Source organism: Arthrobacter sp. 7Tela_A1, assembly GCF_049311065.1.
Classification (GTDB): domain Bacteria; phylum Actinomycetota; class Actinomycetes; order Actinomycetales; family Micrococcaceae; genus Arthrobacter_B.
In genome coordinates this window covers 113,849-160,157 of sequence record NZ_JAXIOO010000002.1, presented here as the reverse complement: position 1 = coordinate 160,157, position 46,309 = coordinate 113,849, and the positions used below count along the sequence as shown (strand labels likewise).

The 46,309-nt window shown below is 66.4% G+C and carries 41 protein-coding genes (1 of these 41 only partly in view); 15 read left to right on the top strand and 26 right to left on the bottom strand.

Annotation, left to right across the window (positions count from 1 at the left end; all coding sequences use genetic code 11):
- Nucleotides 1-164 precede the first annotated feature (164 nt).
- The 3 genes from gdhA to TVB01_RS01630 all read right to left on the bottom strand — a co-directional run bounded on the left by gdhA (nucleotide 165) and on the right by TVB01_RS01630 (nucleotide 3,433).
- The gene (gene gdhA, locus TVB01_RS01640) at nucleotides 165-1,505 is read right to left on the bottom strand and encodes an NADP-specific glutamate dehydrogenase (protein WP_422453596.1); all 1,341 of its coding nucleotides are present in this window, start codon (nucleotides 1,503-1,505) and stop codon (nucleotides 165-167) included.
- Between the two features lie 87 nt (nucleotides 1,506-1,592).
- Nucleotides 1,593-2,147: an ArsR/SmtB family transcription factor gene (locus tag TVB01_RS01635; RefSeq protein WP_422453594.1), complete on the bottom strand. Its 555-nt coding sequence runs from the start codon at nucleotides 2,145-2,147 to the stop codon at nucleotides 1,593-1,595.
- Nucleotides 2,148-2,224: 77 nt separating this feature from the next.
- The gene (locus TVB01_RS01630; protein WP_422453592.1) at nucleotides 2,225-3,433 is read right to left on the bottom strand and encodes an acetoin utilization protein AcuC; all 1,209 of its coding nucleotides are present in this window, start codon (nucleotides 3,431-3,433) and stop codon (nucleotides 2,225-2,227) included.
- A 109-nt stretch (nucleotides 3,434-3,542) separates the two neighbouring features.
- On the opposite strand from TVB01_RS01630, the gene TVB01_RS01625 reads away from it, so the two are divergent.
- Nucleotides 3,543-4,952, top strand: coding sequence for a TrkH family potassium uptake protein (locus tag TVB01_RS01625; protein ID WP_422453590.1), 1,410 nt, complete (start codon nucleotides 3,543-3,545; stop codon nucleotides 4,950-4,952).
- The gene (locus tag TVB01_RS01620; protein WP_227894094.1) at nucleotides 4,945-5,613 is read left to right on the top strand and encodes a potassium channel family protein; all 669 of its coding nucleotides are present in this window, start codon (nucleotides 4,945-4,947) and stop codon (nucleotides 5,611-5,613) included. The genes TVB01_RS01625 and TVB01_RS01620 overlap by 8 nt, the downstream gene beginning before the upstream one ends.
- 13 nt (nucleotides 5,614-5,626) lie before the next feature.
- Here TVB01_RS01620 and proC read toward each other — a convergent pair whose 3' ends face one another.
- The 6 genes from proC to TVB01_RS01590 all read right to left on the bottom strand — a co-directional run bounded on the left by proC (nucleotide 5,627) and on the right by TVB01_RS01590 (nucleotide 14,726).
- Nucleotides 5,627-6,472 (bottom strand): pyrroline-5-carboxylate reductase, encoded by an 846-nt coding sequence (gene proC, locus TVB01_RS01615; protein ID WP_422453589.1) that lies wholly within the window; start codon nucleotides 6,470-6,472, stop codon nucleotides 5,627-5,629.
- A 247-nt stretch (nucleotides 6,473-6,719) separates the two neighbouring features.
- On the bottom strand, nucleotides 6,720-7,553 hold the full coding sequence (locus tag TVB01_RS01610) for a sugar phosphate isomerase/epimerase family protein (protein WP_422453587.1): 834 nt from the start codon (nucleotides 7,551-7,553) through the stop codon (nucleotides 6,720-6,722).
- Complete coding sequence (locus TVB01_RS01605) at nucleotides 7,550-8,587, bottom strand: Ppx/GppA family phosphatase (protein ID WP_422453586.1); 1,038 nt, start codon at nucleotides 8,585-8,587, stop codon at nucleotides 7,550-7,552. The genes TVB01_RS01610 and TVB01_RS01605 overlap by 4 nt, the downstream gene beginning before the upstream one ends.
- Nucleotides 8,588-8,674: 87 nt before the next feature.
- Nucleotides 8,675-11,389: a type I DNA topoisomerase gene (gene topA, locus TVB01_RS01600; protein WP_422453585.1), complete on the bottom strand. Its 2,715-nt coding sequence runs from the start codon at nucleotides 11,387-11,389 to the stop codon at nucleotides 8,675-8,677.
- 161 nt (nucleotides 11,390-11,550) lie between these two features.
- The gene (locus TVB01_RS01595; protein WP_422453583.1) at nucleotides 11,551-13,233 is read right to left on the bottom strand and encodes a DUF7059 domain-containing protein; all 1,683 of its coding nucleotides are present in this window, start codon (nucleotides 13,231-13,233) and stop codon (nucleotides 11,551-11,553) included.
- Between the two features lie 38 nt (nucleotides 13,234-13,271).
- The gene (locus TVB01_RS01590; RefSeq protein ID WP_422453582.1) at nucleotides 13,272-14,726 is read right to left on the bottom strand and encodes an MDR family MFS transporter; all 1,455 of its coding nucleotides are present in this window, start codon (nucleotides 14,724-14,726) and stop codon (nucleotides 13,272-13,274) included.
- Between the two features lie 120 nt (nucleotides 14,727-14,846).
- On the opposite strand from TVB01_RS01590, the gene TVB01_RS01585 reads away from it, so the two are divergent.
- Nucleotides 14,847-15,473, top strand: coding sequence for a TetR/AcrR family transcriptional regulator (locus TVB01_RS01585; RefSeq protein ID WP_422453581.1), 627 nt, complete (start codon nucleotides 14,847-14,849; stop codon nucleotides 15,471-15,473).
- Nucleotides 15,474-15,528: 55 nt separating this feature from the next.
- On the opposite strand, the gene TVB01_RS01580 is transcribed toward TVB01_RS01585, so the two are convergent.
- Together TVB01_RS01580 and TVB01_RS01575 are read right to left on the bottom strand one after the other, a co-directional pair.
- Nucleotides 15,529-17,328 (bottom strand): FAD-binding protein, encoded by a 1,800-nt coding sequence (locus TVB01_RS01580; RefSeq protein WP_422453580.1) that lies wholly within the window; start codon nucleotides 17,326-17,328, stop codon nucleotides 15,529-15,531.
- A 174-nt stretch (nucleotides 17,329-17,502) separates the two neighbouring features.
- Nucleotides 17,503-18,411, bottom strand: coding sequence for a rhodanese-related sulfurtransferase (locus TVB01_RS01575; protein ID WP_422453578.1), 909 nt, complete (start codon nucleotides 18,409-18,411; stop codon nucleotides 17,503-17,505).
- Between the two features lie 83 nt (nucleotides 18,412-18,494).
- Here TVB01_RS01575 and TVB01_RS01570 point away from each other — a divergent pair, with 83 nt between their 5' ends.
- A complete protein-coding gene (locus tag TVB01_RS01570) occupies nucleotides 18,495-19,145 on the top strand; it encodes a GNAT family N-acetyltransferase (RefSeq protein ID WP_422453577.1) in 651 nt (216 codons plus the stop codon).
- A 72-nt stretch (nucleotides 19,146-19,217) separates the two neighbouring features.
- Complete coding sequence (locus TVB01_RS01565; RefSeq protein WP_422453575.1) at nucleotides 19,218-21,632, top strand: DEAD/DEAH box helicase; 2,415 nt, start codon at nucleotides 19,218-19,220, stop codon at nucleotides 21,630-21,632.
- On the opposite strand, the gene TVB01_RS01560 is transcribed toward TVB01_RS01565, so the two are convergent.
- From TVB01_RS01560 to TVB01_RS01550, 3 genes are all read right to left on the bottom strand, one after another.
- Nucleotides 21,629-21,976 carry an Rv3654c family TadE-like protein gene (locus TVB01_RS01560; RefSeq protein WP_422453574.1) on the bottom strand — a complete coding sequence of 116 codons (348 nt, stop codon included), beginning with the start codon at nucleotides 21,974-21,976 and terminating at the stop codon, nucleotides 21,629-21,631. The genes TVB01_RS01565 and TVB01_RS01560 overlap by 4 nt on opposite strands.
- A 77-nt stretch (nucleotides 21,977-22,053) precedes the next feature.
- Complete coding sequence (locus TVB01_RS01555) at nucleotides 22,054-22,479, bottom strand: TadE family type IV pilus minor pilin (protein WP_422453573.1); 426 nt, start codon at nucleotides 22,477-22,479, stop codon at nucleotides 22,054-22,056.
- Nucleotides 22,476-22,823 (bottom strand): DUF4244 domain-containing protein, encoded by a 348-nt coding sequence (locus tag TVB01_RS01550; RefSeq protein WP_422453607.1) that lies wholly within the window; start codon nucleotides 22,821-22,823, stop codon nucleotides 22,476-22,478. Before TVB01_RS01550 ends, TVB01_RS01555 begins: the two co-directional genes overlap by 4 nt.
- A gap of 412 nt (nucleotides 22,824-23,235) precedes the next feature.
- Here TVB01_RS01550 and TVB01_RS01545 point away from each other — a divergent pair, with 412 nt between their 5' ends.
- Nucleotides 23,236-24,081 (top strand): hypothetical protein, encoded by an 846-nt coding sequence (locus TVB01_RS01545; RefSeq protein WP_422453572.1) that lies wholly within the window; start codon nucleotides 23,236-23,238, stop codon nucleotides 24,079-24,081.
- Between the two features lie 61 nt (nucleotides 24,082-24,142).
- Here TVB01_RS01545 and TVB01_RS01540 read toward each other — a convergent pair whose 3' ends face one another.
- The 4 genes from TVB01_RS01540 to ssd form a co-directional block, all read right to left on the bottom strand.
- The gene (locus TVB01_RS01540; RefSeq protein WP_422453570.1) at nucleotides 24,143-24,799 is read right to left on the bottom strand and encodes a type II secretion system F family protein; all 657 of its coding nucleotides are present in this window, start codon (nucleotides 24,797-24,799) and stop codon (nucleotides 24,143-24,145) included.
- The gene (locus tag TVB01_RS01535) at nucleotides 24,771-25,406 is read right to left on the bottom strand and encodes a hypothetical protein (protein WP_422453569.1); all 636 of its coding nucleotides are present in this window, start codon (nucleotides 25,404-25,406) and stop codon (nucleotides 24,771-24,773) included. The genes TVB01_RS01540 and TVB01_RS01535 overlap by 29 nt, the downstream gene beginning before the upstream one ends.
- Nucleotides 25,407-25,661: 255 nt before the next feature.
- Complete coding sequence (locus tag TVB01_RS01530) at nucleotides 25,662-26,795, bottom strand: TadA family conjugal transfer-associated ATPase (RefSeq protein WP_422453568.1); 1,134 nt, start codon at nucleotides 26,793-26,795, stop codon at nucleotides 25,662-25,664.
- 119 nt (nucleotides 26,796-26,914) lie between these two features.
- The gene (ssd, locus tag TVB01_RS01525; RefSeq protein WP_422453567.1) at nucleotides 26,915-28,066 is read right to left on the bottom strand and encodes a septum site-determining protein Ssd; all 1,152 of its coding nucleotides are present in this window, start codon (nucleotides 28,064-28,066) and stop codon (nucleotides 26,915-26,917) included.
- Nucleotides 28,067-28,219: 153 nt separating this feature from the next.
- Here ssd and TVB01_RS01520 point away from each other — a divergent pair, with 153 nt between their 5' ends.
- Complete coding sequence (locus tag TVB01_RS01520; RefSeq protein ID WP_422453566.1) at nucleotides 28,220-29,923, top strand: bifunctional 3'-5' exonuclease/DNA polymerase; 1,704 nt, start codon at nucleotides 28,220-28,222, stop codon at nucleotides 29,921-29,923.
- Between the two features lie 15 nt (nucleotides 29,924-29,938).
- On the opposite strand, the gene TVB01_RS01515 is transcribed toward TVB01_RS01520, so the two are convergent.
- The 3 genes from TVB01_RS01515 to TVB01_RS01505 all read right to left on the bottom strand — a co-directional run bounded on the left by TVB01_RS01515 (nucleotide 29,939) and on the right by TVB01_RS01505 (nucleotide 32,886).
- Nucleotides 29,939-30,622 (bottom strand): NUDIX hydrolase, encoded by a 684-nt coding sequence (locus TVB01_RS01515; RefSeq protein WP_422453564.1) that lies wholly within the window; start codon nucleotides 30,620-30,622, stop codon nucleotides 29,939-29,941.
- The gene (nth, locus tag TVB01_RS01510) at nucleotides 30,619-31,410 is read right to left on the bottom strand and encodes an endonuclease III (protein ID WP_422453563.1); all 792 of its coding nucleotides are present in this window, start codon (nucleotides 31,408-31,410) and stop codon (nucleotides 30,619-30,621) included. The genes TVB01_RS01515 and nth overlap by 4 nt, the downstream gene beginning before the upstream one ends.
- Nucleotides 31,411-31,479: 69 nt before the next feature.
- Nucleotides 31,480-32,886, bottom strand: coding sequence for a hypothetical protein (locus tag TVB01_RS01505; RefSeq protein WP_422453562.1), 1,407 nt, complete (start codon nucleotides 32,884-32,886; stop codon nucleotides 31,480-31,482).
- 322 nt (nucleotides 32,887-33,208) lie between these two features.
- Here TVB01_RS01505 and acs point away from each other — a divergent pair, with 322 nt between their 5' ends.
- On the top strand, nucleotides 33,209-35,197 hold the full coding sequence (gene acs / locus TVB01_RS01500; protein ID WP_422453561.1) for an acetate--CoA ligase: 1,989 nt from the start codon (nucleotides 33,209-33,211) through the stop codon (nucleotides 35,195-35,197).
- An 89-nt stretch (nucleotides 35,198-35,286) separates the two neighbouring features.
- On the opposite strand, the gene TVB01_RS01495 is transcribed toward acs, so the two are convergent.
- A complete protein-coding gene (locus tag TVB01_RS01495; RefSeq protein ID WP_422453560.1) occupies nucleotides 35,287-35,709 on the bottom strand; it encodes an organic hydroperoxide resistance protein in 423 nt (140 codons plus the stop codon).
- A 111-nt stretch (nucleotides 35,710-35,820) separates the two neighbouring features.
- Here TVB01_RS01495 and TVB01_RS01490 point away from each other — a divergent pair, with 111 nt between their 5' ends.
- The 3 genes from TVB01_RS01490 (at nucleotide 35,821) to aroQ (ending at nucleotide 38,276) form a co-directional block, all read left to right on the top strand.
- Nucleotides 35,821-36,405, top strand: coding sequence for a TetR/AcrR family transcriptional regulator (locus TVB01_RS01490; protein ID WP_422453559.1), 585 nt, complete (start codon nucleotides 35,821-35,823; stop codon nucleotides 36,403-36,405).
- A 69-nt stretch (nucleotides 36,406-36,474) separates the two neighbouring features.
- Complete coding sequence (locus TVB01_RS01485; RefSeq protein WP_422453557.1) at nucleotides 36,475-37,803, top strand: MFS transporter; 1,329 nt, start codon at nucleotides 36,475-36,477, stop codon at nucleotides 37,801-37,803.
- 8 nt (nucleotides 37,804-37,811) lie between these two features.
- On the top strand, nucleotides 37,812-38,276 hold the full coding sequence (gene aroQ / locus TVB01_RS01480; protein ID WP_422453556.1) for a type II 3-dehydroquinate dehydratase: 465 nt from the start codon (nucleotides 37,812-37,814) through the stop codon (nucleotides 38,274-38,276).
- Between the two features lie 6 nt (nucleotides 38,277-38,282).
- On the opposite strand, the gene TVB01_RS01475 is transcribed toward aroQ, so the two are convergent.
- Nucleotides 38,283-39,464 carry a MarP family serine protease gene (locus TVB01_RS01475; RefSeq protein WP_422453554.1) on the bottom strand — a complete coding sequence of 394 codons (1,182 nt, stop codon included), beginning with the start codon at nucleotides 39,462-39,464 and terminating at the stop codon, nucleotides 38,283-38,285.
- A 217-nt stretch (nucleotides 39,465-39,681) separates the two neighbouring features.
- Here TVB01_RS01475 and TVB01_RS01470 point away from each other — a divergent pair, with 217 nt between their 5' ends.
- Nucleotides 39,682-40,359, top strand: a complete 678-nt coding sequence (locus tag TVB01_RS01470) for a Crp/Fnr family transcriptional regulator (RefSeq protein ID WP_227894064.1) — start codon at nucleotides 39,682-39,684, stop codon at nucleotides 40,357-40,359.
- Nucleotides 40,360-40,425: 66 nt separating this feature from the next.
- Here TVB01_RS01470 and TVB01_RS01465 read toward each other — a convergent pair whose 3' ends face one another.
- The 3 genes from TVB01_RS01465 to TVB01_RS01455 are packed head-to-tail and all read right to left on the bottom strand — an operon-like array spanning nucleotide 40,426 to nucleotide 41,970.
- A complete protein-coding gene (locus TVB01_RS01465; protein WP_422453552.1) occupies nucleotides 40,426-41,340 on the bottom strand; it encodes an NUDIX hydrolase in 915 nt (304 codons plus the stop codon).
- The gene (locus TVB01_RS01460; RefSeq protein ID WP_422453550.1) at nucleotides 41,333-41,815 is read right to left on the bottom strand and encodes a RidA family protein; all 483 of its coding nucleotides are present in this window, start codon (nucleotides 41,813-41,815) and stop codon (nucleotides 41,333-41,335) included. Before TVB01_RS01460 ends, TVB01_RS01465 begins: the two co-directional genes overlap by 8 nt.
- Nucleotides 41,815-41,970 carry a DUF4177 domain-containing protein gene (locus TVB01_RS01455; protein ID WP_141653630.1) on the bottom strand — a complete coding sequence of 52 codons (156 nt, stop codon included), beginning with the start codon at nucleotides 41,968-41,970 and terminating at the stop codon, nucleotides 41,815-41,817. The genes TVB01_RS01460 and TVB01_RS01455 overlap by 1 nt, the downstream gene beginning before the upstream one ends.
- 37 nt (nucleotides 41,971-42,007) lie before the next feature.
- Between TVB01_RS01455 and TVB01_RS01450 the strand changes: the two genes are divergently transcribed.
- The 3 genes from TVB01_RS01450 to TVB01_RS01440 form a co-directional block, all read left to right on the top strand.
- The gene (locus tag TVB01_RS01450) at nucleotides 42,008-44,221 is read left to right on the top strand and encodes a transglycosylase domain-containing protein (RefSeq protein ID WP_422453549.1); all 2,214 of its coding nucleotides are present in this window, start codon (nucleotides 42,008-42,010) and stop codon (nucleotides 44,219-44,221) included.
- Nucleotides 44,218-45,174, top strand: a complete 957-nt coding sequence (locus tag TVB01_RS01445; protein ID WP_422453606.1) for a metallophosphoesterase — start codon at nucleotides 44,218-44,220, stop codon at nucleotides 45,172-45,174. Before TVB01_RS01450 ends, TVB01_RS01445 begins: the two co-directional genes overlap by 4 nt.
- A gap of 147 nt (nucleotides 45,175-45,321) precedes the next feature.
- Nucleotides 45,322-46,309: the 5' portion of an ABC transporter ATP-binding protein gene (locus TVB01_RS01440; RefSeq protein WP_422453547.1), read on the top strand. 833 nt of this gene lie beyond the right edge of the window; 988 of the gene's 1,821 nt are visible here — the first part of the coding sequence; its start codon is at nucleotides 45,322-45,324; its stop codon lies beyond the right edge, outside the window.

Here is a 46,309-nt window from a genome sequence, read left to right as displayed (position 1 = left end):
GGCCGGGGTGGACAGGACCATCGAGATCCTCTCCGCCCAGGCCGCCCGCACGCTGGCGCTCATGGGGGTGGACCGCATCGCCGACCTCAGCCCGGAGCATGTCAGGCTGCTCTCGGCCTACAGCCCGCTCAGCGGGGCCCCCGGGCTGGACGCGGCGCGGTTGACTAGATGACGCCGAGCGCCAGCATCGCGTCGGCGACCTTGACGAAGCCGCCGATGTTGGCGCCCACGACGTAGTTGCCGGGAGACCCGTAATGTTCCGCCGTTTCGGCACACCGGTCATGGATGTTCACCATGATCTGGCTCAGCCGCTGTTCGGTGTGTTCAAAGGACCAGGCATCACGGCTGGCATTCTGCTGCATTTCCAGCGCCGACGTGGCCACGCCGCCGGCGTTGGCAGCCTTGCCGGGGCCGAAGAGGACGTTCGCTTCCTGGAACACCTCGATCGCCTTGGGAGTGCACGGCATGTTCGCGCCCTCGGCTACGGCGACCACACCGGATTTGACCAGCGAGACGGCGTCTTGTTCGCCCAACTCGTTTTGGGTGGCGCACGGAAGGGCGACGTTCGCACCGGCGTCCCAGACGGACCCGCCGGCTACGTAGGAGACTCCGCTGCCCCTGCGCGCCGCGTACTCCGAAATGCGGCCGCGTTCATGCTCCTTGATCTGGCGCAGCAGCGGAACATCGATGCCCGCTTCGTCCACGACGTAGCCGCCGGAGTCCGAGCAGGCAATGACCTTGCCGCCCAGCTCCTGTGCCTTCGCGACGGCGTTGATGGCCACGTTCCCGGAGCCCGAGACGATGACCCGCTGGCCGTCCAGGCTGAGGTTGCGTGTCTTGAGCATCTCCTCGACGAACATCACCGCTCCGTAGCCGGTCGCTTCGGGGCGGACCAGGGACCCGCCCCAGCTCACTCCCTTGCCGGTGAGGACGCCGGACTCGTAACGGTTGGTAATGCGCTTGTACTGTCCAAACAGGTACCCGATCTCGCGGCCGCCCACCCCGATGTCGCCTGCGGGGACGTCAGTGTACTCCCCGATGTGGCGGTACAGCTCGGTCATGAAGGACTGGCAAAACCGCATGACTTCGGCGTCGGACTTTCCCCGGGGATCGAAGTCGGAGCCGCCCTTGCCGCCGCCGATGGGCATGCCGGTCAGTGCGTTCTTGAAGATCTGCTCGAAGCCGAGGAACTTGACGATGCCCAGATAGACGGACGGGTGGAAGCGCAGTCCGCCTTTGTACGGGCCCAGCGCTGAATTGAATTCAACGCGGAAGCCGCGGTTGATCCGCACATGTCCGGAGTCGTCGACCCACGGGACCCGGAAGATTATCTGGCGCTCCGGTTCGCAGATGCGCTGCAGGATGGCGGCTTCGCCGAACTCGGGATGCTTGCGCAGCACCGGTTCAAGGGAGTCGAAGACTTCTACCACCGCCTGGTGGAATTCGGTTTCGCCGGGATTGCGGCGGAATACTTCGTCGCGCACGCGGGTAAGAGTTGCGTCCATGTGTTGCTCCTTTGGTGATCCCCTCCCGCTTAATACGCTAGACCGATTGGTGCCTGTGCGCGATCCAGGACCGGTGCGGGATGCCGTCTAGGGGCGACGGCGGCGGAACTTGGGCAGTGAACCCAGCAGATCAGCGGCGCGTTCCGCGGCGCGGCCGACGGTGCGGCCAAGCTGCTGCTGGACGCTGGCGTCGGATGCCGAAAGGTGCTCGGCGGCCCCCGGCGGCAGCTGCGCGGCCGCGGCAGCGGCTGCGGTTTGCCGGCCGGGGTCGGACGCCGGGCGTCCGGCGAACAGGGACCGGCCGCCGCGTGTTTCGGCTGTCTCCAGTCCGGCGGCGACGCCGGCCAGACGCGGAGTGGTGGGCTGGGCGGCGGTAAGTGATGGCAGATCAAATGCGCTTAGCCATAGTACTACTTCATCGAGGGGAGCCGTCTTCAGCCCGTAGTAGCGGCGCTGGCCGTCAGCGCGCATGGTGACCAGACCGGCCTCGCGCAGGACCTTCAGGTGCTTCGACACCGTGGGCTGGCTGACCTCCAGTTCTTCAACCAGCGTTCCAACGGATTTGTCCCCGCCGCGGAGGGCCCCGAGGATCTCCCGCCGGGTCCCTTCCGCGATGACAGCGAATACATCGTCAATGACCATAGGCATTACCTTAGCGGTACATATCCCCGGCGGCGTTTCCCGCCGGCAGCCTTCCCTTCCCCGGGACGTGCAGCGGCCTAGTCGAACCAGGGGTCCAGCCCGTGCAGCGGGAAGATCTCCTTGCGCGTGGCCATGACCGTCCGGTCAATGTCGTCATTGGGGTCGTAGCCGACTTCCCAGGACCGCCACCACATGTCCACGCCGTCGCCCATCGCCTTCGGGGTATCTATGCCGTGCCGTTCCCGGACGTAGTCGCGCCACGCGGCCGGAACCGGCGTCGTCACGGGCATTCGCTGGTTCGCAGCGACCGCCAGCAGCAGGGCCCAAGAGCGCGGAACCACGCTGGCGACGTTGTAGCCTCCGCCGCCGGTGGCCACCCAGCGGCCCTCGCTGAACTGGTCGGCCAGCCCGGAAATGCTCAGCGCTGCCTGCCGCTGGGTGTCCACGGAAAGGCGCAGGTTGGACAGCGGGTCGTCCCGGTGTCCGTCGCAGCCGTGCTGGCTGATGATCACCTGGGGCTCAAAGGCGCCGGTGAGCTGCGGGACGACGGCGTGGAAGGCCCGGAGCCAGCCGGCGTCCGAGGTGCCCGGCGGCAGCGCCACGTTCACCGCCGTGCCCGGCGCATCCGGTCCCCCGGCTTCGTTGGCGAATCCCGTGCCCGGGAAGAGCGAGAGCCCCGTCTCGTGCAGGGAGATGGTCATGACGCGCGGGTCGTTCCAGAAGATCGACTGCGTGCCGTCGCCGTGGTGGGCGTCTACGTCGATGTAGAGGACGCGGGTGTAGCCCGCCGCAAGGAAACGGTCGACGGCGGCAGCGGCGTCGTTGTAGATGCAGAACCCGGACGCCTTGCCGGCCGCGGCGTGGTGCATTCCCCCGCTGAAGTTCACTGCGTGCAGCGCTTCGCCGGACAGCACTGCCTCAGCGGCTGCCAGTGACCCGCCAAAGAGCCGGGCACTCGCTTCGTGCATGCCCTCGAAAGCCGGGTCGTCTTCCGTGCCCAGTCCCAGCGGTTCATTTGCCTGCCCTGGATTGCTGCTGACATCCCGCACGGCGGCAACGTATTCGGGCAGATGCACCCTGGTCAGCTGGGAATCGCTTGCGACGAACGACTCGGCCAGGCTCACCTGCGGCAGGTCGAAGATTCCCAGTTCCTTCGCGAGCCGGGCAGTGAGGTCCAGGCGGAGCGGACTCATGGGATGGTTGGGCCCAAAGTTGTAGCCCAGCAAGGACTCGTCCCACACGATGCGTGTTGGAATCGCGGGGAGGCTCAGCCCGGAAGTGGTCATGCTCACAGGCTACGCGATGAGGCCCACGCGTCCCGCAACGACGGTTGCCGGGTTAAGTGGTTTACTACCTATTCAGGACCACCGCGCACAGAACTGGACTTTTCTACCCATGGCTTCCGATCCTCAGCTGACGCGGCAGACCAACCTGCGCCGTCCCCTCGGCTTGGTGGTTGCAGCGCGGGACTTCATAGACACCGTGGCAAACTCATCCCCGGCGCGGCTGGCACTGATCGTCTTTTCCCTTGTCATCCTGCTGTTTACGGCCCTGCTGGCCCTGCCCCTGGCCTCCTCCTCGGGGCAGGCCACCGCACTGCATGATGCATTGTTCACGGCTGTTTCGGCGGTCTGCGTCACCGGGTTGACCGTGGTATCCACGGCAACCCACTGGTCCGCGTTTGGCCAGGTGCTCATCCTGGTGGCCATCCAGGTGGGCGGCCTGGGCATCCTGACCATGGCTTCGCTGCTGGCACTGGCCGTGAACCGGCGCCTGGGCCTGCGCGGCAAGCTGATTGCCCAGGAAGGCATGAACACCGGACGCCTGGGCGAGGTCGGCAACCTGCTGCGGATTGTTGTCAGCACCACGGTGCTGATTGAACTGGTGCTGGCCGCCGTGCTGGCACCCCGGTTCATGATCCTGGGCGAGTCACCGGGCCAGGCCATCTGGCACGCCGTCTTTTATGCCGTCTCCTCGTTCAACAACGCCGGGTTCACACCGCACTCGGACGGCTTGGTGCCGTATGAACATGACCTGTGGGTCCTGGTGCCGATCATGATCGGCGTCTTCATCGGGAGTCTGGGCTTCCCGGTCATCATGGTCCTGCTGCAGAGCCGGCTGCGCTCCAGGGCGTGGAACCTGCACACCAAGCTCACGGTGCTGGTGTCACTGGTCCTGCTGGTTGCCGGCACGCTGCTCTGGGCGGTTTTCGAATGGTTCAACCAGCGCACCATTGCCGGGATGGGCGTGGGAGAAAAGATCCTGCACGCCCTGTTCGCCTCCGTGATGATGCGTTCGGGCGGCTTCAGCCTGGTGGACATGGCGGACCAGGACGCCTCCACCCTGCTCATCACGGACATGCTGATGTTTGCCGGCGGCGGCTCTGCCTCGACGGCCGGCGGCATCAAGGTGACCACCATTGCCGTGATCTTCCTCGCCATCGTTGCCGAAGCACGCGGCGACACGGACGTCCGGGCCTTCGGACGGAACATTCCGGCCGGTGCCCTGCGCGTGGCCATTTCCGTGGTGATCCTGGGTGCAACCATGGTGGCGGCGGCTACCATCGGCCTGCTGCTGGTCACGGACGAAACCCTGCAGCCGGTACTGTTCGAAGTGATCTCTGCCTTCGCTACCGTGGGCCTGAGCATTGGGCTCAGTCCTGAGCTGCCGCCGTCGGGCAAGTACATCCTGGCCGGCCTGATGTTCGCCGGACGCGTTGGGACGATCACCCTGGCCGCTGCCCTGGCGCTGCGGCAACGCAAGCCGCTGTACCACTACCCCGAAGAAAGGCCCATCATTGGCTGAGAGACCACCGCACAACGCCCCCGTCCTGGTCATCGGGCTGGGACGCTTCGGCTCCGCCACCGCCGAGCAACTGGTGAAGCAGGGCCGTGAAGTCCTGGCGATCGAGCGGGACCCGGACCTCGTGCAGAAGGCCTCGGGAAAGCTCACACACGTGGTCCAGGCGGACGCGACCAACATTGATGCGCTGAAGCAGCTGGGTGCGCAGGACTTCTCCGCCGCCGTCGTGGGCGTGGGCACTTCGATCGAGTCCAGCGTGCTGATCACGGTGAACCTGGTGGACTTGGGCATCGAGCACCTCTGGGTCAAGGCGATCACACCCGCCCACGGCAAGATCCTGACCCGGATCGGTGCCAACCACGTGATCTATCCGGAAGCCGACGCGGGCCAGCGGGCCGCACACCTGGTGGGCGGCCGGATGCTGGACTTCATCGAGTTCGACGACGACTTCGCGATCGTCAAGATGTACCCGCCCAAGGAAACCCAGGGGTTCACCCTGCGCGAATCCAACGTGCGGTCCAAGTACGGAGTGACCATCGTCGGAGTGAAGTCGCCGGGCGAGGATTTCACGTACGCCCAGGCGGATACCCGGGTCTCCAGCCGGGACGTGCTCATCGTTTCCGGCCACGTGGACCTGCTGGAACGGTTCGCCTCGCGCCCGTAGCGGGCTGAATCCGCTAGGGAGCGGCGTTCAGCTCACCGGTGATTTCCGCAGAGCGGTCGGCAGCCGCGGCCATGCCGGCGGCAATGATGCCCGGCAGGTCCCGGTCCGCGAAGACTCCGATAGCCGCTTCCGTGGTCCCGTTGGGGCTGGTCACGGCCCTGCGGAGGGCCGCGGCGTCGGCTCCGGGTTGGGCCAGCATGGCACCGGCGCCGGCCAGGGTTTCGGCGGCGAGCACGGCTGCCAGTTCCGGATCGAGCCCCAGTTCCGCTCCGGCCTTCGCCATGGCTTCGGCAAGGTAAAAGGCGTAGGCGGGTCCGGAGCCGCTGACTGAACCCACAGCGTTGATCTGCTCTTCGGGCACCTGGACGACGCGCCCGGTTCCCGCAAGGAGCGAGCTCACCAGGTCCACGGACGCCGGCGCAGCAGCAGTTCCGGCAGACAGTGCGGTCACGCCCCGGCCCAGCTTGGCCGGAGTGTTGGGCATGGTGCGGATGACCTGGGCCCCGGCCGGGAGGGCGGCTTCCATCAGGTCCAGCGGCACCGCGGCAGCAACGCTCACGACGACGGCGCCGGACTTGAGCACCGGCCCCACCTCGGTGAGCATGGCACGCACGCCTGCGGGTTTGACGCCGACGATCAGCACGTCAGCTTCCGCCGCGGCGCTCCGGTTCGCGGCAGCGTCCTCCGAGCCTGCCAAGACGGTGATCCCGTGGCGAACACGCAGCTCAGCGGCCCGTTCGGACCTGCGGACGGTGGCCGTCACCCGGTCCTTGGGGAAGCCCCCGGCGAGGATGCCGCCGAGGATGGCTTCGTTCATGGAGCCGCAGCCGAGGAAAGTGATTCGGGGAGAAGTGGGCATGGCCCGATTCTTTCATGCCCTTCCCGCCGCCCCGAACACGGCATTCGGAGCAAACATCCAGCTTCCTCAATGGTCCTGCACATCGTTGGTGCTTACTGTTGATACTGCCTCTTGGAGGTGCGAGTGATGAAGGGCCGGTTTTCCGGCCCTGTGGTGCCGGCGATTCGTGGATGTTCCCCCCAACCGTCCCGTTGCAGTCGTCGGCACCCACTCGTTTAACCGCCGGCTTCCGGCCTGTTACCGGCCGTTATTCGTCCAGGACCTGGTTCAGGTTCACGCGGGCGAACTCCAGTGTCTGGCGCAGCATTTCTTCCCGTTCTCCGGGCTCCTTGGCCTTGCGGGTGCTGACTTCAATGGCCACGGTCCCCGTGTACCCCGTTTCTGAGAGGTACTGCAGGGCCTCCGCGCAGCGCTGTGTTCCTTCCCCGGGGAGCAGGTGCTCATCCTTGCCGTTGGGTGTTCCGTCGGTGAGGTGGACATGGCTCAGCCGGGTCCCCAGCCTGCGGATCTCTTCGTAGGAGTCCATTCCCGCGATCGCCGCATGGGAGAAGTCCCAGGTCACGTGCTCGTAGGGTTCCGGAAGCGGGTTCCAATGGGGCAGGTACGCTTTGGCTTCCCGGCCGCGGACCCGCCACGGATACATGTTCTCCACTGCAATGGTGACGCCGTACTGCTCGGCAATGTGCCGCACGCCTTCAGCAAAGTTTCCGGCATAGCCGGTCTGCCAGCGGAACGGCGGGTGCGCCACCACGACGCTCGCCCCGACTTCGGCGGCCATCGCAGCGGAAAGCTCGATCTTGGTCCATGCTTTGCCCCAGACCTGCTGTGTCAGCAGGAGGGTGGGAGCATGGATCGCGAGCACCGGCATCCGGTACCGCTCGATCAGGTTCTTCAGGGTCTCCGGGTTCCGGCTGATCTGGCTGCCCGTGACCATCACCTCCACCCCGTCGTATCCGAGGTCATGCGCCACCGCAAAAGTGTCATGGACGGAGAGCGGATAGACCGAAGAACTGGACAGCGCCACCGGGATGCTCGGCAGGTTGGAGGCGGGTTGGACGGGCTTGGGTGAGGTTAGGGTCATGTTGTGCTCGCACTTCTGTTCGATTCACCGGCGGCAGCCAGGACCAGCGCCCCGGCCGGTTCCTGCGGGTATGTTTCAGGCCCGGCCGGCAGCGGGCCCGGGGTATCGAAACGCAGCGTGTCGAACCGCTGCAGGATCAGTCCCTCGCGCAGCGCCCACGGGCAGATGCGCAGGGACTTGAGGTCAAACGCTTCCATGGCGGCCTCCGCGACCAGGGCTCCGGCCAGCAGCTGGGGAGCCCTCAGCACCGAGACGCCGTCCAGCCGGGAAATCTCCGCAGCGGTCATCCCGGACAGCCGGAGGACAAGCTGGGAGAGGTCGCTTCGGCGCAGCTTCCGCTTGGCGTAGGGGCCGGCGGCTGAGGGGGCCGCACCGCAGACGCGGGCCAGTGAGCGGAAAGTCTTCGAGGTTCCTGTCGCCACATGGGGTGTTCCGTACGGGAGGAAATCCAACACCGCATCCTCCACTGTGTCCCTGATGTAGGCCCGCAGGGCAGCCACGCGGCGGGGTGTGGGCGGGTCTCCCTGAAGCCAGTCCCGGGTGAGGCGTCCGGCTCCCAGCGGGACGGACACGGCGACGTCGGGCAGCTCGTCCTGTCCCTGCGCCAGTTCGAAGGACCCGCCCCCAATATCCAGGTCCAGCAGGCTGCCTGCACCCCAGCCGAACCAGCGCCGGGCCGCCAGGTAGGTCATCGAGGCTTCCTGCCGTCCGCTTAGCTCCCGCAGGGCGACGCCGGTCTGCTCCTCCACGTGCTCGAGCACCAACGGGCCGTTTGCCGATTCCCGTATGGCTGAGGTGCTGAAGGCGAGCAGGTCCTGGGCCCGGTGCCGGGCGGCGAAGTTCCGTGCTTCCAGCACGAACTCCACCAGGAGCCGCTGCCCTTCGGCCGTGATCGCGCCGTCGTCGTCCAGGTGCGTTACCAGCTGCAGCGGCCGTTTATGGGAGGCATAGGGAACCGGCCGGGCACCGGGATGCGCGTCCACCAGCAGCAGGTGGACGGTATTTGAGCCGATATCCAGGACGCCTAGACGCATGGTTCCATTATCGCGCCGCGGTTGCCGCGCACGCGCTCCCGGCCCCGGCGAGGGGTCAGGAGGGCGTGCACGGCAACGGGCACGTGCTTACTTCTTCGCTGCGGCGCGCTTGCGGACCGGTTTCTTGGCCGGCCCCTTTTCGCGCTTCTCGGCCAGCAGTTCCAGCGCCCGTTCCCGGGTCAGCTCCTCGATGGCCATGGACCGCGGAACCGTGATGTTGGTAATACCGTCGGTGATGTACGGCCCGAACCGGCCGTCCTTCACGACTACGGGCTTCTCCGACACCGGATCGGTACCGAACTCCGCCAGCGGGGCAGCTGCCTGACGTCCGCCGCGCTGCTTTGGCTGCGAGTAGATTTCCAGGGCCTGCTCAAGCGTGATGGTGAAGATTTCCTCTTCGGAGCCGATCGACCGGGAGTCGGTGCCCTTCTTGAGGTAGGGCCCGAACCGGCCGTTCTGCACCGTGATCTCGTTGCCCTCGGCATCTGTCCCGAGCACGCGCGGAAGGCGCATCAGCTTCAGGGCGTCTTCCAGGGTGACCGTTTCAACGCTCATGGACTTGAAGAGCGAGCCGGTGCGCGGCTTGACCTTGACGGGCTTCTTCGGCGGCTTTGGCTTGCCGTTCTTGTAGTACTCCACCGGCTGGTTTGCCAGTTCCTCGGCCGAAATCTCCGGGATCAGTTCAATCACGTAGGGCCCGTAGCGGCCGTTGCGTGCCACAATCGTGCGGCCGGTTTCCGGGTCTTCGCCCAGGACGCGTTCCTCGGGTCCGGCGCTGTTCATCAGCTCGAGCGCCTTCTCAGCGGTCAGCTCATCCGGAGCCAGGTCCTCGGGAACGTTGGCGCGGTCCGGCTCGGTGCCTTCCGGTGCATCCGCAGGCAGCGGGCGCTCCAGGTACGGGCCGAACTTGCCTACGCGCAGCACGATTCCGTCAGCAATCTCGATCGAGTTCACGGCCCTCGCGTCGATTTCGCCGAGGTCGTTCACGATCGTGTGCAGGCCGGTTTCAACGCGGTCGCCGTAGTAGAACTGGTTCAGCCACTCCACGCGGCCGGCTTCGCCGCGGGCAATGCGGTCCAGGTCCTCTTCCATTTCTGCGGTGAAGTCGTAGTCCACGTAATCCGTGAAGTGCTCCTCCAACAGGCGCACCACGGAGAACGCGATCCAGCTCGGAACCAGTGCCTGGCCGCGGGTGGTGACGTACCCGCGGTCCATGATGGTGGAGATGGTCGCTGCGTAGGTCGAAGGACGTCCGATGCCGAGTTCTTCCAGCATCTTCACCAGCGAAGCTTCGGTGAAACGCGGCGGCGGGGACGTTTCGTGGCCGCCGGCAGCCAGGTCGGCTGCGCTGAGCGGATCGTCCTTCTTGAGGATCGGCAGGCGCGAATCGTCGCTGCCGTCCTCCTCGTTGCGCGAAGCATCATGGCCTTCTTCGTAGGCAGCCATGAAACCACGGAAGGTGATGACCGTACCGCTGGCCGAGAACTCGGCGTCGCGCCCGTCCGCGGACACCGCGCCCAGCTTGACTGACGCAGTCGAGCCCTTGGCATCAGCCATCTGGGAGGCCACTGTGCGCTTCCAGATCAGCTCGTACAGCTTGAATTCGTCGCCGCGCAGCGAGGATGCCACCTGCGCCGGGGTGCGGAATGAGTCTCCGGCGGGGCGGATGGCCTCGTGGGCTTCCTGCGCGTTCTTGGACTTGCCCTTGTACACGCGGCGGGCTTCCGGCACGTACTCGGGCCCGTAGAGTTCTGAGGCCTGGCGGCGGGCAGCATTGATCGCCTGGTCCGAAAGGGCCGGCGAATCGGTACGCATATAGGTGATGTAGCCGTTTTCATACAGCCGCTGTGCCACCTGCATGGTCACGCGGGAGGAGAAACGCAGCTTGCGGCTGGCTTCCTGCTGCAGCGTGGAGGTGGTGAACGGCGCCGCCGGGCGGCGGGTGTACGGCTTGGTTTCCAGCGACCGGACGGTGAACGACGCGTTCTGGAGGCCGGCTGCCAGGGAAACGGCGGCCGCTTCATCCAGGTGCGTGACGTTCTTGGACTTGAGTTCGCCGCGGTCGGTGAAGTCCTTGCCGGTCGCGATCCGTGCACCGTCAACCGAGGTCAGGCGTGCCTTGAAGCTTTCCGAGGACGCCGTAGCGAAAGTGCCCAGCAGGTCCCAGTAGGAGGCGGAGCGGAAGGCCATGCGCTCGCGTTCACGCTCGACCACCAGCCGCGTGGCGACGGACTGCACACGGCCGGCGGAGAGTCCGCGGGCAACCTTGCGCCAGAGCACGGGAGAAATCTCGTACCCGTAGAGGCGGTCGAGGATGCGGCGGGTTTCCTGTGCATCGACCATGGAGATGTCGACGTCGCGCATCTCCAGCAGGGCGCGCTGGATGGCTTCCTTGGTGATTTCGGGGAAGGTCAGGCGGTGCACCGGAACCTTTGGCTTGAGCACCTGGAGCAGGTGCCAGGCAATGGCCTCGCCTTCGCGGTCACCGTCAGTTGCGAGATAGAGCTCATCGGCGTCCTTCAGGGCAGCCTTGAGCTCGGCGACCTTCTTCTTTTTATCCGCGGAGACCACGTAGTAGGGCTCGAAGTCCTTTTCGAGGTCGACGGCGAACTTGCCCAGCGAGGACTTCTTCAACTCAGCCGGGAGGTCAGACGGCTGGGGAAGGTCCCGGATATGACCCATCGAGGCGGTCACCTCAAAGCCTTCACCGAGGTATCCGGCAATGGTCTTGCCCTTGGCCGGTGACTCGACAATTACCAGCTTCTTCTTGCCGGTCGACTTGTCCGTTGCCTTAACTGGCACTGTTCTCCTACGTACGGGGGTGGATCAAAACGGATGAGGACGCGCGCCGGCAGTGCTCCGCAGGCTCGCTCATCCTTAGACAGTATGGGGAATCCCCAAGCACAAGGGTAACCATAACCGCAGAGCCGGGCAGACCCGGACCATTTTAGCTGTGCTCTGGGCTACTGATCCGCGGGCAGCAGGAAGCCGTCCAGGACCAGGTTGCGCACCTCTTCTGTGAGCCCGGCGGCGAACTCCGGATCGTCCCTGCCCAGCAGGGCACCCAGCGCAGAGATGATCGCGCCTGCGGGCAAATCGCCGTCGCATGCCGAGACGAAGCCGGTGAGCTCCGTGCTCATCAGGTTGGTGCGGCGCAGTCCCGCACCCTGGCGCAGCAGGATCACGCCCGGGTGCTCCGCGCCGGGACGCTGGTGGCGTTCCTCGGTGACGTCCTCTGCCACGACAAGGTATTCGCCGGAGAGGTCAGGGCGGGCGCCTGCCCAATCAAAACGGTCGACGGCGGCAGCCAGGTGCGGTCCGATCGGCGCTCCCAGCGGATGGGTGATTTCCTCGAACCGGCGCAGCGTGGTGGCCCCAGGGTCCGTGCGGCGGCGCATCCAGACCGACCCGAAGCCGATTCCGGTGGTTCCGCGGGACGCAAAATCGGCCAGGTAGGCGGCGTAAGACGCGGCGTAATCTTCGCGGTCCCGGTTCTCTGCCGCATCGCGCAGCCACATCTCGGCGTATTCGGCCGGGCTGAGCACTTCGCGCTGGATCACCCAGGCATCCATGGACTCCGGCAGCCAGGACCGAAGCCTGGCGCTCCAGCCGTCCTTGCCGTCCTCTTCGGCCCGGCCCTGGATCTCCCAGTTGCCGAGCAGCTGCGCGGTTCCGCCGGGTGCCAGGACACTCTCGAGATTGCGGAACAGCCCGGACACAATGGCGTCGCCGGGAAGACCGCCGTCGCGGTAGGTGAAACGTTCCTCCGGGGTTTCCTCCGCGGAGCGCGGGGTAATGACGAACGGCGGATTCGTGACCACCAGGCCGAACTGTTCCCCGGCCACCGGTTCGAGCATGCTGCCCAGCCGCAGGTCGACCCTGCCTTCCGGACGGGCGGGGTCGATGCCCAGTGCCTCGGCGTTCAGCAGGAGGTTGAACCGGGTGAACGCCAGAGCGCGTTCGGAAATGTCCGTCGCGGTGACGTGCTCCGCGTGGCTGAGCAGATGGAAGACCTGGATGCCGCAGCCGGTGCCAAGGTCCAGGGCCCTGTCCACCGGGCGGCGGACGGCCAGCTGGGCCAGGGAGAGGGAAGCCTGTCCGATGCCCAGGACATGGTCATGAGGCAGCACGCCGGGGCGCTGGTGGGAGCCGAGGTCGCTGGCGACCCACAGCAGGGTCGCGGGACGCGCCTCCCGTCTCCCGTCGCCGTCGCCCGCGTTGCTGGAGTCGTCGCCGTCGCTGGACACAGGCGGCGAGTCAAAGGAATAGGGGCGCAGATCCACCGCGGCGCGAACGCGGTCCGGGCGCTCCGGGTCGTCCTCGATGAGGCCGAGGCCCTGGAGGCCTGCCGAGCCGGTCCGGGGGAAAGCCTCGTCCAGCAGCGCCGCGGGCAGGGACTCCCCCACCAGCCACAGCGCCACGGCTGCCGCAACCGGTTCGGGTGCCACGGCGTTGAACGCTGTCTGGCAGGCAAGCATGGCCGGCACCACCTGGTCCCTGCCCAGCGCCGCACTGGCCTCCCCGCCCAGGAAGGCGGCGACGCCGTCGACCGTGTAGCCGGCATCGGCAAGGTCGGCGGCGAGGCCGCCCAGCAGCTGGAGATTGGAACTCTGCGGTGCGCCCGGGATCCGGGAAAAATCAGTCACTGCTCCAGTCTAGGTCTCCGCGGGAGGCCCGTGCCGGACTAGGAGCGGCGCGGGATCCTGACGAAAGGCGCCAGCACGACGCCGATGCTCGCCACGATCGCTCCGATCAGGAACGCGGTGTGCGCCCCGGCAAAGAGCGAGCCGGCGATATCTGAACCGGCCTCGAGCCTTCCGGCAGACAGCATGGACAAGGCGGTCACAAAAATCGTGGTTCCAATGGCGCCGCCCAGCTGCTGTCCGGTGTTGAAAATGGCAGAGCCGTGCCCATAAAGACGCGGATCCACCGTGGCCAGTGCGGAAGAGAGCAGTCCGGTCATGAGCATGGCAAGGCCAATGCTGAAGACGATGTGGTTCACCATGAACACCCACAGTTCGGTGTCGGGCGTGACAGTGACATACAACCACTGGCCCAGGGCCAGCAGGGCTGCACCGGGGACCAGGACAGGACGGGGCCCGAACCGGTCGAAGACGCGTCCGGCGATGGGAGCGGCTATTGCCTGGACCAGCCCGCCGGGCAGAAGCATCAGCCCAATTGCCAGCGTGCTCACGCCGTTCCCGGTCTGCAGAATGATCGGGACGATCATGACAGTACCCAAAAGGGTTCCCATGGCGATCATGATCATGCTGATGCTGATGCTGAAGTTGCGGTTCCTGAAGGGGGAAAGATTCAGCAGTTCACGGCCCGTTCGGGCCAGGCGGACCTGGCGGGTAACGAACAGCACGAGTCCCGCCGTGCCGACCACCAGGCTGCCCGCGGTCAGGAGCAGGTTGTCCGCGGCGTGCTCAACACTCGAAATGGCATACACCAGGAAGCCGAAGGCGACAGCGGAAAGAAGAACTGAGAAGACATCAACCGGAAGCTTGCGCGTGGTGGAGGGAATCTTGATGAAGATGATTCCCAGGACCAGGATGATGAGTGCCAGGGGAAGCATCAACGCGAAGATATAGCGCCAGCTGAATGCGTTCACAATCGCGCCGGAGACCGTCGGCCCAATGGCCGGGCCCACGGAAATGACGATGGAGTTCAGGCCCATGACAGCGCCGCGCTTATGGCGCGGGACATGGGTGAGGGTGGTTGTCATCAGCAGCGGCAGGACGATCGCTGTGCCGACAGCCTGGACAATCCGGGCGATGAGCAGCACAGCAAAGCTGGGTGCGAAGACAGCCAGCAGCGTTCCCGCCAGGAAACTGCCCAGGGCGAAGATGAACAGGCTCCGGGTCGTGAACCGCTGGAGCAGGAAGCCGGTGGTGGGAATCACGACCGACATGGTCAGGAGGAACCCCGTGGTGAGCCATTGCCCCGACGTTTCGGAGACGCCCATGTCCGCCATGACGCTCGGCAGGGCAACGGTCAGGACCGTTTCATTCAGGATCATCAGGAAGGCAGCGAGCGCCAGTGCTCCGATGATTCCCGTGAGCTGCCGGACGGGCAGGACCGGCAGTGCCGCAGGAGCCTGCTGTGCGACTCCCGCTTCGGTGGTTTCGTGACTCAAGAACTTCCTCTTCCTCGTAGACTGGAACTGGGAAATTGTGTCACACACTGTCACGATGTCTGGCCCGAAAGTGGCAGACTGTGACAGAAAACAACGGGGAATCAGCCGAGGAGGCGCGGCATGGGAGTCAGGGAAGACCGCAAGGAAGCAACCCGGCGGGAGATCCAGAAAGCTGCCCTGGACCTCATTGAAAGCGAGGGTTTGGACGCTGTGACCGTGGCCCGGATAGCTGAGCGAGCCGGAATCTCGGACAGGACCTTTTTCCGGTATTTCGAGTCGAAGGAAGCTGCGGCTGTGCCCGGCCAGCCGGAACTCATCACGGCACTCGTTTCCCACCAGCTCGACGCTTCCCTGTCCCCCGCCGAAATCATGGGCCGGCTCATCGAGGTGTGCCGCGGTCACCTGGACCGCGAGGTCACGCAGCATGAGTTCATCCGCATCTCCCGCCTGCTGGAGCGCGACCCCAAACTGCTGGACATCGTCCGCCGCCAGGAGCTCCGTCTGGTGAAAGAACTCAGCAGGTCCCTCACGGAGCGGAGCGTGCTCGAACCGATGCACGGACTCCTCGTCGCGGAATTGATCGCCTGCACCTGGCGTGTGGCCTGGGAGCGCTTCGCCAGGGAAGGAAGTACGGGCTCCCGCCCTGACCCGGGCAGCATGTTCGAGGAAGCGGTGTCAGCACTGAAGGAGGTCACGGCACCGGCGGCCTTCGGTGCCGTGCCGGGAACGAAGACTGCACACGGATAGGGGCGTCCCCCCGAACGCGCCTATCCGTGTGTAACTCCTGACTGTTCTGCCTTGCCTAGGCCATGGACTCCGCAACGGCGGAAGGGAGGGACTCGGACCGGGCAGCAGCATGGCGTGCAGCACGGTAGCCGAAGACCATCGCCGGAGCGATCGTGGACCCGGCGCCGGGGTACGTGCGGCCCATCACCGATGCCGTGGTGTTGCCAGCGGCATAGAGCCCGGGAATCAGGCTTCCGTCTTCCCGGAGCACCCTCGCCTCTTCATCGGTCACCAGGCCGCCCTTGGTGCCCAGGTCTCCGGGGTAAAGCCGGATGGCGTAGAAGGGACCCTTTTCCAGCGGACCGAGGTTCGGGTTCGGCTTGACCCGCGGATCGCCGTAGTAGTTGTCATACGCGGTGGCACCCCGGTTAAAGTCCTCATCCACGCCGCGGCGCGCGAAGTCGTTGAACCGTTCCACCGTGGCTTCAAGGGCTCCGGCCGGCAGGCCCATTTGCTCGGCCAGGCCCGCCAGGGTGTCTGCCCGGAGCAGCAGCCCGGCGCGGCGCCACTTCTTCCGTCCCGTCACCAGTGAGGAGTTGAGGTAGCGCTGGGCGTGCCGGACGTCAGTGACCAGCCAACTGGGCACTGAAGGGGCCACGGCTTGGTGTTCGAGCATGTGGTGGCCGAAGTCCACGTAGGACTCGGACTCGTTGAGGTATCGGTTGCCTTCCCCGTCCACCACCAGGGAGAACGGCATGGACCTCTCGGCCAGTGTGAAGGTGACCCTGCCGGTCGGACCGACTGTCGACGGCCCCCACCAGGCGTCATCCATCAGCGCCAGGCCTCCGCCGAGCTGGCTGACCAATTCGATCACCGTGCCCTGATCGCCGTCGGGCGCTGAAGAGTACTCCCGTTCCAGCCCGTGGTATTTCTCCCGCCACTCCGCGTTCCGCGCGAAGCCGCCCGCACCGAGAATCACCCCGGAACGCACGCGGATCCGCACCGGTTTCCCGCCGCGCGTGACGACCGCGCCGATCACTGCCCCGTCCTCATCCTGGATCAGGTCCGTCAACGGGGAGGAGAGCCAGACCGGGGTCTGCTGGTTGCGGACTATGTACATCAGGGACGATGTCAACGCTCCGCCGGTACCGAACAGCCGCTTGCCGGCCAGCAGTCCACCTAGGGTGCGGAAGACAAAGCGGGCGCCGCGGACAAAGCCGCCGGGCGTGGACCAGGCGCGGGAAATTTCCCAGACATCGTCTGTCGTCAGCGGCACCGGCATGCCCTGGGATTTTGCCCTCGCCTTGTTGAACCACGGGCCAAGCAGCCGGGTGTCGAACGGCTTTACTTCGAGGGAGCGGCCAATCATTCCGCCGGGACGGTCCGGATAGTAATCCGGGTAGTCCTTCGACCTCATCCACTGCACTCCGAGCCCGGCCAGGAAATCCACCAGTTCCGGAACCGTTCGCAGGAAGGCCACCTTGCGTTCCGGGGAGGAAGCCGGACCTACGTCCCCGATGACCTCTTCCATGTAGGTCAGTGCCTTCTTCTCGCTGTCGCTGACGCCGTCGGCGCGCATGAGCGGATTGTTGGGCATCCACAGTCCGCCGCCCGAAATCGCCGTAGTCCCGCCCCACACATCGGTACTTTCCACAACCAGGACATCCTGTCCGGAGTCCGCAGCGGTTATGGCCGCGGTCAGTGCCGCACCGCCGCTTCCCACGACCAGGACATCCGTGATCCGGTCCCATCCGGCGCCGGCGTCTTTGCCTGCCTGATGTTCGGCCGGCTCCGCTGCCGGTGTACCGGATACCTCTGGCATGCCGGCCGGCATGCCCTGTGCGGCTGAGGTGCCGCTCGTTTCTGTGCTTTCCATCCCCAGTGCCTTTCCGCGGCCCTGCCCGTCAGGGGCAGGGACGAACCGTGTCCGGCCGGTCGGCCGTGCGCGGGAGCGTACCAGCCGCAGGAGCATTTGGGGACGGGAAGGCACCGGGCGGCGGATAACCGTCAGGCGGGGCTTTGGCGGGGTGCCTCAGCGGGTGGGGCAGTGCTAGTGTGCGCCGTCCTGGTCCGCGCAGCCGTCAGGGCAGCGGAGGGTGGAGGGATCCGCAGCGCACTCGGCGCAGTACAGCGTGAGCTTGCGGCAGGACGGGTTGGAGCAGTTCTCGAACTTGCTGGTCGGAGCCTGGCAGCGGACGCATTGTCCGATCGTGGCGGCGTCGTCAGTGAACTCCATGTGCATCCGCTTGTCGAAGACATACAGCGAGCCCTCCCACAGCCCCTTGTCCCCGAAGGTCTCGCCGTAGCGGACGATCCCGCCCTTCATCTGGTAGACCTCCTGGAATCCGCGGTTAACCATCAGCGCGGAAAGCACTTCGCAGCGTACGCCGCCGGTGCAGTAGGTGACCACGGGCTTGTCCTTGAGGTCGTCGTACTTGCCCGATTCCAGTTCCTTGATGAAGTCGTGGGTGGTGGTGACATCCGGAACCACGGCGCCCTTGAACTTGCCGATCTGGGCTTCGAAGGCGTTGCGCCCGTCGAAGAAGACGACTTCCTCGCCCTGGGCCTTCTTTTCCTCCACCAAGGTGTGCAGCTCTTCGGGCCGCAGGTGCGTGCCGCCGCCCACAACACCGTTTTCGTCGACCTTGAGCTCACCGGGAGCACCGAAGCTCACGATCTCGGGACGGACCTTCACGCTCAGCCGCGGGAAGTCGTCCGCCGAGCCCTCGGAGTACTTGATGTCCATTTTCTTGAAGGCGGGGTATTCCCTGGTTGCCTTCACGTAGGCCTTGACGGCACCCAGTTCGCCGCCAACGGTTCCGTTGATGCCGTCCGTGGAAACCAGGATCCGCCCACGGAGGCCCAGCTTTTCGCAGAGGGCCCGCTGCCAGAGGCGGATGGCCTCCGGGTCGGAAAGAGGGGTGAAAGCGTAGTAGAGAGCAATTCGGTTAACAGCCACGTCTTAAGGGTAGACCGGCGGGGGAAATCCGGGTTTTGGGTTCAGCCCTGCCGCAGGCTGGAGCTGCGGGCTAGTGTTCATTCATGAACGCGCTAACCGACGATCTCCTGGACACGTGGTTTACCGGGTGGGCCCTTGCCCGCGGTTACCAGACGCGCCGCGAGGGCCGGTTTCCTGCGGCATTCCTCCACGACAAAACCAATAACTGGGAGTATTTCGCGCTGGAGCCTTCGCATGACGAATTCGCGGCGCTGGCTTCGTCGGCGCGGCAGGGCGCGGGGCGGCTGTTCACCATCGTCACCTCGCGGATCGGCGAATTCAACGGCGCGGCCAACGTCTACGGGCTGTCGGTCAGGTCCACCGACGAAGTGTTCATGGTGCTGGACATGGACGGGCAGGACATCGAGGATCCGCTTCCCCCGGACGGATTCGAGGCCGAGACGTTCCGCAGCGGCACCGGAGGGAGGGTGCTCGTCACCCTGGACGGCGAACCTGCCGCCCTCGGCCACGTTGCGGTGGTGGACGGGTACGCGGTCTACGACCAGATCGCCACGGAACCGGACTTCCGCCGCCGCGGACTGGGCAGCTACGTGATGCGGGCCCTGACCGCCGTCGCCCTGGAACACGACGCCGAGACCGGGCTGCTCATCTCACCGGAAACCGGGCTGGAACTGTACCGCTACCTGGGCTGGGAATCGCTGGCCAGCGTGATGATGTTCGAACCCCGGCTGTAGCTGATTTCGCCTGCCGCGGACCCCGGGGCGTCCGGGTCCCGGTCCCGGGCACACCGGTGGGAGAATGGCCGCGTGGCCTTACACGATTCCCTGATCCCGCTGCTGGGCGGCGGCGCCGAACCGGAGCAGCTGGTCCACGTCCATGAGATCCCGGCCCGGCAGGCGCAGACGGTGCCGTGGCCCCACTGGGCCCACCCCGATGTGCTCTCGGCCTACGAACGGCTGGGCGTCCACCTTCCCTGGCGGCACCAGGCGGAGGCGGCCGAGTCTGCCCACTCCGGCAGGCACACGATCATCTCCACCGGCACGGCCTCGGGAAAGTCGCTGGCGTACCAGCTGCCAGTGCTGGACGAGATTCACCGCACTGCACTGGATGACCGGGTCAGCCTGGAGCCCACCGGCTCTGTGGCCCTCTACCTCTCACCCACGAAGGCGCTCGCCGCGGACCAGCTTGCCGCCCTGAACGCGCTGCGCCTCCCCACGCTCAGGGCGGAAACGTACGACGGCGACACGGACCCGGGTGCCAGGCGCTGGATCCGGGACCACGCGAACATGGTGCTGGCCAACCCGGACATGCTGCACTTCGGCGTGCTGCCCAACCACACCTGGTGGGCACGCTTCTTCCGGCGCCTGAAGTACGTCATCATCGATGAGGCCCACAGCTACCGGGGTGTATTCGGGTCGAATGTGGCGAACCTGATGCGGCGGCTGCGCCGGATCTGCGCCTATTACGGTGCCGATCCGGTGTTCATTGGCGCCTCCGCCACCTCGGCGGACCCTGCGCAGTCCTTTGGGCGGCTGATCGGCGGGGACGTCCACGCCGTGACCCGTGACTATTCCCCGCACGGAGCGACTACCGTGGCGCTCTGGGAACCGCAGCTGACCGAACTGAAAGGCGAAAACGGAGCCCGCGAGCGCCGGACGGTGATCGCCGAAACCTCCGACCTGCTGGCGAACCTGGTTTCGGCCCAGGTGCGCACCATCGCCTTCATAAAATCCCGCCGCGGCGCTGAGGCCATCGCCACGATCAGCCGCCGGCTGCTGGACGAGGTCCATCCGTCGCTGCCCGGGAGGGTGGCGGCCTACCGGTCCGGGTACCTCCCGGAAGAACGGCGCGAGCTGGAGAACCAGCTGCGCAGCGGAGCACTGCTGGGCATTGCCAGCACCTCGGCGCTGGAACTGGGGATCGACATTTCCGGCCTCGACGCCGTCCTGGTGGCCGGCTGGCCGGGAACCCGTGCGTCCCTCTTCCAGCAGATCGGCCGGGCCGGACGGTCGGGGCAGGATGCCCTGGCGGCCTTCATTGCCAGCGACGACCCGCTGGACACCTACCTGGTCCATCACCCGGAGGCCATCTTCGACATCTCCGTGGAAGCCACGGTGTTCGATCCTTCCAACCCGTATGTCCTGGGGCCGCACCTGTGTGCGGCGGCTGCGGAGCTTCCGCTGACTCCGGACGAGCGCAGCCTCTTCGGACCGACCGCAGCAGGGCTGCTGGACTCCCTGGTGGCGCAGGGGTACCTCCGGCGCCGTCCGGCGGGCTGGTTCTGGACCCATGCAGAGAGCGCTGCCTCGATGGTGAACCTGCGCGCTGCCGGTGCCGGACCCATCAACATTGTCGAGTCGGAAACCGGCACCCTGCTGGGCACCATGGACGGCGCGCAAAGCCAGTACCAGGCGCACACCGGAGCGGTGTACGTGCATCAGGGCCAGACGTTCCTGGTGGATGAGCTCAATGAGGCCGACCACTGCGCCATGGTGACCCGGACCAACCCGGAGTTCTATACCCAGGCCCGGGACATCACCCAGATCGATGTCATGGAGACCGAGCGCACGTCCCAATGGGGAGAAGTGACGGTCTGCTTCGGCACGGTGAAGGTCACCACCCAGGTGGTCTCCTTCCAGCGCAAGGCCCTGGTCTCGAACGAAATCCTGGGCGAAGAGCCGCTTGAGCTTGAGGCCAAGGAGCTGTTCACCAAGGCCGTCTGGTTCATCATCGACGAGAAGCTGCTCCTGGGCGCCGGGCTGGCTGCCGCGGATTTCCCCGGGTCGCTGCACGCCGCTGAGCACGCTTCCATCGGCATGCTGCCCCTGGTCGCCACGTCGGACCGCTGGGACATCGGCGGCGTTTCCACAGCCCTGCATGCCGACACCGGCAAGCCGACCATCTTCGTATATGACGGCCATCCCGGTGGGGCGGGCTTCGCCGAGCGCGCCTATGAAGCGGCGACCGTCTGGCTGACGGCGACACGGGATGCCATCCGGTCCTGCGAGTGCGACGGCGGCTGCCCGTCGTGTGTGCAGTCGCCCAAGTGCGGCAACAAGAACAACCCGCTGGATAAGAAGGGCGCCGTCACCCTGATCGACGTGCTGCTGGACAACGCGCCGGACGGCTCGGGCGACTCTGATGGCTCGGGCGGCTCGGACAACTCGGGCGATCCGGTTGGAAACCGGGTATCCGCCGGCTCGGCTGCTGAGCTCCGTTAGCCGGCCGGCGGACCTGCCCGTGCCCGGGCAGACGGCGGCCACGGCAGGAATGTTCCGCCACGCGACTGCACGTGGACAGTGACCGTCTGGTCCCCCAGGTCCGTGGTGCACGACGCCAGTTCAGAGGCATTCCGTCCGGCCACTTCCCCGGCGACGGTGCAGGGATCCCCTGTCCGCAGTCCCCGAAGCGTGTCAGCTCCGGCCAATGCTGCCAGGTCCGCTGCCGTTCCGGCGCGGGCAGCTCCCACTGTTGCCTGGACGAGCAGCAGCACCCCCACGATGACTGCGATCAGTCCGAGCACGATGGCCAGCACCAGAACTGTTCCTGCTCCTTCCTCTCCCACTGGGTGCGTGCCCTGACCGTGGCATGGTCCAGGGCCGCGCACAGGATTGCTGCTTCTTCGGTTCCTGCGCGTCAGCGTCATGGAGCCTCCTCCGGCAGGGCGGCGGCCTGCGCGGAGAGGGTGAAGGGAAGGTGCTCCAGCAGTGGTGCCTTCACACCTGATTCCACCCGGACCATTACCCACTCCCCCTCAGGAGCCAGACTGAGAACTGCGTCGGATCCGGCCAGCCGGGCGACGGTCCCGGAGGCAGCATCGGCCTCGCCGCGCATGACCTGCCTGGCTGCTGCCCGTGCCGCTTCCTCCAACCGAAGCTGGGTGATTCCGGCTGCCGCTCCGGTAAGCAGCCCTGCCAGCACCACAACTGCCGCTGGCAGTGCAACGGCCAGTTCCGCCGTCACCGCTCCGAGTTCCGGCGACCGGGCTGCGGCACTGCTGCCGGCGTCCGCTCTTCCCAGCCGCTGAAGGCGCCCCGGCTGCCGGAGGTGCCCCCGCTGCCGGTTCATCCGAAACTCAGTGCCGCCCGGATCAGCGACATCAGCAGCTCACGGACATCGCCGCTGCCCAGAACGGCGGCAAGGAGCGCTGCGAATGCCACTGCAGCGAGGGTGGCAATGGCATATTCCGCAGTGGCCATGCCAGCCTCCGGCTCATGAACGGCCGGCAACTGCCTGCGCTTGGTACGTATGTCCGTCACCGTGGCCGGTGGCCGGCCGTGATCCGGCTCCGGTTCGCGGAGGGGAAAGGGGTTCGCAACCTGGGCATCATGCCCGGGCGCCGCTTCGGGGAGCGCCGCCCGGCGGAGCACGGGTGCCGTGCTTTGTGGCGCAAATTTTACAGCTGCATGCATTGAGGACATTTTCACTCCTTGTAGGTTCCTGCTGGGCTTGTGTCTGCCTGATTGATTCTTCGCCTGTGTCACGCCCTGCGGTTCGCCCTGGTCCCCGTTCTGGACAAGCCTCGCCACCCCTGTGCTTGTGGAGGAAGAAGGCTCGGAACGCGGGCAGCAATGTAAGCACCAGAGGCACCACCGCCAGACAGGTAATCGCCGGGAAGGCACACAGTGCTGTCGATACTCGACTTCTGGCTGGCCATGTAATTTGAACCAACCCTGCGCCCGGCCCACGGAACAGTCATGTCTCAAACCGACCCGGGCCCTTTCACAAGCCAGTCCGGAACCGATAGAGACCGGCAGGCAAACCAACCATCATTCGGCGCCGCGGTGATAACCGAGCCCGCCAACACGTAAGGAAATCACCGCCATGAGCGAAGAACCAACCACCACTCCGAGCAGGAAGAAGAAGCTGCTCATCACCGGCCTGGGCGCAGCCGCAGTGCTCGTGCTGACCGCAGGCACCATCGTCGGTGTCAACGTCAGCAACGGCAAGACCGCAGAACTCTGCACCGCGGCGACAGTGGCTGCAGAGAAGGCTTCCACCGCCGCCGGCAAGTCCCAGGAAGCGGCTAAGAAGGCTCGCTCCGCAGCAGACGAGACCAAGGGCTACGCAGACCACAAGGGTGCCGCAAAGCTCCTGAAGGGTCTGGACGGCCGTACGGACAGTCTGAAGAAGTCCGAGCTGGGCATCGAGTGCACCAGCCGTTCCGAGGCAGAGGCCATGCAGGCTGCGGCTGAGGATGTCACCTCCCAGACAGCTGCTCTCACCGATGCCACCAAGAAGCTCAGCAGCGATGTCACGGCATTCCAGGCTGAAGCAAAGCGTGCCGCTGAAGAGGCTGCCGCCAGGAAGGCCGCCGAAGCAATGGCCAAGGAAGCAGAGGAGGCGAAGGCTGCCGAAGAAGCCAAGGCAGCGGAGGAAGCCGCCGCTGCCGAGGCCGCTGCTGCGGACGCTGCGGCTGCTGCTCCCCCGCAGTACTCGGGAGACTACCGCCTTGACGCTCCGCAGGGGCCGGGCCACACCACCACCACCTACGTCCCTGCTCCGGCTCCGTACGTCCCTGCACCGGCACCTGCGCCCGCTCCGGCGCCTGCACCGGCTCCGGTAGTACCTGCGCCCGGTGGCGGTGGCGGTGGCTGGACGCCGCCTCCTGCAGGTAGCGGCCCCGGTGGCGGCTGCGCCCAAATCGGCGACTATACGTTCTGCACCTGAGACTGAAACCCCGGAAAAGTACAAACCGAGCCCCGGTGCCCCTGCTGTGGAGGAAGAAGGCTCAGAATGCGGGCAGCAAAGTAAGCACCAGCGGCACTACCGCCAGGCAGATAAACGCCGGGAGGGCGCACAAGCCCAGCGGAAGGACCAGCTGAACTCCCAGCGCTGCGGCCCGGCGTTCAGCCTCCCGGGAACGCCGGCGGCGGATCTGGGCTGCCTGGGCATACAGGACGGCGGCGGAAGGCGCGCCACTCGTCGCAGCAAACCCCAGGGAACTCCTGAGCGCTCCTGCGTTGCTCCTCGCTTCGTCCGGCACTTCGCCGTCGAGGGCCAGCTCCCATGCTGCCGCCCACGGCGCGCCGAGTTCCACTGCCGTCACCAGACGGTGCAGCATCCGTGCCGTGTGCGGATCCGCGGTCCCGGCGACAATCCGCAGGGCTGAAGGCAGCGGACGTCCGGCGGTGAGCATGGCTCCCGCAAGATCAAGGATCAAAGCCGGGTCGCTGCTGAGGGCGCTGCGATAAGTGCGCTCGGGCCGGTGGACTTGCAGTCCCGGTCCTGGGCCGCCGCCGGCCCCATCCCGCGCCGTGCCGGGACCGTTGTGCCTTGCCAGCCTGAAAAAGACGGCAACGGCAACGCCCAGCAGCAGGCCCACAATGATGCCGGTCATGACGGGGTCCACGGGAACATCAGCGTCCGCCTGCGCTTCCCGCCGCACGGCGCGCCAGTGCCTTCGACCAGGTCCGTGCGCCCAGCGCCAGCCCCGTACCGGTTAGCGCTGTGGCCCACCCCAAGGGTCCGCCCGCCAGGACGGCCAGGGGGTTACCCCCGAGAAGGTACCCCATCAGGAGTCCGGCGGCAGGAAGCCAGGTCAGGAGCTTCATCGTCGCTTTCGGACCGGACATCGCTGTGGCACGCGCGGCGGCGGAGTCCAGGACCGCCTCCAGTTCCCGGCCGTACCGGGCCAGTATGCCGGCCAGCGGAGCGCCGCTGCGTTCCGAGGCATCGACACAGGCCGCCAGGTCCTGCCAGACGATTGCCACGAAAGGATCCTCCCCTCCCGCCGCCTCCGCCGCCCGCTGGAAAACAGGAACCGGGCTCATGCCCAGGGCGGCCGCACGGGCAGCGGCTTCGAGAATCGCGGCGGATTGTCCCCGTCCCCCGCCGATGACCTCATCCTGCCTGCTCAGGCGTGCAGCGTCCGCCCACAGTTCCCTCGGAGTCCTGCCTGCAGACAACAGACCCGCGAGCTGCTGCAGCAGAAGCGGAAACCGGTGCAGCTCGTCGTCCCGGTAGGATCCGGCTCGACCGGTCTTCGCACGCAAGCGGAATGAATGATGGCGTCCTTCCTCCATTCCAGCTCTCTGCTCCGTACTGTGGCTCTGTGCCGGGGCACCCGCAGTCCGGTGCTTCCCCGGCAGCCTGGAGACGTCCCACGCCAGCAGAATCCCCGCGAGCGCGAGCAGGGCACCCACCGTCCATCCCGTCATCCCCTCATCCCCCGGGCACCCGCTGAACCGCACACATCCAGGGGCAGGTATCGGGACAGGAACCGCGGCTGGACACCTCTTCGCGGAGCCTCATCCCGGGCCATTCCCGCCGGCCAGCCTCTGCTGCAACTCATCCCATCCCGGCTGGCGCGGCTGGCCACCCGGCTTCCAAGCAGGCATGACTCTCAGCTCTCCGTGTGCCGCAATGGAAAAGATCCCGATCTCCCCGATGCGCCGGCCGGCCGGCGTGCGCTCCATATGGACGACGGCGTCCAGCGCTCCCGCAGCTTGCAGGGCGAGCGCATCGCTGCTCATCCCGGCCAGTGCGCCCAGGGCAGCCAGCCGGGCCGGCACTGTTGATGCAGAGTTGGCGTGGATGGTGCCCCCGGCGCCGTCATGCCCGGTGTTCATGGCGGCCAGCAGTTCCCGTATCTCCGCTCCGCGGCACTCACCGACCACCAAACGGTCCGGACGCATTCGCAGTCCCTGCCGGACCAGTTCCGCCAGGTCAATGGAACCCGCTCCCTCCACATTGGTGTGCCTGCACTGCAGCCCCACCACGTGCGGGTGCCGGGGGTCCAGCTCCGCTGCATCTTCGATGAGCACCAGGCGCTCGCCGGACGCGCACAGTCCCAGGAGCGTTGAGAGCAGCGTGGTCTTTCCGGTGCCGGTGGCACCGCTGACCAGGAAGTTCAGGCGGCGGGCGACAATCCGACGCAGCAGCTGCTCTCCTTCTTCATCGAAGGTCCCCGCCGCAAGGAGTTCGGAAAGGGTAAAGCTCTTCGGGCGCCGCATCCGGATCGAGAGCAGCGTGGTTCCGGTGGAGACCGGGGCCAGGACGGCGTGCACGCGGTGATCGCCCAGCTGGACATCCGCGCACGGGCAGGAATCATCCAGCCTCCTGCCGCCGGCCGCGAGCAGCCGGCCGGCCAGAGCCCGCACATCGGCGTCGGATTCGAACCTGATCCCCGTGAGCTCCAGACCGGCTCCGGTGTCCGTCCAGACCTGGTCCGGCGCGTTCACCAGGATGTCGGTCAGCCCGGGATCGCGCAGCAGGGGCTGAAGCGGGCCCAGTCCCTGCAGGTCGGCCCTGACCCGATCCACCGCGAGCAGGCCACCCTCAGAGCCGAGGAGGCGTCCGCTGGCATGGACAGCTGCGGCCAGCCTTGTGCCCGTGACCGGGGTTTCGCTGGCGAGAAGGTCCGCCCGCACCTGGGACACCAAGCCGGGACTGTACGTTCCGGAATCCTGCTGCAGGCCGGCGGTCCGGCGGGCGTGTCTGCGGGAGTGTTCCGGCACCGGCCCCGCCGCACCATTGTGCTCCTTTCCGCCCGGACGGGACGTCATGCGTCACCCGGAGCCGGGTCAACAGCATCGAGGATCCGTGCCAGGGCACGCCTGAACCTGCGCCGCCTCAGTTCCAGCAACCTGCCCCTGTCTTCCGCCGCCGCGACGGCCCGCACGCAGGGCAGGTATCCCGCGAGGCGGATGCCCGCTGCCTCGGAAACACGGACCTCGTCGAGTCCTTCTCCGAAGGGGCCACGGACAACCGCGAAGGTGTCCGGGGCACTCGCCTGCAGCGACCCCCACCAGGAACGTGCAGCCAGGAGCAGCTGCGTCCGTCCGGACAGGACAACCAACAGAGCGTCACAGTGGCCCAGGACCAGGCTGCCCGGCCGCGGGCAGGTTCCCAGATCGAGAAACGTGAGGTCGAAGGCGTAACGGACGGCTTCGAGCACTGACGGCAGGACCTCCGCTTCCTGGCCCGCCTGCACCGGTTCACCTGCAGGTCTTGTCAGCAGGGAAAAGCCCCCAACATCAGGCAGGGCAGAGACCAGCTGTTCGGGATTCAGGGTTCCCCGCACGTCGGCCAGGTCCGGCCACCGCAGTCCCGGAATGCCTTCGGCTCCCAGGCGGTACTCCAGGCCTCCTCCACAGTCGTCAACGTCAGCAAGCAGCACACCCCTGCCTGTCTGTGCCGCCCGCTGCGCCAGCAGGCAGGCGAGTGTTGATCCCCCGGCCCCTCCAAACGTTCCGGCAATCCCAACGACCCGGCCGCGGGGCCCGTTCCTCCGCGCCAGGTGTTCGGCAAGCCAGGCCCCGGCTGCCGGCAGGGCCGCCACGCGGTCCATGCCGCAACGGGCCGCGTCTGACCACAGGCCAGCACTGTCCGGACCCACGCAGATGGTTTCCGTGTCCCGAAGTCCGCCGAGCGAGCGGTGGCCGGCAGTACGGAGAAAATCAGGAGTGAGCAGCACGGTCTGCGGGCGCAGCCACAGCGCCTCCGCTGCATCGCCCGCGATCTGCATCTCGACCCCCGCCGCGACGGCGATCCGGGCTATGTCATCCTGCAGCAGCTGGTCCTCCGGCTGGATCAGGACGACTCCTGTGCCGGCGCCTGACGATGCTGTCTCCCCGCCTGTGGATAGTTCCCGTCCGGGTCGGTCAGCTGGCCGTCCACGCAGGTGTGGAATCCAGAGCGTCGTGTCTGTCATGAACCCAAGCCTCGCCGATCCGGGTAAGACACCCGGCCTGCCCGCCGCCATCTGTGGAGAAGGGGGCCCCGGACGCCGGGATGTGCAGGATCAGACAAAGAACCGGGAGAGCCGGATGCCAGAAGCCGAACCGGGACAGGACAGAATGGGAACGTGTACATAGTCCTCGCCCCGGCACCCGCAGCACATGCCTGGGTGCTGCAGGAAACCGACTCAACCGGCGTACCCAGCGCGTCCGCCGCCCTCGTGCCTTCTGCTGACCTTGCGGCGGCGGTCGCCGCGGCCGAGACCCGCCCTGTCCGCTGGGTATGGGACCGTACCCGCGAGACCTACGGCACGCTGCTCGCCGCCGGAATCACCGTGGAACGAAGCCACGATGTGAGCCTGTGCCGTGAAATCCTGCGCCATTCCGAATACGCCGCCCCCACCGCCTACGTGGACGCGCTGCGCGCCAACGCCGCGGACGACGAACCGGACCTCGCTCCCCGCCGTCTGCTCCCCCTACCGCCCGCACCGGACCAGGGCTCTCTGTTTGACGGACTCGACGGCGGGGAGGATCCCCGCGCCCGGAACCACGCCCGCACGCCCGAAGACATCACGGCTGAGCTCCAGGACCAGCTCACCGCCGTCGCCGGGTCCGCCGAGCGCCACAAGCTGGCACTGCTGTTGGCGGCAGAATCCGCCGGCGGACTCGTGGCGGCGGAGATGGAACATGCAGGCATCCCCTGGCGCAGGGACCTGCACGAAGCCATGCTCGAGGAACAGCTGGGCCCCCGGCCGCCGGAGGGCCAGCGCCCGGCCAAGCTGGAAGCCGCGGCCGCGGAGCTCCGCGCGGCGCTGGGAAACCCGGGTTTCAACCCGGATTCGCCGCAGGAACTGCTCCGCGCACTGCACCGCGCCGGCATCGAGGTCAGGACCACCCGCACCTGGGAGCTGGAGCAGCAGGACCACCCGGCGATCGAACCGCTGCTGCGTTACAAGAAGCTCTCCCGGCTGCTCTCCTCCAACGGCTGGGCCTGGCTCGATGACTGGGTCGACGGGGGACGGTTCCGCACCGAATACGTGGTGGGCGGCGTTGTCTCCGGCCGGTGGTCCTCCCGCGGCGGCGGTGCCCTGCAGATTCCCAAGAACGTCCGCGGTGCTGTGCGTGCCGATCCGGGCCACAAACTCCTGGTTGCGGATGCGGCCCAGTTGGAGCCCAGGGTCTTGGCTGCCCTGGGACAGGACGGGGTGCTGGCTGCCGCCGCCCGCGGGAAGGACCTCTATCAGGGGATCGCGGACCAGGGTTTCAATGGCGACCGGTCGCTGGCCAAGATCGCGATGCTCGGCGCCATGTACGGGGCTACCAGCGGCGAAGCGGGACGCCTGATGCCGGTCCTGACCCGGACCTACCCGCGGGCCATCGACGTCGTCGAACGCGCTGCCCGCGCCGGCGAGGCAGGCAAGACCGTCTCCACCAGGCTGGGCCGCAGCACTCCGCCCGTCTCTGAACGCTGGCTGCGTTCCCAGCAAACCGCCTCCGCCGAGGAACAGCGCCGCGCAGACGCCCTGGCACGTTCCCGGGGCCGTTTCACGCGAAACTTCGTGGTGCAGGGAACGGCAGCGGAATGGGCCACCTGCTGGCTGGCGGGGATACGACGCCGGCTGCGGGCGGCGTCGGGTACCTCTCCAGCGGGTCAGCTGGTCTTTTTCCTGCATGACGAAGTGATGCTCCACGTGCCCGAGGAACGCGCAGCCGAGGCCGCGGAGATCGTCACAGCGGCCGCTGCGGAAGCCACGGCGCTGCTGTTCGGCCAGATACCGCTGGAGTTTCCCGTGGTGACAACCGTGGTGGATTCCTACGCGGAAGCGAAATAACCCAGGGAACAGGGCCTAGAAGTCCGGCACCATTTCCCGGGAGGTGTCCCACGGCAGCGTCCAGCCGAGCTGGTTGAACAGGTCATCCAGGATCAGGGCCGTGAACCCCCACACCACCACGCCGTTCACCAGGAAGGCCGGCCCGCGGTGCACCTGTCCCCCGCGGGCGACCACTGTGGTGCGCCGGTTGGCCGGATCCAGCAGGTCCGCCACGGGGACGCGGAACACCGAAGCGGATTCAGCCTCATCCACCACATCGACCGGCGTCGGTTTGTCCCACCAGCCCAGCACCGGCGTGACCAGGAAGTTGCTGACCGGCAGCCCCACTTCAGGCAGCGCAGCGAGGACCCGCACACCGGAGGGATCCAGCCCGGTCTCCTCGTTCGCTTCGCGCAGGGCGGCAGCGATTGCATCGGCGTCGGAATCATCTACGGCACCGCCGGGAAAGGCAATCTGGCCGGGATGCGAGTTCAGCGTGGACGCTCGTTCCACAAAGAGCACGTCCAGGTCATCGGGCACCGCGTCTGCATGGAAGCGGGCCGGATGCTCATCCAGCACACCGAACAGGATCAGCACCGCTGCGGACCGGGCAACCGCAGGATCCACGGCCCGGGTCATAAACCGCAGGTCCCGGCCAAATGTGCCGGCGCCGTCGGATACCAGGGCGCCGAACGCCTCCAAGTCAGCCTGGGCGCTCATGCTTCGAGCCCGAATCCCGCGGCGCGGAGTTCCGCCCGGGTTTCGGAAGCCATCATCCGGGACAGCAGCTCTTCGCGTCCCGGCGCCAGCTCGTATTTCAGCAGGTTCCGGGCCTTGTCCGGGTCCGTCTCGCCTTCGCCGTAGGAAGGGCACAACTGCGCGACAGCGCAGACACCGCAGGCAGGCTTCTTTGCATGGCAGACCCGGCGGCCGTGGAAGACCACCCGGTTGGACAGCGGTGTCCAGTCCTTGGGCTCAAACAGCTCCGCCACGTCCTGCTCAACCTTGACCGGGTCCTTCGATTCAGTCCAGCCAAACCGGCGGGACAGCCGCAGGAAGTGGGTGTCCACGGTGATGCCGGGGACCCCGAACGCGTTGCCGAGGACCACGTTGGCGGTCTTGCGCCCCACGCCGGCAAGTTTCACCAGCTCTTCGAGCTTGTTGGGGACCTCGCCGTCGTAATCATCGACGATCTGCGTGGCAAGCTTCTTGATCGCGGCGGACTTCGCCCGGAAGAAACCCGTTGGACGGATGATTTCCTGGAGCTCGGCTTCGTCGGCCTCCGCCAGCGCCTGGGCATGGGGATAGCGGGCGAAGAGGACCGGGGTCACCGCATTCACGCGCACATCCGTGGTCTGCGCGGAGAGCACCGTGGCGATCAGCAGTTCGAAGGCATTGGTGAAGTCCAGTTCAGCCACCGCATAGGGGTACAGCTCCCCGAGCAGGCGGTTGATCTTTCGTGCGCGGCGCTTACGCGCCAGCAGGGAGGCGTCACTGCCGGTTGCCATAGGTGATTCGTCCTTCGCAGTTGGCTGAGCCCCGCGGCCGCAGGGGCAGCGGGGCTCTTTGCCCGGGTCTTAGTGTCCGGAGTTTTCGTCGCTGACGCGTTCGATGTTGCTCAGGTCGCGCAGGACGCCAATGCGGCCGGTGCGCTTGTCCTGGACGAGGAATTCGTGGCCACGGTCTTCCAGACCCAGTTCCCAGTCGCCCGGGTAGAACATGAACAGCGGCATTCCGGTGCGCTCGTCAACAATCTGGCGGGGCGTACCCACGGCAAACCAGAATGCCTCGACAACGTTCTCGTTTTCCTCGCGTGTGGCGGAAATCGATTCCTGGGACTGAGTTGCAGGAAAGCCCGACGACGGCGAACCGGCGGACACTGCCGGGTTCACCGTGGTGGCGGGCAGGGAATCCTGCCCGGCCGGAGCCGGCGTCTCCGCAGGCTTCGCGGCGGAATCCTGGGTGGCAGGGGCCTGGGCCTTTTCGGGCCGGTCCGCACTGGAACCCGAAGGAGCAGTTTCGCCGGACACGGCACCCGTTCGGGGCGTGCCCGCACCCGCGGCTCCTGCCGCAGCAGCTCCTGCCGCAGCAGCGGCAGCGGAACCGGCACCCCCGGCAACGCCAGCACCGGCAGCGGAACCGGCACCCCCGGCAACGCCCGCAGCTCCGGCGCCGGAAGCTCGCGCAGCGCCGGGACGGACCTCGCCCTGCCCTGCACGAGCGGGCGCACCGTGATCCCGCTCGACTCCGGGATGTCCTGCGTTCAGCGTGCCCTGGTGGTCTCCGCCGCGGTCAGTCGAAACACGTCCCGCGTCTGGTCGGGCCCCCGCTGCCTGCCCGGCATCGGCCTCATGGCGGGCGTCCGGATACTGTCCGAAGGCACCGGTCTGCGGCTGGCCGGCGGGGTGGCCCGCGTCCTTGGGAGCAGGGACAGGCTTGGGTGCGCGCACCAGGGGAAGGGCCTCGCGGGCCATCGGGTGGGCGGGGATTTCCTTGCGGCCGGAGAATTCCGCAGCGAAGGGCGGAATGTGCGGCGCAAACGTGGTGGCTGCTGTAAGCGCGATGGCGCCAATGAGGCAGATCAGGGCGCCGACGCTGAAGACGTACACCAGCTGGAGGAAGAAGAAGATGACGGCAAGCACTGCAGTCACCGAGGCGAACTGGTCCAGCGACAGCGAGCCGACGCGCAGGCGTGTGCCCGGAGACAGACGGCGAGCGACAAACAGGCCAGCAACTGCCACCGGCAATATGATGCCGATTCCCACGAAGAACAGGGAGAAGGCGGACCAGAGGTTGAGCCTGCCTCCCGTGGCGAAGGGAAGGACGCTGCCAATCAGCATCAGCAGGACAGCTGAGCCAACCACGATGTCGCGCATTCCGAAGGGGCCGGCTACGGCGTGGGCCCCTCCGTCAACAGAGGGCTGCTTCGGCGCCGGTGCATCAGCGTCCTTGCGGGCCTCATTTTCGATGTGGGGCTGGTTCATTCTCGTCTCCGTTCCGACAGCAACCTTCCGGAAGGCGGGTGCGCCGACCGTGCAGGCACCGCCGCGGCGGCGCCACAAGCGGTTTGCTTTCAGTGACAGCCTAGTTCCCGCCAGTTGGACAGACTACCCGGGCAGCCCCGGGAGCGGCATGCGAGAGCTACCGTTCGTCGCATAAACACCCCGTTTCACGGAGGCGGATGTGAGCGGCGCCACAGGGCCGCGGCTGCAGGGTTAGGGTTGGGGAAATACCGCACAGTACCCCGCCGGCCGGGTGAGAGCCCGGAAAAGGCGGCCGGGTGAGAGCCAACCGAAAGGGTCCGAGATGTCTGAACAGCCACCGGTCAAGCAGCAGGGTGACGCACTGGAGAACCTCTACCATGAGCACCGCAGCTTTCCGCCAAGCGCGGAATTTGCCGCGGCCGCTGTGGCACAGCCTGAACTTTACGAGGACGCCGCAGCCGCCGGACCGGACTTCTGGGCCCGCCAGGCACGGGACCTGCTGACCTGGGATGAGGACTTCTCCCAGACTCTGGACTGGACCGATGCACCCTTCGCCAAGTGGTTCGTGGGCGGGAAGCTCAATGCTTCCTACAACGCGCTGGACCGCCATGTTGAGCAGGGGCGCGGAGACCGCGTCGCCATCTACTTTGAGGGCGAGCCCGGCGATACCCGCACGTACACCTACGCGCAGCTCACCGAAGAGGTGAAGAAGGCCGCCAACGCGTTCGAATCGCTCGGGGTCTCCAAGGGCGACCGCGTTGCCGTCTACCTGCCGATGATCCCCGAAGCAGTCATCACCATGCTGGCCTGCGCCCGGATTGGCGCCGTCCACTCCGTGGTCTTCGGCGGTTTCTCCGCAGATGCCCTGCGCAGCCGCATCGACGACGCCGAAGCGAAGCTCGTCGTCACCGCCGACGGTTCCTACCGGCGCGGCAAGCCCACCCAGCTGAAGCCGGCCGTGGACGAATCCCTGGTGAAGGACGGCCACAGTGTCCAGCACGTCCTGGTGGTCAAGCGCAACGGCGAGCCCGTGGACTGGTCCGAGGGCCGCGACGTGTGGTGGGACGACGCCGTCGCCACTGCCAGCGCCGAGCACACCCCGGTACCGCATGATTCCGAGCACCCGCTGTTCATCCTTTACACCTCCGGCACCACGGGGAAGCCGAAGGGCATCCTGCACACCACGGGCGGCTACCTGACCCAGACCGCGTTCACCCACCTCGCCACCTTCGACCTCAAGCCGGAGACCGACGTCTACTGGTGCACCGCCGACGTCGGCTGGGTGACCGGCCACAGCTACGTCACCTACGCTCCGCTGGTCAACGGCGCCACGCAGCTGATGTACGAAGGCACCCCGGACACGCCCCACCAGGGCCGCTGGTGGGAACTGGTGGAGAAGTACAAGGTGTCCATCCTCTACACGGCGCCGACGGCTATCCGCACGTGCATGAAGTGGGGGCGGGACATTCCCGGGAAGTTCAACCTGGACTCCATCCGGGTACTGGGAACCGTGGGCGAGCCCATCAACCCCGAAGCCTGGATGTGGTACCGCACGGTGATCGGCGGCAACGGCGGCAAGAAGGAAATCCCTGCCCCGATCGTGGACACGTGGTGGCAGACCGAAACCGGCGCCCACATGATTGCTCCAATGCCCGGAGTCACGGCCACCAAACCCGGATCCGCCCAGGTGCCGGTGCCCGGCATCTCCGTGGACGTGGTGGATGAGATGGGTCAGCCGGTGCCCAACGGTTCCGGCGGTTTCCTGGTGGTGAAGGAACCCTGGCCCGCCATGCTGCGCGGCATCTGGGGAGATCCGCAGCGCTTCAAGGACACCTACTGGTCCCGGTTCGACAACATGTACTTTGCCGGCGACGGCGCCAAGAAGGACGAGGACGGCGACATTTGGCTGCTCGGCCGGGTCGACGACGTCATGAACGTATCCGGCCACCGGCTCTCCACTACGGAGATCGAGTCTGCACTCGTCAGCCACCCCTCGGTGGCGGAAGCCGCCGTCGTTGGTGCCACTGATGAGACCACGGGTGAAGCGGTCGTCGCCTTCGTGATCCTGCGCGGCAGCGCCAAGGACGACGCCGACATCGTCACCACGCTGCGCAACCACGTGGGCAAGGAGATCGGCCCGATCGCCAAGCCGCGGCACATCCTGGTGGTTCCCGAACTGCCCAAGACCCGGTCCGGCAAGATCATGCGCCGTCTGCTCAAGGACGTGGCCGAGGGCCGGGAGCCGGGCGACTCCAGCACGCTGGCCGACAACACGGTGATGTCCCAGATTGCGGAGTCCCTGCGCAAGTAGGTTTCGCCCTCCGCTCGAACGAGATGACAGAAACTGCCCGTATCGAACCTGATACGGGCAGTTTCTGTTATCTCGTTGAGTTTGAAGAACTAGCCGACGACGGCGTCCACTTCCACGTCAATGTTGCCGCGGGTGGCGTTGGAGTACGGGCACACCTGGTGTGCTTCCTGGGCGAGCTTGTCAGCTGTTGGCTGGTCCACACCGGACATTTCCACGTGGAGGGCCACGGAGAGCTGGAAGCCGCCCTCTTCCCTGGGGTTGATGCTGACCTCTGCGGTGACCGCGCTGTCGCTGATCTCGGCTTTCGCCTGGCGGGCCACCATCTTGAGTGCCGAGTGGAAGCAGGCCGCGTAGCCAACGGCGAAGAGCTGCTCCGGGTTGGTTGCCCCGCCCGCTCCGCCCATTTCCTGTGGAACAGCCAGATCCACCGCCAGCAGGCCGTCGCTTGTCCGGGCTTCGCCGTTCCGGCCGTCACCGGTGGCGGTTCCAACTGCGGTGTAAAGGGCACTCATGGGAACTCCTTGGGGGGTAGGGAACATCTTCGTGAACAGCGCGGCTTTGCCTCGCCATCCAAGTAGACTAACTAGTAAGTCAACTAAACGCCATCCCTCAGGAGCCCCGTCATGGCACCCACCGCAGGTACTCCACCCGTCCGGGACCGCATCCTGGCAGCTGCCGGCGAGCTGTTCTACGCCGAGGGCATCCGGGCGGTCAGCGCCGACAAGATCATCGCTGCAGCGTCGACCACGAAGGTCACTTTCTACCGCCATTTCCCGACCAAGGACGATCTGGTTGCCGCGTACCTGGACGCCCAATCGGACCGGATCCGCGAGGCTGCCTCCCGTCTTCCGGCAGATCCCTGCCAGGCACTGGCTGCCCTTGCGGACGCCATGGGCACGGAAGCATGCCGCCCGGGCTTTCGGGGGTGCCCGTTCATCAACGCTGCCGCCGAATATCCTGCTGCGGACCACCCGGTGCGCGCTGCCGTGGAGCGCCACCGGAGCTGGTTCCATGGCCTCGTAGCTGACCTCACCGCTCGATTGGGAGCCGAGGACCCGCAGCAGGCGGCAGACCAGCTGGTCATGCTCCGGGACGGGGCCATGGTGCACGGTTATGTCTCCGATCCCTCAGGCGTCGGCCCCAGCCTGCTGCAGGCCGGACGCGCGGTCCTGCAGCCGCACCTTCCGGCCGGCGCCGCGCTCCGCTAACCGGCCCTGAACGAGCCACCCCGCGGGCCGGTTGGCAAAACACAGGAACACCTAGCACAATCAGCACTTGTGTCTACTTCCCCCACAGCAGTGAACCCTGCCCACCGCGCCCGCATGGCCCGCAAGGTTGCCGGCGCTTCGTTTGTCGGAACCGCACTGGAGTCCTACGACTTTTACGTCTTTGGTACCGCCGCGGCACTGATCCTGAACCGGGTGTTCTTCCCTGACGTGGACCCGGTGACCGGCACCCTGCTCGCATTCCTGTCCCTCGGCATGGGGTTCGTGGCCCGGCCGCTCGGTGCAATCCTCTTTGGGCACATCGGTGACCGCGTGGGGCGGAAGAAGTCGCTCATCTACACCATCGTGCTGATGGGACTGGCAACCGGCGTGATCGGGCTGCTCCCCGACTACAACGCCATCGGCATCTGGGCGCCGGTGCTGCTGGTGCTGCTGCGCCTGCTGCAGGGCCTGGCAGTCGGCGGGGAATGGGGCGGAGCGGTCCTCATCGCCAGCGAACACGCAGAACCCAAAAAGCGGGCACTGTTCGCCGCGATCCCCCAGATTGGCTCTCCGGTCGGCACCATCATGGTCACGGCCACCTTCCTCCTCCTGGCCCAGGTTTCCCCGGAGGCCATGGAAGCCGGGGTCTGGCGGATCCCGTTCCTGCTGGCCTTCCCGTTCATGGCGGTGGCGCTGTACATGCGCCTGGCGATTGACGAGACTCCGGTCTTCAAGGATGTCGCCGAGCACAAGGACGTGGCACGCGTTCCGCTGCTGGACGTGCTGCGCACCCAGCCCGCCGCCGTCGGCATTGCCATGGCCGCAGCCCTGCTGGGTATTGGTTCCTACTTCCTGATGACCACCTACACGCAGGCGTACGGCATTTCCGAGTTGGGGCTCTCCCAATCAACGGTCCTGAACGCAGCACTGGTCGGCTCGGTGCTGCAGCTCGCCACGATTCCTGCCTTCGGCTACCTCGCCACCAAGATAGGTTCGGCCAAGGTGGTCGCCGCCGGCGCAGCCGCGACACTGCTGATTTCCTTCCCGCTGTACTACCTGATCAGCATCGCCAACCAGCCGGTCTACATCCTGACCATCCTGATCGGCGGAATCGCTCCGACCGCGGCCTGGGCTGCGCTCGGCGGTTTGATGGCGGATCTGTTCCCGGCCCGCACCGGTTTCACCGCCATGTCGGTCGCCTACAGCTTCGCAGGGATCCTTGCCGGCTTCACGCCTGCGGTCACACAGGTCTTCTCGGATGCGACCGGAGCCGCCTGGTGGCACCCGGGCGCGGTGTTGGCGCTGATGTCGCTGGTGACCATTGCCGGTGCGCTGGGTGCTGCCCGGATGATCAAGGCGAGGTCACAGACTGAACCGGCCACGGCCGTTGCGGCATAGTTGATCCCATGACTACACCGACTCGCAATCTGCTGGTCCTGAACGGACCGAACCTGAACCTGCTGGGCACCCGCGAACCGGCGGTGTACGGCACGCACACGCTCGACGACGTCGAGGCCACCGCCATGTCCGCGGCCGAAGCCCACGGCTGGACTGCTGACTGCATCCAGTCCAACCATGAGGGCGACCTGATCGACGCGATCCACGGAGCGCCGGGGCTGGCCGACGCGATCATCATCAACCCGGCTGCATACAGCCACACCTCCGTGGCCCTGCGCGATGCGCTCTCCGGCGTCGGCCTTCCGGTGGTGGAAGTGCACCTGAGCAATATCCACAAGCGCGAAGAGTTCCGCCACCATTCCTTCGTCTCGGCGGTTGCCGAGGTCGTGATCTGCGGAGCCGGAATCCAGGGCTACCGGATGGCAGTGGACTACCTCGCCGCGACGCTGGACCCGCAGGGCGTGCAGTCCTAGCAGCGGCTACTCGCTGATGCACTCCCCCGCCGACACACCGCTGCGGTAGCTTGGGGCGGCGTCGGCGATCGGCCCGAGCTCTGCGAGCGAGAGCGCGTAGCCAATCGGCTGGTCTCCGGTGGTCTTCGCGAAGATCACTCCTGCCACCCGTCCGTCAATGTCCAGCAGGGGTCCCCCGGAGTTGCCCTGCTGCACATTGGCGGCAAGTGTGTAGACCTCCAGGACCTCGGGCGAGGTGCCGTAGATGCTGCGGACCGAAACGTCGCCGAGGTTCTGGACGGTGGCCGGCTGCAGCTGGAAGGGACCGCCTGCGGGGTATCCGGCAAACGCCGCGGTCGTCCCGTTCGGCAGCTGTTCTCCCAGCGCGATCGGTTCGGCGTCCAGGTTCTCGACGGCGATCACGGCGAGGTCCCGCGCCGGGTCAAAGTGCACCACGCGTCCCGGCAAGACTCCTCCGCCCGGCACCTGGACCACGGGCTCCCTGACTCCGGCAACGACGTGCGCGTTGGTGATGACCCGGTCATCAGCGACTACAAAGCCGGAACCGGTCTGGTTCTGGCCGCACTGGAAAGCTGTTCCGGTGATCTTCAGGACGGAGGCGGACGACGCCGTCAGGGCCTCTGAGCTGATCCCTTCGGTGGGCGCTTCAACAGCTTCCGGCGCCGTGCTGTCCAGTATCCGCGGCAGCCCCTCATCAATCGTGAAGGAGCGGATCTGGGCGGCCCAGGTCTTCACCGGATCCGGGGTCGCCGAGTCGATCGCCGCCAGGACCCGCGAGGCAGCAATCTGCTGCGACAGCAGGGGCATGCCCAGGGTTGCGATGCTGAAGGCCAGCATCGACATCACCACAGCGGCGACGACCACGTTCAGGGCACCGCCGAGAATACGGTCCAGGGCACGCAGCGGGGCGAAGTTGAACCAGCGGCGGACTCCGGCACCCAGGGCAGCCCCGGCGGCGTGGCCCACGAGGACCAGGACGACTGCGGTGGCGATCACGGCAACAAGCCGCCACGTCTCATCGGGGACCCAGCCGGAGACCAGCGGGATCGCGAAGAAGGCAGCTATGGCACCCGCCACGAATCCCACGATGCCGCCGAGACTGACCGCAAGACCGTTGCGCAGGCCTGCCAGGAGGTAGAAAAGCAGCGCCAGCAGCAGGACGATGTCCAGAACGGTGAGTCCGAGCACAAAGAGCTCCAATAAGATGTAAGTACACGTGCGGCCGCCAGATAGCCCTTGGCATCCCGAGTCTAGCGGCCCGCGCCGGCGTTTGAACGGCGGTGTTGCCCGGGCCACAACCGGCGGCCCGTTTTATCATCCGAGCGCGAACAAGGCTATTACGGCTGTCACATGGCTCTCCTGTGCGGCAAGATAATAGAAGCGACAACTATTTACAGGAGATTTCATGGATATCGAGGTATTGCGCCGCGCGCCTTTGTTCGCCTCACTGGGAGACGACGTCTTCGCCGCACTGACTGCCGAGCTCACCGAGGTCGATCTGTCCCGCGGAGCCTCTGTTTTCCGCGAGGGTGATCAGGGCGACCAGCTGTATTTCATCGTGTCCGGAAAGATCAAGCTGGGGCGATCGGCACCCGACGGCCGCGAAAACCTGCTGGCCATTCTTGGCCCGGGTGAACTCTTCGGCGAAATGGCCCTTTTTGATCCCAGCCCCCGCACTGCAACGGCGACGGCTGTATCCGAGACCCGTCTCGCCGGCCTGCGCCATGACAACCTGCGGGCACTGATCGAAACCCGTCCCGAGGTCTCGGTACAGCTGCTGCAGGCCTTGGCCCGCCGCCTGCGCCGGACCAACGAATCCCTGGCCGACCTGGTCTTCTCCGACGTTCCGGGCCGCGTTGCCAAGGCGCTGCTGGACCTTGCCGACCGCTTCGGCCGTCCGGCAACAGACGGCATTCTCGTGGCCCACGAGCTGACCCAGGAAGAGCTGGCCCAGCTTGTCGGTGCCTCACGTGAAACCGTGAACAAGGCACTCGCGGAATTCGTCCAGCGCGGCTGGCTCCGGCTCGAAGCCCGCGCCGTCGTCATCCTGGACGTGCAGCGGCTGCGCCAGCGGTCCCGCTAGGACCCGCCAGTAAAAAGGCACTGTTTCCGCTGGAAACAGTGCCTTTTTTCGTGCATCGGGTCCGGATCAGCGGCCGCGCTGTCCCGCGCCTTCCGCCGCGTCGTTGCCGGACACGCGCAGCACGTAGACGCCGTCGTCGTCCTTCACGAGCTCAGGCTGGTGCACAGTGTTTGGCCGGCGATGCGCCAGATAAGCGATACACCCCTTGGCCTTGGCCAGTTTCTCGAGCATCAGCTGCACTGACGGGACAGTGAGCTGCTCCAGGGTCAGGCCCACCGTGTCCGGCTGGCCCACTTCGTCGCCCAGCGCCGTCGTCTGCCGGCCTTCAAATTCGCGCGCCGCGATGCACCATTTGCCCCAGATCCCCTTGCCCTCCAGCAGGGAGGCTTCCTGCCCCAGCGGCTGGACGGCCGCAAAGTAATACGTATCAAAGCGGCGCAGTGCGAAGTCGGCCGTTTCCCAGTGGGAGAGCGGACGGAGCAGGTCGGTGCGGAGCCCGAGCCCCCTCCGGGTAAGAAGTGCCGGGAAGGATTTCTCTCCGGATGCTATGCCTTCCCGCGCAGCCATCCATTCGGGGCCCCGGTTGCTTTCCAGCAGGGTGGAGGCATCTGCCCCGGCCAGCAGGATCCCGGTCTCTTCGAAGAGTTCCCGGATCGCTGCCACCACATGGCGCATGGCCTGCTGGTGGTCGTCCATCCCCAGTGCCTTGGCCCACTCCGACGGCGTGGGACCGAACCAGGGCACCTGGTCTCCGTCGGTTTCCTCCAGGCTCCCGCCGGGAAAGGCGATCTTCCCCAGCGGTGAATCGCCCCTGCGGTACCGCAGGAAAACCTCGGCGCCCTCACGGGCATCACGCAGGAGGAGCACTGACGACGCGGCACGCGGCTTGCGGGGGGTGCCCTCGCCTCGCTCAAACCAGCTTTCCGCTGCCGCCTGCTGGGCGGGCGGCAGCGGGAAAAGACGAGTGGGAAAACTAGGCAAATTCCGCGATCACTTCCACTTCCACCGGGGAATCCAGCGGAAGGACGGCGACGCCGACGGCGGAGCGGGCATGGCTGCCTGCCTCGCCGAAGACCTGGCCGAGCAGTTCGGAGGCACCGTTGATGACTCCCGGCTGTCCGGTAAAGGAGGGATCCGAGGCTACGAAGCCGACCACCTTCACGATCCTGGTCACTCGGTCCAGATCACCGATCTGCGCCTTGATCGCGGCCAGCGCATTGACGGCGCAGCGTGCCGCATAAGCCTTGGCGTCCTCGGCGGAGATCCCTGCCCCAACCTTTCCTGCGGCGGGCAGCCTTCCGTCAATGAAGGGAAGCTGCCCCGAGGTGTACACGTGGTTGCCCGTCACGACCGCCGGAACGTAGGCAGCCACTGGTGCAGCTACGCCCGGAAGTTCCAGGCCCAGTTCCGCCAGCCGCTGCTCGACGGCGGATACGGCCTCGGGGCCGGCGCTCACTAGGCCTTCTCCCGTTTCATGTACGCCACGGATCCGGTGCCGTTCGGGGCGGGGGTGATCTGCACCAGCTCCCACCCTTCTTCACCGTGCATGTTCAGCACGGCACCGGGGGTGTGCAAAGGCAGCGGTGTAATGAAGTATTCCCATTTGCTCATGATCCAAAGACTAGCGCGTGCTTGTAGACTGATCGGCATGGCAGCTAGCAAATCTCCTTTTTTTGACACGGCTACCACTCTGGGCAAGATCGTCGCCTTTTTTGGGGTGAGCGCCTTGTGCGGCGTCCTCGCCGCCGGCCTGCTGGTTCCGGCCGCTGCTGCCGCAGGAACCGCTGCATCCGGTTCCATCCAGTTCTTCGACCAGCTCCCTTCGGAACTGCAGCGCGGAGCCCTGGCCCAACCGTCCAGCATCTACGCCAGCGACGGTTCACTGATTGCCACGCTGTATGAGGAGAACCGCCAGCCCGTCACGCTGGACCAGATTTCCCCGAACATGATCGACGCCATGCTCGCGATCGAGGACGACCGCTATTACGAACACGGCGGCGTCGATCTCCAAGGCATCTTCAGTGCCGTGGTCTCCAACGTGACGTCCGACCGGACCCGCGGCGCATCGACCATCACGCAGCAGTATGTGAACAACGTCATCATCGACACCAACCTGCAGGAAGGCGGGGAGGTTGTCTTCAGCGGCCAGAAGACCATTGGGGACAAGCTGCGCGAGGTCAAGCTGGCCATTGCCGTGGAAAAGGAACTCAGCAAGGAAGAAATCCTTGAGGGCTACTTCAACATCGTGCCGTTCAGTGGGAAGACTTTCGGCGTGCAGGCAGCTTCCAAGTACTTCTTCAACGTCGAGGCGAAGGACCTGAGCATCGCCCAGGCCGCCCTGCTTGCCGGCGTCGTCAACGGCCCCACCTACTACAGCCCGGAGCTGAATCCGGAGCGTTCGCTGGCCCGCCGCAACCTGGTGCTGGACGCCATGCTGGACAAGGGCCGCATTACCCAGGAGGAACACGACGCCGCCGTCGCCACTCCCATGGAACTGAACCTGACCCCGGTGCCCAACAACTGTGTGGGCGCGGTGCAGGCACCGTACTTCTGTGACTACGTCGAGCATCTGATCCTCAACGACCCGGCCTACGGAGCCGAGCGGGAGGACCGGGAGAAGCTGCTCTACCGCGGTGGCTTGAGCATCACCACCACGCTTAACCCCACGCTCCAGAACGCGGCCCAGGCTGCCATCAACGAAACCGCGAACCCGGACACCACCGACGCGGAAATCGGTCATTCCATGGTCAGCGTGGAGCCCGGCACAGGCAAGATCCTGGTCATGGCGCAGAACACCCGCTACACCCCGGAACTCGCGCCGGGAAACTCAGTGCAGAACTTCAACGTGGACGTCTACCAGGACGGCGACCCCACCAAGTACCTCAACGGCCTGGGAGGTTTCCAGCCCGGCTCGACGTACAAACCCTTCACCGTCGCTGCCTGGCTGGACTCCGGCAAGACGCTCAACGCGACCCTGAACGGCAACAAGCGCACGTACCCGGCCGGTACCCGCTGGAACGCCAGCTGCTATGGCGGGGCCTACGTCAGCACCGAGCCCTGGACCCCCATCAACTACGGCGACACAAACTACCGCACCACCACCGTGCTTGAGGGCCTGGCCCAGTCCTTCAACACCATCACCCTGGCCGAAGCCCGTGAGCTGGACCTGTGCAAGTTCCAGGAAATGGCCTTCGCGGCCGGCGTGCACAACGGCAAGGGCGCTGACGGGGAACGCGAGATGCTTTCCGTCGACCCGCCGTCGACGTTTGGCGGCGGCGGAGACGCTTCCCCGCTGTCCATGGCCACCGGATTCGCGACCTTCGCTGCCGAAGGCCTGATGTGCGAGCCCCGCGCCCTGGTTTCGGTCAAGACCAGCGACGGAGAAGAGCTTCCGGTTCCCGAGCAGAGCTGCAGCCAGGTCATGCGCAAGGAAGTTGCCCAGGGCGTGAACATGGCGACCCAGCGGGTGATGACAGCAGGTTCCGGCATCAACCTCCAGGTCGGTGTTCCGATTGCAGGCAAGACCGGCACCAACGACTTCCGTTCGCAGACCTGGTTCATGGGTTACAGCACCGGTCTCTCCACTGCCTCCTGGATCGGCAACTGGAAGGCCAACAACACCTCCATGTCGGACAAGCTGATTGGCGGACGGATCTACCCCGAGATTGACGGTTCGCTCATCGCCGGTCCGTCCTGGAAGAACTTCATCCAGCGGGTACCGGGCCAGTACGGCGCCAACCCGTTTGCCAACCCGCCCGCAAACGTCGTTGGTCAGGCCCCCGCGCCGCCTCGGCCCAGCGCTCCCGCCCCGAACCGGGACAACCGCGGCAACAACGGCAACAACCAGAACAACGACGACTGACCTTGGCTGCGACAACACATTCCGTCCTGAAAACCGCGGCCTGGGCAGCCGGCAGCGCAGCCGCCGCCGGTGCAGGTGCCTTCGCGTACGGATCTCTCATCGAGCGCAACCTCTTTAGCATCCGCACCGAGGAGGTCGCTGTCCTGCCTCCGGGCAGCCAGCCGATGCGTGTCCTGCATCTTTCCGACATCCACTACGTCCCCGGGCAGGCACGCAAGACCCGCTGGCTGCAGTCGCTGGCGGACCTTGAGCCGGATCTCGTGGTCAACACCGGGGACAACCTCAGCCATCTGGAAGCGGTACCGCCGCTGCTGGAGGCGCTGAAACCGCTGCTGCGGTTCCCGGGGGTGTTTGTGCCTGGCTCGAATGACTATTACGCGCCGGTGCTGAAGAACCCGTTTACCTATTTCACGTCGCCGTCCAAGCTGCGGAAGAACCCCGCCAAGCTGCCGTTCGGTGAAATGTTCTCCGCGTTTGGCAACGCCGGCTGGGTGGGCCTGGCCAACCGGAACCAGTCCCTGGTCCTGAACGGCATGCGGCTGGACTTCTCCGGCGTCGACGATCCGCACCTCAAGCGGGACCGCTACGCGGGCTTCCCGGCGGGCAGTTCGACGTCGGATTCCGCCCGCCACCTGCGCATCGGCGTCGCCCATGCCCCGTACCAGCGGGTCCTGGATTACTTCACCGACGGCGGAGCGCAGCTCATCCTGGCCGGGCACACGCATGGCGGGCAGGTCTGCATTCCGGGCTACGGCGCCTTGGTCAGCAACTGTGACCTGCCGACCTGGCGGGCCAAGGGACTGACCGACTGGGAGCACCACGGCCGCACGGTCCCGCTGAACGTGTCTGCCGGAATCGGCACCTCCCGGTTCGCTCCGGTGCGTTTCGCCTGCCGCCCGGAAGCAGTCCTGCTCACCCTCACCCCCGCCGAGAGGCCAGTTACGGCTCCTTAGGGCGCTGAAACCAGCCGTAACTGGCCTCTCGGCGGGAAGGGCGGAAAGTGGCCGGCGCCGTCGTCCCGAGGGGATGCCGTGGCCTACGATTGAGCGGTATCCGGTCCGCTGCCCCGGCGCGGACCACTGCGAGCTCGAAGAGGATTAATGCCCCGGCAGACAACGTTGCTCCAATCCCTGGGCCGTCTGTACCCGCATGTCAGGCCGATCCTTCCGCGCTTGTTCCTGGGGTTCCTCTGCGCACTGGGCGCAAGCGTCGTTGCCCTGGCCATCCCCCAGGTGCTGCGGGTACTGGTGAACTCCTACCTGGAACCCGGGGGCTCGGTGCCTGCCCTGTGGTGGGCAACGGGGATCGTGCTGCTGCTCGGATCGCTCGAGGCTGTTTTCGTGGCCCTCCGCCGCCAGTTCGCGATCGCGCCGTCAACGACTGTGGAGACCAGCCTTCGGACATCCTTCTACCGGCACCTGCAGGATCTTTCCGTTGCCTTCCATGACCGCTGGGGCTCCGGGCAGCTGCTCTCGCGGGCCATGAGCGACCTGAACCTGATCCGCCGCTGGATGGCGTTCGGTGCCATGATGCTCATCGTCACTGCCCTGACCGTGCTCATCGGCGTCACCATCATGTTCTTCACCGCCTGGCAGCTGGCCCTCGTGTTCCTTGTCGCGGCCGTTCCGATCATCATTTACGGCTTCCGCTTCCGCCGGTTCTACGGACGGGTCTCGCGGCAGAGCCAGGACCAGGCGGGAGACCTGGCCACCACCGTGGAAGAGTCAGTCCACGGCATCCGGGTGCTGAAGGCGTTCGGCCGCAGCTCCGAAGCGCTCGACGCCTTCGAGGAACAGGCCGAAGGGCTCCGCCAGACCGAGGTCTACAAGGCCAACTCCCTGGCCAAGTTCTCCCTGGTGGTGACGCTGCTTCCAGAGGCGGCGCTGGCTGTCTCCCTGGTCCTGGGGATCCTGCTGGTCGACGGCGGCCAGGTCAGCATCGGAGCTTTGGTCGCGTTCTTTGCCACTGCCGCCGTGATCGCCGGACCGGTGGAGTCCATGGGCCCGCTGCTCTCCATGACCCTGACGGCAAAGACAGCGATTGACCGGCATTTCGAAGTCATGGACGCCAGACGCACCATCACTGATC

Coding starts and splice junctions, on each gene's coding strand:
- TVB01_RS01630 (WP_422453592.1), bottom strand. CDS start 3,433: ATGACCACTTCCGGGCTGAGCCTCCCCGCGATTCCAACACGCATCGTG.
- gdhA (WP_422453596.1), bottom strand. CDS start 1,505: ATGGACGCAACTCTTACCCGCGTGCGCGACGAAGTATTCCGCCGCAAT.
- acs (WP_422453561.1), top strand. CDS start 33,209: ATGTCTGAACAGCCACCGGTCAAGCAGCAGGGTGACGCACTGGAGAAC.
- TVB01_RS01545 (WP_422453572.1), top strand. CDS start 23,236: ATGAGCGAAGAACCAACCACCACTCCGAGCAGGAAGAAGAAGCTGCTC.
- proC (WP_422453589.1), bottom strand. CDS start 6,472: ATGCCCACTTCTCCCCGAATCACTTTCCTCGGCTGCGGCTCCATGAAC.
- TVB01_RS01610 (WP_422453587.1), bottom strand. CDS start 7,553: ATGACCCTAACCTCACCCAAGCCCGTCCAACCCGCCTCCAACCTGCCG.
- TVB01_RS01625 (WP_422453590.1), top strand. CDS start 3,543: ATGGCTTCCGATCCTCAGCTGACGCGGCAGACCAACCTGCGCCGTCCC.
- ssd (WP_422453567.1), bottom strand. CDS start 28,066: ATGACAGACACGACGCTCTGGATTCCACACCTGCGTGGACGGCCAGCT.
- TVB01_RS01505 (WP_422453562.1), bottom strand. CDS start 32,886: ATGAACCAGCCCCACATCGAAAATGAGGCCCGCAAGGACGCTGATGCA.
- aroQ (WP_422453556.1), top strand. CDS start 37,812: ATGACTACACCGACTCGCAATCTGCTGGTCCTGAACGGACCGAACCTG.
- TVB01_RS01585 (WP_422453581.1), top strand. CDS start 14,847: ATGGGAGTCAGGGAAGACCGCAAGGAAGCAACCCGGCGGGAGATCCAG.
- TVB01_RS01580 (WP_422453580.1), bottom strand. CDS start 17,328: ATGGAAAGCACAGAAACGAGCGGCACCTCAGCCGCACAGGGCATGCCG.
- TVB01_RS01570 (WP_422453577.1), top strand. CDS start 18,495: ATGAACGCGCTAACCGACGATCTCCTGGACACGTGGTTTACCGGGTGG.
- TVB01_RS01450 (WP_422453549.1), top strand. CDS start 42,008: ATGGCAGCTAGCAAATCTCCTTTTTTTGACACGGCTACCACTCTGGGC.
- nth (WP_422453563.1), bottom strand. CDS start 31,410: ATGGCAACCGGCAGTGACGCCTCCCTGCTGGCGCGTAAGCGCCGCGCA.
- TVB01_RS01550 (WP_422453607.1), bottom strand. CDS start 22,823: ATGCATGCAGCTGTAAAATTTGCGCCACAAAGCACGGCACCCGTGCTC.
- TVB01_RS01515 (WP_422453564.1), bottom strand. CDS start 30,622: ATGAGCGCCCAGGCTGACTTGGAGGCGTTCGGCGCCCTGGTATCCGAC.
- TVB01_RS01455 (WP_141653630.1), bottom strand. CDS start 41,970: ATGAGCAAATGGGAATACTTCATTACACCGCTGCCTTTGCACACCCCC.
- TVB01_RS01495 (WP_422453560.1), bottom strand. CDS start 35,709: ATGAGTGCCCTTTACACCGCAGTTGGAACCGCCACCGGTGACGGCCGG.
- TVB01_RS01470 (WP_227894064.1), top strand. CDS start 39,682: ATGGATATCGAGGTATTGCGCCGCGCGCCTTTGTTCGCCTCACTGGGA.
- TVB01_RS01635 (WP_422453594.1), bottom strand. CDS start 2,147: ATGGTCATTGACGATGTATTCGCTGTCATCGCGGAAGGGACCCGGCGG.
- TVB01_RS01555 (WP_422453573.1), bottom strand. CDS start 22,479: ATGAACCGGCAGCGGGGGCACCTCCGGCAGCCGGGGCGCCTTCAGCGG.
- TVB01_RS01605 (WP_422453586.1), bottom strand. CDS start 8,587: ATGCGTCTAGGCGTCCTGGATATCGGCTCAAATACCGTCCACCTGCTG.
- TVB01_RS01490 (WP_422453559.1), top strand. CDS start 35,821: ATGGCACCCACCGCAGGTACTCCACCCGTCCGGGACCGCATCCTGGCA.